Source organism: Methylobacter tundripaludum, from assembly GCF_002934365.1.
Lineage (GTDB): Bacteria > Pseudomonadota > Gammaproteobacteria > Methylococcales > Methylomonadaceae > Methylobacter_A > Methylobacter_A tundripaludum_A.
Genome location: NZ_PTIY01000007.1, coordinates 57672 through 115342, shown reverse-complemented (window position 1 = coordinate 115342; position 57671 = coordinate 57672). Strand labels below are relative to the sequence as shown.

At 48.2% G+C, this 57671-nt stretch carries 52 protein-coding genes (2 of these 52 cut by a window edge); 13 read left to right on the top strand and 39 right to left on the bottom strand.

What is annotated here, in order from left to right; genetic code table 11:
* The 28 genes from B0F88_RS10245 to rfbB form a co-directional block, all read right to left on the bottom strand.
* Positions 1–188: the start of a TVP38/TMEM64 family protein gene (locus B0F88_RS10245; protein ID WP_104423842.1), read on the bottom strand. 532 nt of this gene lie to the left of the window's left edge; 188 of the gene's 720 nt are visible here — the first part of the coding sequence; its start codon is at positions 186–188; the stop codon falls past the left edge of the window.
* A 559-nt stretch (positions 189–747) separates the two neighbouring features.
* The gene (locus B0F88_RS10240; RefSeq protein WP_104423841.1) at positions 748–1254 is read right to left on the bottom strand and encodes a discoidin domain-containing protein; all 507 of its coding nucleotides are present in this window, start codon (positions 1252–1254) and stop codon (positions 748–750) included.
* Positions 1255–1278: 24 nt separating this feature from the next.
* Positions 1279–2256: a hypothetical protein gene (locus tag B0F88_RS10235; protein WP_104423840.1), complete on the bottom strand. Its 978-nt coding sequence runs from the start codon at positions 2254–2256 to the stop codon at positions 1279–1281.
* A complete protein-coding gene (locus B0F88_RS10230) occupies positions 2253–4427 on the bottom strand; it encodes a hypothetical protein (RefSeq protein WP_104423839.1) in 2175 nt (724 codons plus the stop codon). The genes B0F88_RS10235 and B0F88_RS10230 overlap by 4 nt, the downstream gene beginning before the upstream one ends.
* Before the next feature lies 1 nt (position 4428).
* Entirely contained in the window at positions 4429–8148 is a 3720-nt protein-coding gene (locus B0F88_RS10225; RefSeq protein WP_104423838.1) for a hypothetical protein, read from the bottom strand.
* On the bottom strand, positions 8148–9743 hold the full coding sequence (locus tag B0F88_RS10220) for a hypothetical protein (RefSeq protein ID WP_104423837.1): 1596 nt from the start codon (positions 9741–9743) through the stop codon (positions 8148–8150). Before B0F88_RS10220 ends, B0F88_RS10225 begins: the two co-directional genes overlap by 1 nt.
* On the bottom strand, positions 9740–11083 hold the full coding sequence (locus tag B0F88_RS10215; RefSeq protein ID WP_181049877.1) for an ABC transporter ATP-binding protein: 1344 nt from the start codon (positions 11081–11083) through the stop codon (positions 9740–9742). The genes B0F88_RS10220 and B0F88_RS10215 overlap by 4 nt, the downstream gene beginning before the upstream one ends.
* A 10-nt stretch (positions 11084–11093) precedes the next feature.
* Positions 11094–11915 carry an ABC transporter permease gene (locus B0F88_RS10210; protein ID WP_104423835.1) on the bottom strand — a complete coding sequence of 274 codons (822 nt, stop codon included), beginning with the start codon at positions 11913–11915 and terminating at the stop codon, positions 11094–11096.
* Between the two features lie 845 nt (positions 11916–12760).
* The gene (locus tag B0F88_RS10205; protein WP_104423834.1) at positions 12761–13699 is read right to left on the bottom strand and encodes an NAD-dependent epimerase/dehydratase family protein; all 939 of its coding nucleotides are present in this window, start codon (positions 13697–13699) and stop codon (positions 12761–12763) included.
* A 28-nt stretch (positions 13700–13727) separates the two neighbouring features.
* A complete protein-coding gene (locus B0F88_RS10200) occupies positions 13728–14312 on the bottom strand; it encodes a D-sedoheptulose-7-phosphate isomerase (protein WP_219820825.1) in 585 nt (194 codons plus the stop codon).
* Positions 14313–14324: 12 nt separating this feature from the next.
* Positions 14325–15029: a sugar phosphate nucleotidyltransferase gene (locus tag B0F88_RS10195; protein WP_104423832.1), complete on the bottom strand. Its 705-nt coding sequence runs from the start codon at positions 15027–15029 to the stop codon at positions 14325–14327.
* An 11-nt stretch (positions 15030–15040) separates the two neighbouring features.
* Positions 15041–16210 (bottom strand): DegT/DnrJ/EryC1/StrS family aminotransferase, encoded by a 1170-nt coding sequence (locus B0F88_RS10190; protein ID WP_219820823.1) that lies wholly within the window; start codon positions 16208–16210, stop codon positions 15041–15043.
* Between the two features lie 15 nt (positions 16211–16225).
* A complete protein-coding gene (locus tag B0F88_RS10185; RefSeq protein ID WP_104423831.1) occupies positions 16226–17191 on the bottom strand; it encodes a transketolase family protein in 966 nt (321 codons plus the stop codon).
* Positions 17188–18000 carry a transketolase gene (locus B0F88_RS10180; protein WP_104423830.1) on the bottom strand — a complete coding sequence of 271 codons (813 nt, stop codon included), beginning with the start codon at positions 17998–18000 and terminating at the stop codon, positions 17188–17190. Before B0F88_RS10180 ends, B0F88_RS10185 begins: the two co-directional genes overlap by 4 nt.
* Before the next feature lie 2 nt (positions 18001–18002).
* Complete coding sequence (locus B0F88_RS10175) at positions 18003–18959, bottom strand: GDP-L-fucose synthase family protein (protein ID WP_104423829.1); 957 nt, start codon at positions 18957–18959, stop codon at positions 18003–18005.
* Positions 18960–18962: 3 nt separating this feature from the next.
* Positions 18963–19958: a GHMP family kinase ATP-binding protein gene (locus B0F88_RS10170; protein WP_104423828.1), complete on the bottom strand. Its 996-nt coding sequence runs from the start codon at positions 19956–19958 to the stop codon at positions 18963–18965.
* Between the two features lie 6 nt (positions 19959–19964).
* On the bottom strand, positions 19965–21491 hold the full coding sequence (locus tag B0F88_RS10165) for a B12-binding domain-containing radical SAM protein (protein ID WP_104423827.1): 1527 nt from the start codon (positions 21489–21491) through the stop codon (positions 19965–19967).
* A 271-nt stretch (positions 21492–21762) separates the two neighbouring features.
* Complete coding sequence (locus B0F88_RS10160; protein ID WP_104423826.1) at positions 21763–22743, bottom strand: glycosyltransferase family 2 protein; 981 nt, start codon at positions 22741–22743, stop codon at positions 21763–21765.
* A complete protein-coding gene (locus tag B0F88_RS10155) occupies positions 22733–23431 on the bottom strand; it encodes a TVP38/TMEM64 family protein (protein ID WP_146083342.1) in 699 nt (232 codons plus the stop codon). The genes B0F88_RS10160 and B0F88_RS10155 overlap by 11 nt, the downstream gene beginning before the upstream one ends.
* On the bottom strand, positions 23428–24294 hold the full coding sequence (locus B0F88_RS10150; protein ID WP_104423824.1) for a glycosyltransferase family 2 protein: 867 nt from the start codon (positions 24292–24294) through the stop codon (positions 23428–23430). Before B0F88_RS10150 ends, B0F88_RS10155 begins: the two co-directional genes overlap by 4 nt.
* Positions 24291–25937, bottom strand: coding sequence for a glycosyltransferase family 4 protein (locus B0F88_RS10145; RefSeq protein ID WP_181049876.1), 1647 nt, complete (start codon positions 25935–25937; stop codon positions 24291–24293). Before B0F88_RS10145 ends, B0F88_RS10150 begins: the two co-directional genes overlap by 4 nt.
* 112 nt (positions 25938–26049) lie before the next feature.
* Positions 26050–27240, bottom strand: coding sequence for an FkbM family methyltransferase (locus B0F88_RS10140; RefSeq protein ID WP_181049875.1), 1191 nt, complete (start codon positions 27238–27240; stop codon positions 26050–26052).
* 2 nt (positions 27241–27242) lie between these two features.
* Positions 27243–27932: a class I SAM-dependent methyltransferase gene (locus tag B0F88_RS10135; RefSeq protein WP_104423822.1), complete on the bottom strand. Its 690-nt coding sequence runs from the start codon at positions 27930–27932 to the stop codon at positions 27243–27245.
* 71 nt (positions 27933–28003) lie between these two features.
* Positions 28004–29338 carry an ABC transporter ATP-binding protein gene (locus B0F88_RS19845; RefSeq protein WP_104423821.1) on the bottom strand — a complete coding sequence of 445 codons (1335 nt, stop codon included), beginning with the start codon at positions 29336–29338 and terminating at the stop codon, positions 28004–28006.
* On the bottom strand, positions 29338–30135 hold the full coding sequence (locus B0F88_RS10125) for an ABC transporter permease (protein ID WP_104423820.1): 798 nt from the start codon (positions 30133–30135) through the stop codon (positions 29338–29340). The genes B0F88_RS19845 and B0F88_RS10125 overlap by 1 nt, the downstream gene beginning before the upstream one ends.
* Before the next feature lie 19 nt (positions 30136–30154).
* Positions 30155–31570 carry a mannose-1-phosphate guanylyltransferase/mannose-6-phosphate isomerase gene (locus B0F88_RS10120; RefSeq protein ID WP_104423819.1) on the bottom strand — a complete coding sequence of 472 codons (1416 nt, stop codon included), beginning with the start codon at positions 31568–31570 and terminating at the stop codon, positions 30155–30157.
* A 381-nt stretch (positions 31571–31951) separates the two neighbouring features.
* Entirely contained in the window at positions 31952–32848 is an 897-nt protein-coding gene (gene rfbA / locus B0F88_RS10115; protein ID WP_104423818.1) for a glucose-1-phosphate thymidylyltransferase RfbA, read from the bottom strand.
* 248 nt (positions 32849–33096) lie between these two features.
* Positions 33097–34164 (bottom strand): dTDP-glucose 4,6-dehydratase, encoded by a 1068-nt coding sequence (rfbB, locus tag B0F88_RS10105; protein ID WP_104423817.1) that lies wholly within the window; start codon positions 34162–34164, stop codon positions 33097–33099.
* A 423-nt stretch (positions 34165–34587) separates the two neighbouring features.
* On the opposite strand from rfbB, the gene B0F88_RS10100 reads away from it, so the two are divergent.
* Positions 34588–36219 carry a DUF342 domain-containing protein gene (locus B0F88_RS10100; protein WP_104423816.1) on the top strand — a complete coding sequence of 544 codons (1632 nt, stop codon included), beginning with the start codon at positions 34588–34590 and terminating at the stop codon, positions 36217–36219.
* Positions 36220–36303: 84 nt separating this feature from the next.
* Here the strand turns inward: B0F88_RS10100 and B0F88_RS10095 are convergent, their stop codons facing one another.
* Positions 36304–36588 carry a hypothetical protein gene (locus B0F88_RS10095; protein ID WP_104423815.1) on the bottom strand — a complete coding sequence of 95 codons (285 nt, stop codon included), beginning with the start codon at positions 36586–36588 and terminating at the stop codon, positions 36304–36306.
* 145 nt (positions 36589–36733) lie between these two features.
* Between B0F88_RS10095 and B0F88_RS10090 the strand changes: the two genes are divergently transcribed.
* Genes B0F88_RS10090 through B0F88_RS10080 form a run of 3 tightly spaced genes read left to right on the top strand, consistent with a single transcriptional unit; the run spans position 36734 to position 40168 of the window.
* Positions 36734–38839 carry an AsmA family protein gene (locus tag B0F88_RS10090; protein ID WP_104423814.1) on the top strand — a complete coding sequence of 702 codons (2106 nt, stop codon included), beginning with the start codon at positions 36734–36736 and terminating at the stop codon, positions 38837–38839.
* Between the two features lie 10 nt (positions 38840–38849).
* Positions 38850–39899 carry an A/G-specific adenine glycosylase gene (gene mutY / locus B0F88_RS10085; RefSeq protein ID WP_104423813.1) on the top strand — a complete coding sequence of 350 codons (1050 nt, stop codon included), beginning with the start codon at positions 38850–38852 and terminating at the stop codon, positions 39897–39899.
* Positions 39896–40168: an oxidative damage protection protein gene (locus B0F88_RS10080; protein ID WP_104423812.1), complete on the top strand. Its 273-nt coding sequence runs from the start codon at positions 39896–39898 to the stop codon at positions 40166–40168. Before mutY ends, B0F88_RS10080 begins: the two co-directional genes overlap by 4 nt.
* A gap of 140 nt (positions 40169–40308) precedes the next feature.
* Here B0F88_RS10080 and rho read toward each other — a convergent pair whose 3' ends face one another.
* Together rho and trxA are read right to left on the bottom strand one after the other, a co-directional pair.
* Positions 40309–41565, bottom strand: a complete 1257-nt coding sequence (gene rho, locus B0F88_RS10075) for a transcription termination factor Rho (RefSeq protein WP_104423811.1) — start codon at positions 41563–41565, stop codon at positions 40309–40311.
* 238 nt (positions 41566–41803) lie between these two features.
* On the bottom strand, positions 41804–42130 hold the full coding sequence (trxA, locus tag B0F88_RS10070; RefSeq protein WP_104423810.1) for a thioredoxin TrxA: 327 nt from the start codon (positions 42128–42130) through the stop codon (positions 41804–41806).
* A 97-nt stretch (positions 42131–42227) separates the two neighbouring features.
* On the opposite strand from trxA, the gene B0F88_RS10065 reads away from it, so the two are divergent.
* On the top strand, positions 42228–43547 hold the full coding sequence (locus B0F88_RS10065; RefSeq protein WP_104423809.1) for a DEAD/DEAH box helicase: 1320 nt from the start codon (positions 42228–42230) through the stop codon (positions 43545–43547).
* Between the two features lie 7 nt (positions 43548–43554).
* On the opposite strand, the gene yrfG is transcribed toward B0F88_RS10065, so the two are convergent.
* Entirely contained in the window at positions 43555–44211 is a 657-nt protein-coding gene (gene yrfG / locus B0F88_RS10060; protein ID WP_104423919.1) for a GMP/IMP nucleotidase, read from the bottom strand.
* A 45-nt stretch (positions 44212–44256) separates the two neighbouring features.
* On the opposite strand from yrfG, the gene nudE reads away from it, so the two are divergent.
* The 3 genes from nudE to B0F88_RS10045 all read left to right on the top strand — a co-directional run bounded on the left by nudE (position 44257) and on the right by B0F88_RS10045 (position 46579).
* Positions 44257–44805 (top strand): ADP compounds hydrolase NudE, encoded by a 549-nt coding sequence (nudE, locus tag B0F88_RS10055; protein ID WP_104423808.1) that lies wholly within the window; start codon positions 44257–44259, stop codon positions 44803–44805.
* Between the two features lie 80 nt (positions 44806–44885).
* Positions 44886–46028 (top strand): XRE family transcriptional regulator, encoded by a 1143-nt coding sequence (locus tag B0F88_RS10050; RefSeq protein ID WP_104423807.1) that lies wholly within the window; start codon positions 44886–44888, stop codon positions 46026–46028.
* Positions 46028–46579 (top strand): DNA-binding protein, encoded by a 552-nt coding sequence (locus B0F88_RS10045; RefSeq protein ID WP_104423806.1) that lies wholly within the window; start codon positions 46028–46030, stop codon positions 46577–46579. The genes B0F88_RS10050 and B0F88_RS10045 overlap by 1 nt, the downstream gene beginning before the upstream one ends.
* Before the next feature lie 313 nt (positions 46580–46892).
* On the opposite strand, the gene B0F88_RS10040 is transcribed toward B0F88_RS10045, so the two are convergent.
* From B0F88_RS10040 to B0F88_RS10015, 6 genes are all read right to left on the bottom strand, one after another.
* Positions 46893–48575 carry a BatD family protein gene (locus B0F88_RS10040; RefSeq protein ID WP_104423918.1) on the bottom strand — a complete coding sequence of 561 codons (1683 nt, stop codon included), beginning with the start codon at positions 48573–48575 and terminating at the stop codon, positions 46893–46895.
* A gap of 98 nt (positions 48576–48673) precedes the next feature.
* On the bottom strand, positions 48674–50458 hold the full coding sequence (locus tag B0F88_RS10035; protein ID WP_104423805.1) for a vWA domain-containing protein: 1785 nt from the start codon (positions 50456–50458) through the stop codon (positions 48674–48676).
* Positions 50455–51435, bottom strand: a complete 981-nt coding sequence (locus tag B0F88_RS10030) for a vWA domain-containing protein (protein ID WP_104423804.1) — start codon at positions 51433–51435, stop codon at positions 50455–50457. Before B0F88_RS10030 ends, B0F88_RS10035 begins: the two co-directional genes overlap by 4 nt.
* Positions 51432–51908 carry a DUF4381 domain-containing protein gene (locus B0F88_RS10025; protein WP_104423803.1) on the bottom strand — a complete coding sequence of 159 codons (477 nt, stop codon included), beginning with the start codon at positions 51906–51908 and terminating at the stop codon, positions 51432–51434. Before B0F88_RS10025 ends, B0F88_RS10030 begins: the two co-directional genes overlap by 4 nt.
* Positions 51909–52880, bottom strand: a complete 972-nt coding sequence (locus B0F88_RS10020; RefSeq protein ID WP_104423802.1) for a DUF58 domain-containing protein — start codon at positions 52878–52880, stop codon at positions 51909–51911. It lies immediately after the preceding gene.
* Complete coding sequence (locus tag B0F88_RS10015; RefSeq protein WP_104423801.1) at positions 52880–53872, bottom strand: AAA family ATPase; 993 nt, start codon at positions 53870–53872, stop codon at positions 52880–52882. The genes B0F88_RS10020 and B0F88_RS10015 overlap by 1 nt, the downstream gene beginning before the upstream one ends.
* 444 nt (positions 53873–54316) lie before the next feature.
* Here B0F88_RS10015 and B0F88_RS10010 point away from each other — a divergent pair, with 444 nt between their 5' ends.
* The 5 genes from B0F88_RS10010 to B0F88_RS09990 all read left to right on the top strand — a co-directional run bounded on the left by B0F88_RS10010 (position 54317) and on the right by B0F88_RS09990 (position 57161).
* Entirely contained in the window at positions 54317–54904 is a 588-nt protein-coding gene (locus B0F88_RS10010) for a DUF4124 domain-containing protein (protein WP_104423800.1), read from the top strand.
* A complete protein-coding gene (locus B0F88_RS10005) occupies positions 54901–55731 on the top strand; it encodes an SDR family oxidoreductase (protein ID WP_104423799.1) in 831 nt (276 codons plus the stop codon). The genes B0F88_RS10010 and B0F88_RS10005 overlap by 4 nt, the downstream gene beginning before the upstream one ends.
* A gap of 2 nt (positions 55732–55733) precedes the next feature.
* The gene (locus B0F88_RS10000; protein WP_104423798.1) at positions 55734–55925 is read left to right on the top strand and encodes a CPXCG motif-containing cysteine-rich protein; all 192 of its coding nucleotides are present in this window, start codon (positions 55734–55736) and stop codon (positions 55923–55925) included.
* Between the two features lie 230 nt (positions 55926–56155).
* On the top strand, positions 56156–56551 hold the full coding sequence (locus B0F88_RS09995) for a hypothetical protein (RefSeq protein ID WP_104423797.1): 396 nt from the start codon (positions 56156–56158) through the stop codon (positions 56549–56551).
* 223 nt (positions 56552–56774) lie between these two features.
* The gene (locus tag B0F88_RS09990; protein ID WP_104423796.1) at positions 56775–57161 is read left to right on the top strand and encodes a hypothetical protein; all 387 of its coding nucleotides are present in this window, start codon (positions 56775–56777) and stop codon (positions 57159–57161) included.
* Between the two features lie 149 nt (positions 57162–57310).
* On the opposite strand, the gene B0F88_RS09985 is transcribed toward B0F88_RS09990, so the two are convergent.
* Positions 57311–57671, bottom strand: the 3' portion of a protein-coding gene (locus B0F88_RS09985) for a bacteriohemerythrin (RefSeq protein WP_104423795.1). 89 nt of this gene lie beyond the right edge of the window; the window shows 361 of its 450 coding nt (coding positions 90–450); the start codon falls outside the window, past its right edge; the stop codon is at positions 57311–57313.

The following is a 57671-nucleotide window of genomic DNA, read 5'->3' as shown; positions in this document are numbered from 1 at the left end:
ATGATTGCGCGTACAGGGTGGTAATTACCGTATTGCTCAATTATAGCCGGGCTGAGGGAACCGGCGTGGTAATGGTCCCAAGCCCAAAATACAAAAGCAATAAACCCCAAAAGCAGGATGATTCGTTTGGGGCCAATATAGCGGCGAATCCCGCGTTTTTTCTGTATAGATTTTAGTATTAAAGACATGCAATCAAGCCTAATTCATTGAATGCCGAAAAAGTTCGGCAATAGATATGCAATATTCGGTCGCCGCTAAAATCCAGCTTGATTAACATCAGTGAAATAATCTCATTAAAAATATGTTCCTGCGATCCTCGGTCCTCGGTCCTCGGTCCTCGAGTCAGGTGACCGGCTAACGACCAATAAAGAAGAGATCACCGAAGTGCTAAAAGGTATAAATCTCACGCCTCCCAGACACCTTAGCCGCACAAGCCCCAAAAATACAAGTGCATTTTATCACGGGAGCATCCCGCTGTCTTATCAGGCTTAGCATGTCAGGGCAAACGCTTAAATGAACTCAGTTTTTACAATAGCATTAAAAACCAATTGCTTACAAACATTATCATCTCAGGGTAATCATAGCCCCACAAAAGCCCATTTGTATCGTATTGGTTTTAAATAGTTAAAACTTCAGCTTGATTGCCCTGTACCGTATGATCTACTGTAACGTGTCGGTTCCGAATTAGAGGTAAAAAGTGATTCATGGTCTTTCATACGCTCGATCTTCACCAACACCGTTCTATTTTTAGCCAACGCGTAGCCCTCTCAAGGTCAAAAGCGGCGTATCGCCACAGCTCGAAAAAATCACGATTTTCATGTATTGAGTTGTAATCGGTTTTGCAAGATCAATCTTGACCCATCCGTCAGGTTTATTAGGCACACACGCATCATCGGAGCCTCCGACCTCTGTCCATGTTTTCCCATCACTGCTGGCTTCGATCCGCAACGACTTCGGAGCACGGGCAGGGAGGCCATCCTGTTGCAGCAAGCCTATAAATTTGACTTTTTGTGGCGTCATAAAATCGACCATCAGGGACTCAGGATATGTTGGAGGCGTAGCCGAATGCCATCCAGGTTGCACCGCTTCAAAGAGTCCTTGTGGACCATAATCTTGTAATTGGGAGCTGGCAGTGACTATAAAAGCTTTGGTTGCTTCTATGTTATTAACAGATTGTTCTGAACTGTCACAACCTGCAAAAATCGCTGCAGCCGTAGAAATCAAGGCAATAGTACAAAATTTAGTTGTTTGCATAAAACTGTCCTTTTCTTAGTTGATTTATTTAAAGTGAAATTGCTCAATCACAGCCCAATATTCAAAAATATCACTTGGGAAGGGTTTTTCTTGCTCGAAAGCTATCGCCATCGCCTCATAATTTTCAAACGCATGCTGATAAGTTGTATCCCAGTGACTAACGTATTCTCTTAAGCTATCTAGCCAATCAGCCTGCGTTATATCAAGCTGTGTGCAGCAGGCTGATATTTTTGAATTATCCGAGGTGCCAAGAGAAACTGTTGCTCTGCCGCAGCGAAGCGCGGCCATAACTCGCATCAAGGATAGCCATTTCCAATCTTTACGTTGAGGGATGTTGAGGACAATCTTCGCTGACCGACTAAGATTATCTCTTACTCGTCGAGACACGAAGGTTCCAGGGCAAGTTACCGACATTTGCCCCTCCAGTTGTCCCAGCAAATCGGCCCGATAGCTGGTAACAACACCAGCAAAAACCATATCTGCAGTTAAATTATTGTCTTGAATAAGAGCATTTGTGGACAATGGCTGAAATTTTGGAAACGGTAACGTCCGCACAGCTACTCCTGGGAGCATCTCATTGATATTCAGGAGTTCAGGCAGATCACCAAGGACAAAAAAACATTGAATGAACTGTACGCAATCCATGAGGTTCTTTATTCGAGCCACTTGAGTAGCTGGGTGCATGTAATCATTGTCGTTCCATAAAGGGTCGCCATGAATATAAATCTGTTCCCCTATGAAGTCAAGGTGTTCTGTCATGATGACTCCCACTCGTTTTCCCGAAGTGCGGCAAAAATTTATGAGTATTTCGCTCGTGGACTCCGAAAAATTCTCGATGACGACATTTAATGCATCAATGCGTGGTTGATTACCCACTGAAACCTGATAGCCGTTTTGCCGCATAATCATTAGAAAATATTCAATCTGATCGGTAACGCCATGAAAAGGATGATTGTAAATCCAGAGGTGAACAGTAGAATTTGCCTGTAAGTTGGAGGTCATGCGTTGTGTCTCGTAATTGCAGCTTTAATATCCGCAACGGATTGCTGAGTATAAATTCGACTATACCCTCCGGCGAGAAATCGGTCATATTCAAAGGCTCCTTCGCTTTGTGGTATCGCATAAAAGCAATCTAAGAAACGGATAATATTGAATCCGTGAATCCCTTCCTCTATTAGTTCGGCAGATGCGTTATTTTGATTTTGTTTTCTGCCTTCCTCTTGAGTCTGAACATCATGCTCGGCAATTTGGCGCAGCACCTCTTTAACCGAGTTTCCAACAAAACAGATACTGTAGTCACCGTTATCAGCCTTTTCTTTCAAAAATTCACCTTGGTGCTGCGGAATTGCGTAGTACTTGTCAAAATAACGAATCACGTTAAACCCGGAGGCATCCTGTTTGACCAGCTGGACATCAAGCTGTAGTTCTGATCTAACCCATTTGTCTAATGGCTTGCCTCGCTTTCTAGTCACTTTTAAAATTCTGGCCGCAACCCGATGAAGCCTGGGGAATGGACTTAATAACCTTGAAGTCCAATCTATGACCATGCGAAACCGACTTTCAATACATGCGTCTCCTGAGCGGGACATATAGCGCCCCTCCAACTCCTTGATACTTTTTGCATAGGTAAGTCTCGGACCATTCTTATAGTATTCCGCCAAAGCCGACCAATTATGACGTCTCACCACAGAACTGCCGATGGTGTGTATGAAAGCGCCTCCTAACTCTGTAACCCGGCCATTGCCAGAAAAAATCCTTGTGACAGGCTGCTGAACACTTTCAAAGATTCTTGCCCAATCATTCTGATCGACAGTGCAGTGCTCAAGCCCCGCGATTGCTGCGGATGACTTCGGCTTTGAGCGTGACTCTCTGCCGGCATGTTCCGTAAACAGTGTCTGGACTGTCGCCCAGAATTCATTGCTGAAAGAACTGCCGGAAAATTGGCTGCGCGCATCAGCCAAAGCATTTTGCCGCAACTCATCAAAAACATCTGGCTCTACTAATAGCTCAGTGATACGTTGTGTAAGCTGACGCACCAGAGAGTCATCAAGCGCCCGATTACGATGATAATTGTCAATCAAGACACCTGTTGCCGGATTTTTCATACAATTTGTTGAAAACACGCCTTCAAGAACAATACCGTTATGATCGTTCTTCACATAAAGCGATGTTCCGACCGTGTCGAAAATAACCGGCACCGTCCCTAAAGCCATTGCTTGCATGGTCGATACTGAATGTAATGAAGCGCTTGGAAGAAGGAAAAAATGCGCATCCGTCATCAAAGCATTCAATTCCTGATTGGTCAGATAATCTTGAATCCAGATAACACTATTACATTCTTCCCTATGAAGAAAAGCAACATCCACTCCGTGCTTACTTAGCAATTCATCGCTGGGGCGGGCGCAACGCAAATAAAGTTTACCCTGGCGACCTGATGCCATCAATTTCTGCCAGAATCGCAACACTACATGTCCGCCGCAATGAAAAAAGTTCACAGGATTCTGGTTGGCCGAATTTACAAACAAAAAGCGGGGGGTAGATACCAGCCCTCTTTTTTCTGGTATCTCTTTTGGTAGCGATTGACCGCCCAGCCCGATTCTTGATGGGTGTAGTTTTGCATCGATGGCGGGGGAATTAAAAAAATGACTTATATCCTGAAGCGTTTCTGGAACGTGCGAAAATATTCCCAGGCAAAGTGGATCACCCAAGATGCGTCGGTAATGGCTGCGAAGCTTTTCATGCGACAGCATCTTCCCTTTACCTTGGTGGGAAAAAGGAAAAAAAATGGGGGCAAAGGACTCACAATGAAACACAAATGGCCGTGTCAGGCTCGGGAAGGGGGCAGTATGATGGAATTCGATATCTCCCGGCAACAAGCTAGTTAGCGCTATATTGGGAGGGAAATATCCTTCTATGTATTTCGCAGCAAGACTAGAGCTGATCTTACTTCTGAGCATTTTATGTTGCACTGAAACGGCCTTGAGCAATTTTACTCTTAGCTCATTGTCGCCATGCAGTACCTGCGACAACTCGATATTATCCCAGGCATTAATTGTTATATTTTCCGGGCGGTGATCAAATAGAGCCCGATATAACGGATGAAAACCATTTAGGGGAATGTAGTGGCTCAAACTCCATGGAACTGCAACAGATAAATTTTTGTATTTAGTCATTTTAAACTTTCCCGTTATTTTTCTTGCGTCCTAACCACTGCCGCCATCTGGGGCGCTCCAATACAACAAAACGCTCGTCACTGCGACGCGCGGCTTCTTCCAAGCTACTCTCAAGACGAGACGCCAACGATGTCAGTTTCTCATCAATCGCTGTTCCCAGTTTCGACAAGCCAGCTTCAAAAGCTCGACGACCCAGCAGTCTATCCACCGCTACGCATGCGCCATCAACGGTGGCTGCTTGCAGCAGACTTCCGTTTGCCAGCCAGTCTTCCACAACGTCAGCGTTGGCGAAGTCAAGCGATCCGACAGTCATTTCTACTGCCCATACCCGACCGGCGTAGGCGATCAGATTGTAGCCATGATAGTCTTCCTGTAGTAGCCGAGTCCCGCCGTCGGATTCAGGTGCGATCAAGGATAGCCGCTGCGCTATTGTTGACAAGCCAGCTTCAAAAGCTCGACGATCCAGCAGTCTATCCACCGCTGCGCATGCGCCATCAACGGTGGCTGCTTGCAGCAGACTTCCGTTTGCCAGCCAGTCTTCCACAACATCAGCGTTGGCGAAGTCAAGCGACCCGGCAGTCATTTCTACTGCCCATACCCGACCGGCGTAGGCGATCAGATTGTAGCCATGATAGTCTTCCTGTAGTAGCCGAGTCCCGCCGTCAAATTCAGGTGCGATCAAGGATAGCCGCTGCGCTATAGACTCTTGTCTTTGTTCCAGACGGGTTTCCATTGTTGACAAGCCAGCTTCAAAAGCTCGACGATCCAGCAGTCTATCCACCGCTACGCATGCGCCATCAACGGTGGCTGCTTGTAGCAGACTTCCGTTTGCCAGCCAGTCTTCCACAACGTCAGCGTTGGCGAAGTCAAGCGACCCGGCAGTCATTTCTACTGCCCATACCCGACCGGCGTAGGCGATCAGATTGTAGCCATGATAGTCTTCCTGTAGTAGCCGAGTCCCGCCGTCAGATTCAGGTGCGATCAAGGATAGCCGCTGCGCTATTGTTGACAAGCCAGCTTCAAAAGCTCGACGATCCAGCTGTCTATCCACCGCTGCGCATGCGCCATCAACGGTGGCCGCTTGCAGCAGATTTCCGTTTGCCAGCCAGTCTTCCACAACGTCAGCGTTGGCGAAGTCAAGCGACCCGGCAGTCATTTCTACTGCCCATACCCGACCGGCGTAGGCGATCAGATTGTAGCCATGATAGTCTTCCTGTAGTAGCCGAGTCCCGCCGTCGGATTCAGGTGCGATCAAGGATAGCCGCTGCGCTATAGACTCTTGTCTTTGCTCCAGACGGGTTTCCATTGTTGACAAGCCAGCTTCAAAAGCTCGACGATCCAGCAGTCTATCCACCGCTGCGCATGCGCCATCAACGGTGGCCGCTTGCAGCAGACTTCCGTTTGTCAGCCAGTCTTCAGCGTTGGCGAAGTCAAGCGATCCGGCAGTCATTTCTACTGCCCATACCCGACCGGCGTAGGCGATCAGATTGTAGCCATAATAGTCTTCCTGTAATAGCCGAGTCCCGCCGTCAGATTCAGGTGCGATCAAGGATAGCCGCTGCGCTATAGACTCTTGTCTTTGTTCCAGGCGGGTTTCCATTGTGTTCAAGCGCTCGTCATTGCGATACGCCGCTTCTTCCAAGCCGTTCTCAAGACGAGAAGTCAAAGAGATCAATCTTCCATCAAACGTTGTTCCCAATTTAGATAGGCCAGCTTCAAAAGCTCGACGATCCAGCAGTCTATCCACCGCTGCGCATGCGCCATCAACGGTGACGGCTTGCAGCAGGCTTCCGTTTGCCAGCCAGTCTTCCACAACGTCAGCGTTGGCGAAGTCAAGCGACCCGGCAGTCATTTCTACTGCCCATACCCGACCGGCGTAGGCGATCAGATTGTAGCCATGATAGTCTTCCTGTAGTAGCCGAGTCCCGCCGTCAGATTCAGGTGCGATCAAGGATAGCCGCTGCGCTATAGACTCTTGTCTTTGTTCCAGGCGGGCTTCCATTGTGTTCAAGCGCTCGTCATTGCGGTACGCCGCTTCTTCCAAGCCGTTCTCAAGACGAGAAGTCAAAGAGATCAATCTTTCATCAAACGTTGTTCCCAATTTAGATAGGCCAGCTTCAAAAGCTCGACGATCCAGCAGTCTATCCACCGCTGCGCATGCGCCATCAACGGTAGCCGCTCGCAGCAAACTTCCGTTTGCCAGCCAGTCTTGCACAACGTCAGCGTTGGCGAAGTCGAGTGGTCCTGCGGTCACTTCTATTGCCCATACCCGGCCGGCGTAAGCGATCAGATTGTAGCCAAAATAACCCTCCTGCAGTAAGTGAGGAGTGTTAACGCCTATCCAATATTGATCAACAGCTTGGATTGGCACCAATCCTTTTATGCTCTGAGCCAGTTTGTCGAGTGCGTGTCGACGAACAGAAAGATCAATGTTGCCTATCAGAAGGGTGGCTTTGATTTCACTCAAAGAGGGAGCTGATGGAATTATTGCCAACACATCAGCAGGTAATGCTTCAAGCGCAACATGGCCGGCAGAAATGGGAATAGCAAAGAAGCGTTTTAAATAGCGAACTAAATTACACCCTAGAAAATCGCTTTCAATGGTGATGGGCATATTTTCATAATCAGCTTTAGAAAACCGAATATTCCGTTTTCGGCGAGCCATCCTGTCCATGGGCAAACCGACAGATCCATCCGATGGATAACCCAACTTTGTCAGTATATCCTCATTCTTATTGAGAAAGTCACTAACAATATGATCTGGAAGATGCTTTTTATAGCCCCCAAGTTGGCCCGACCTGAACGTAGCAGAATCAGGGTTAAATAAGTGAGAAGCAATGTTACTCGAATCGCCGGGCGCCTGCAATTTTAGCTGAATGGACCAAATAAGCCGCAATTGATCTATATCATTGCCGCCGCCTGCAGCGCCGATCAATTCTTCAAATGAAAGTGAAATAACGTTAGGGAAATCCAGCCACGGTAGGAAGCCACCAATCCGTTCACGTAGCGAACCGACAAGCCAGTTATCATCGAGCAGTCGGGCAATACGCTCATCAAAACCAATCCCATCAAGCCAGCCTGCAAATGCTGTTTTGCCATCTTTATGATAGTAATGCGCTTCGGACACAAGAATATCAAGAGGATGCCGGTAGATAAATAAGGCTGGCGAATACATAAAACTGTGGTGGCGGTTTCCGAAAGGTGATCGCCTTACTGTGTCGACAAAAAAATCGCGGGCCACTGTATGCGAGTTAGTGTATTCAACACAGTACCAAGTCTGCCCCTCAGGAAACTCAGGAACCTCGATACCTTCGTAATAGCCCAGCGCCTTGGCCAATTCGTAAATCAGATGTGTCCCCGCTTTTGGGATTGATACCAGGAACAGTGGTTTTTGACTGAAATGCCAATCAGTTATCGGAGCGACGACAATTACATTATCCAGATCGACACAAGACAACAATTGCTTGCTGAGTTCTTCGCCTTTTTGTTCCGTAATAATGAATAATCTCGTCTTTTTCAGTTGCGTTTTTTTAGAACTAACTGTAGGCATAACGTCGCTGCGCCGGATAGTAATTCCTTGCTGGGAAGCAGCGGCAGCAAGTTCATTTGCCAACTCATTATCACCGATTAGGCTGACGCTAAAGGCTTCGTCACCCCAAAGAGGCTGGAGAACTTTTAAGAAGGCTTCCGAGGTTGGGGCCTCAAAATAAAGTTTTTGCATCAAATCGAATTCTTTTTCAAAGTGAATAAAATGTCTTCCATATTTTTAGCCACAAGCACGCCCGACATAGCTTCAACATTCTGTTTATGAAAGTCTATAGGCCCTAAACACTGTGGTACGGCATAGTACTTGCCAGAGTAATTGATGATGTTCATAGCATCAATGCTCTCTAATAGCACGGGCTCAATGGCCTTATGCGAAAGCAAATCGGGGGCAGGAGATACTCCCTCGTCTCGTTGCTCCATGTCATCATAGCTGATCGCCTGAAACATAGTATTCTTCCATGCAGATAACGCCGAAGAATCGCAAAAAAGCGGAGCAAGATCAATAGCCATCATCTCGATTCGCTGCGGGTTGTCCGGGATGTTCGTTGCTTCAGCAATGTCGAACCAGTGACCCAAAGACCGGTTGATTGCATCGCAAGCAGATTCAGCGGCATCCCATACCTCCATCACCAGATCATCCTCTGTACAAGATGAGCGTTCGATCTGAGTATGGGTTCGCCAATCGTATCGTTTGAATGCAAACCGACTCAAATCAAGATTTGATTTGTTGAACGCGAACCCGAATAAATCTTCATCATCGTATTCACGAATGATCTCGTGATTACTGATAGCGCTTGCAAGCTGCTTCTGGAAAGGCGTGTAGGCGGCTTCATCCAAGGTGCCGATTGATCCATATCCCCATTCTTGCGAAAAAACATCCAGCCCGTAATCTCGCATCATATCGAGATGGGTGTTGGTAAGCCAAAGCTTCCACCCGTTTACAACCCCATGTCCATAACGAAGATTATGCTTATGCGCACCGGTAAGGTTGACATGATCGAGTTTGTGCCAAATTTCAACAGCCTGCTGCCGATCAATACTGACACCCATTGCATCAGCAACCTTGAGAACCGTGTCTACAGGATTTTGAATCAAATCCTCCCAGCGCATCGTTACATATTGATCCGAGCAACGAGAAAACTCTTCCAGATAGGCCTTAAACGGACTTAGCAAGGCTTCAAAAAAATTCAGGTCGGAAAGCTTGTAGAGCGCAAATTTCTGCCGAAGAAGATCGTTATCTTGTTCCGGCGGAACAAACTTTTGTATATATTCGCTCGCCAGCGCATTAAGTGAAAAACAGGCCGAAGCTAGCGTACCCGCAGGATGCCGTATAGATGCAAATCGCTGATGTTCCGCATAGCCAGGATGTGCCGCCCACCGGCTTGGAGCAACGTGAGAATGTGTGATTTCGTAATAATCCAGAACCTGTCGCGGGTGCGAAGTAAGCAGGGTAAAGTCCCCCTTTCCTTTGACCCCAATGTATTTACGAAAACAGGCGGTATCACTGCGGCCCTCTTTCAACCACTTCGGCCCTCCAACCATTTGCCTGAAGTTATAGTTGTAAAGGAGTTCATTTGAAATGCCTCGACGCAGGAACACCTGCTCGATATGCTCCGATATCTGCATTCCTGCTGTATCACAGAATACCTTCAGCGCATGGCGATTAGGCCGTACAATATTAGCGCAGTTTGAAATCTCAGCAATTACGCTGATCAGCAGGGTGAAGCCGGTACGTGGATAACCGACAACAAGTGCGGCGCCTGAGTTCATATCGAACAGCTCCGAGTGATATTTAGGTCGATTACCTCATGCACAACACCAAGGTCGACAAAGCCGACAACGCTAGGCGTGTCGGAAAATTTGATGCGAGCGACTGAACGCCGAACATCAAGAAACATGTCGGTTCCATCGACAAGCTGGTTGCAGCCGATATTCAGAAAATACTCGCCCCCCACTAGCCGGGATGTAAACATGAATTTGACCGCATAACAACGCCCTGCTTCAGCATTGATTAGCGGTGCCTGCATCATGATCATGTTCGTCCCAAAAACATAGGTTCCATCAATCGTGACAAGCGCAAAGCCAACCGATGTGTTTGTAAGGTCGTCATTGTACCTGAGCTTGATGATGAGCTCCGTTTCTGCGTGAGCCGAAATTTCGTGGGGATTAATTATCCCAGCAGAAATCAAGTCGAAGTCAATTATCGTAGCCGCCCCACTGCCTAAACGCACCTCATGTGAATTGTAATTCGGCTTCTCCGACACCTTGTCACGGGTATCATTGGATAGTGCACCGATTAACGAGGTAGAAATTTCGGCTTTATTTTTCTTGTCCTCAAATACAAGTTCAGAAGATTTTTCAACAGCATCCGGCGACCCGAATAATAGATTCTGATAATGATTGACCGCACTAGCGATGGGACCTATATGGCTTAACTTTCCTGAATCGAAAACAATGCCTCGGTGACATATTCGCAACAAGGTATCCGTGCTATGTGAAACGACTATAATGGTTTTACCCTGCTCCATAAATTCCCGGATACGCTGAAAACAGCGATGTTGGAACTTTGAATCGCCAACACTGAGCGCCTCGTCAACAACCAGTATTTCCGGGTCGACATGAATAGCCGCGGCAAATGCCACACGCACAAACATGCCGGAAGAATAGGTCTTTACAGGCTGATCAAAAAAATCACCAATATCGGCAAATGCTTCAATAGCAGGAAGTCTGCGCAACATCTCCTGTCGCGAGATTCCCATGATGGAGCCGTTCAGGATAACGTTTTCCCTTCCGGTAAACTCAGGGTTAAAACCGGCGCCTAATTCCAGCAATGCAGAGATGCGTCCACTGACTTCAACCACTCCTTCGGTGGGCTGCATAACAGAGCAGATAATCTGTAGAAGAGTCGATTTACCAGACCCATTCTTGCCAAGAATTCCAATAATCTCGCCTCGGTAAACGTCGAAAGAAACGTCTTGCAGCGCCCAGAATTCACGATGGTATTTCTTTCGGAATGGATGCAAAGCTTCGGCAAGACGCTCTTTAGCCGAGTTGAAAAGCCTGAATTTCTTTGAGACTCGGCGAACAGAAATGGCAATCTCTTTATTCATAGTTTCTTGGCTATATAACATCGGCGAACTCAGGCTTTAATCGGCGAAACACATAGATACCCACAAAAAGAACAATCAGGGTAATGCTCCAAAAACAAGCCGTTTCTTGTAAACTTGGCCATACAGCTGTTTTATAAATCATCAAGCCACGATAGCCTTCAACAATATAGAAGATAGGATTGAAAGACAACAGGCTGCGATACTCTGGCGGGACAATCTCCTGCGACCATACAATAGGCGTTACCCAGAACCATAAGTTGAGCATTATAGTGAGCGCTTGGGCTATATCTCGGTAGAAAACCTGTAGTGCTGATAGTAACCAGCCCAAACCAAGTACCAGCGTAATCGTGCATAGCAAATAATAGACAACGAATAGACGCTCGACTAAAAAAGGAACGTTGAAGAAAACCAACATCCCAACCAAAGTCAGCATGAAAATCAAATGCGGAAAGAGACTGGAGATAACGTGTACCAACGGCAGGACTTCGGTTGGAAAAATAGTTTTCTTAACCAGATGCGCATTGCCGGTAATAGCGTTTGTAATCGCTAACAGTGTGTCATTGAAGAGGAACCAAGGGATCAAACCACACACGAACCAGAGAATAAATGGGGTGCTACCTGGCCCTTGCGCTCGAAAGCCAACTGCAAAAACAAAATAGAAAACAGAAACTATCGCAAGAGGATGAACAAATGCCCAAATAAGCCCGCCTAACGTACCTACATATCTGCTTTGTAAATCTCTAACAGCTAACGCAAGAATCATGTCACGATGATGAAGCACTTGGCGAAAAAACTGAACAAAAGTCAGCGTTGTTTGCGTTGAAGTAATCATGGTATTACCGGCATTGCTTGTTTCATGCGTTTCTTTAATAAAATGGCCAGAGTACTGGGATTCTCAATCTGATTATTTTTTATGAGGTTATCAATTTCAGCAGGACAGAAAAAACATTTTCATCATGTCCTTTAATAGCATCCCCGCCCCCTCGGATCAAGAGTATGTCTGAATATTCGGATTAATACGACATTGTTTTCGTCGACAGGAGGTACTACACCCCCCGATAGAGCTCCCCACAAAGCAGAAATCACTATTTTCGGTCGTCAATCCGTTCGTGCTGAGCCTGTCGAAGCATGATCGGCTTGACGCGGTAGGTCGAAATTTTTCCGCCCACCCTTCGACAAGCTCAGGGCGAACGGAAAAATTTCATCCGATCCATGTCGGGAAGTTATTACTAACCATATCCTTAGATACCGCTCTCAAATACTGCTCTACTTGATGTCCATTTTTGTTAATAATGTGGTCTGCGAATACGAAGAAAACTGTGTTCTCAAAAACAACACTTCGTGGAGGGTGGCGATTTCCGGGTCGGTACTGATTTCATGTTGAACCAGTTAGGCGCTGAGTCTGTCGATTGATTGACAAGTTCGGGTTAAATTGTCGAAGATGGTGCATAGGTTGCTATCTATTTCAATAGATAGTATCAAAACGCGCCACTTTCATCAACGACCAAGAACCCAAATGTAAATGAACGGGTGGACGCCGGAGCGATTAAATCAATGACATACAGGTTTTTGATGTTTTCTCTAAGGTATGGCTTATGAGCCACGTTGAGACCGCTAGTGCCAGCCTCAACATGGACGAACTCAAAAACGTAGTCCGTGTCATTAACTTCCGTGCAATCAAACGTTGCCGTATTGAGTGTTCTTGATCATAGTGTAGCCTTTGATCAACTCTGCTATACCCGCATCCAGCGACATTGAGGTCTTGTAGCCTGTTGCTTCAATTTTTGCGTTCGACACAATGTAGTTACGTTGATCGGGGTCTTTACCTACGGGTGCATCAAGGAAGACAAAGTCAGGAATTTGTTTCTGGATGGTTTCGCACAGTTCTTTCTTCGATACGTTGGCTTCGGAAAGACCGACGTTGTATATCTCGCCTTTCATTTTGTCAAAGTTGACGATTGCGTGTTGGAAAGCGCGTGAGACGTCACGGACATGCACGTAATTGCGCTTGAAGTAGCCTTCAAACAGGACGACGAATCGATCGTTAACGGCGCGGTAGGTGAAGTCATTTACGAGTAGATCAATCCGCATCCGTGGCGACATGCCAAACACGGTGGCAAGGCGGAAGCTGATTGCGTTTTCGCGTTGCATCAGTTCTTTTTCGATGCCTACTTTTTCTATCGCGTATTGGGAGATAGGACGTAGCGGGGATTCTTCTGTGCAGAAGTTGTTTTCGTCGCCGGTGCCGTAAGCACTGTTGGTGGTCGGCATCAGCACGATTTGCTCTTTGGACAGCAGCTTAATCATCAGCGTGATTGCGTCGTGGTTAATCGTTGTTGCGCCAACGGGATCGAGGTTACACAATGGAGCACCAACTAATGCCGCCAGTGGAATAACGATGTCGGCTTTTTTGAGTAACGGCGCCATAACCTTCTCAAGACGAATGTCGCCCTTGACGACAGAAAAGTTTGGGTTGTTGCAAACGTGATTAAGGCTGGTCTGCTTGAACATGAAGTTGTCCAACACTGTCACTTTGTGGCCGGCGTTAAGCAGATCCGGAACCATGGTAGAACCGAGGTAGCCGGCGCCGCCGGTGACGAGAATATTGTAGCTCATTGTGTTCCTTTCTAAATTGTCAAAAAAATTATTCGCCAAACATCGCCACTTCGACGCATTCACAGAGCGTGTGCGCCAATACGATATGCAGTTCTTGAATGGTGCTTGTTGCTTTGCCTGGAGCAATGATCGCGTGGTCGGCCATCGCTTTTGCTTGACCGCCATCGCCGCCGCAAAACACAATACTCGGTATACCCATGGTACGGCATTGTTCCAGTGCTTTGAGAATATTCTGGGACCGCCCGGAAGTGGTTATGCCAAGGAAGACGTCCTTGGTTGTTGCCTTGCCGGCCAGTTGCCTGGAAAAAACCTGCTCATAGCCGTAGTCGTTGCCGATGGCGGAGAGAATGGAGCTATCTACTGTGAGGGCTTCGGCTGGTAATGGAGCCCTGTCGCGCGCCAATTTACTGACAAACTCGGCCGCCAAGTGCTGCGCATCAGCTGCCGAGCCCCCGTTGCCTGCGATATAGATACGCCCGCCTTGTTTGTAGCGGTCGACGACGGTTTCTACAGCCTTGGAAAACAGCTCAAGGCATTCCGCATCGGCAAGCATTTGATGCTTGGCCTGTATGGAAGCTTCCAGGTTTTTCTTGAGTCGTTCAATTGTATTCAACAGATGTCCTTCTTATGACGAAAGTAGCTCTGGTGCACGATGATAGTCATCAGGCACGCCAATGTCAATGAACGCGCCCGAGAACTCAACGCCCAATAGGCGCTGGCCTGAAACCATGGCAGTCATGAAAATGTCGTCTTCCAGAGAACACTTGTCGCCTGGTGAAAATCGTTCATTGAGTAAGGCGCGCGGGTTAACCCAATACACGCCTCCGTTTGCCAGCTGGCCTGGTCGGCCAGTACCTGACTTGAGTGAGACAATTTGCCCTTGCGGCGAAACATCCATCCCCATGTATCGCCCTTCCTCATGAGTGCGAAACAAAGAGAAGCACCAATCCGCGTCGTTTGCCAAGGAAAATTCGATCAATGTCTTCAAGTCCACAGCAAAATAGGTGTCGCCGTTCAGCAGCAAAAACGATTCGTCCTTGCTGACCTTTTCTGCGGCCAACAAGAGTCCACCGCCCGTACCAAGCGGGGTTTCCTCAATCACGTAATCAAGCTCGGCATCCTTATACCGATTGCCAAAGTGATCAACAATCACCTCATATCGATAGCCAACGGATAGTACAAATCGATTGATCCCTTGTTTAATCCAGTAGTCGAGCTGGTGCTCAAGAAACGGCCTCCCGCTGATCGGCGCCATTGGTTTGGGTAAGTCCGGTACGGCGCTACGAAGACGTGTGCCCAAACCACCTGCAAGAATTACGGCTGAGGTCACTGCGCGCTACCTCAGACCGAATTTATAATTGCGCAGAGTTCGTCTACTTCCTCATTTTTCAAGTCGGGGAAGTTGCCGATGTAAAAACCATAGAAATGGACGTGTTCCGTTTCAGGGAACTCAAGATGATGCCCGGTAGGCACAATACCTTTCAGATAAGGTTGACGAATCTGGTTGCCGCCGCCAGCACTACCTCTTCTGAACTCGACGCCAGACTCGCGCATTTTTTGCATGAGGCGTTCGACTAGAGCATCATCCGGCTCTTTCAGAATAAGGTTGAAGGCGTAGTTACTGGATCCTTCCAACTTGAAGTCGGTACGATATTTTGATGAATCGATTTGATCCAAAAACCGGATCAGGTTTTCAGTCCGCCGTTTGACGATTTGATCCAGACGTTTAAGCTGACTGCGTCCCATAATGCCGCCAATCTCGGTATTGCGTGTATTATAGGCTGGGTACGCGAAGATGAAGTCCGGGTTCAGCTCGGGATATTCAGCTATATAGGCTGCGCGTACATTTTCGTCGTTAGACTCCCTAACCATACCATGAGAACGTAACATGCGGACTTGCTGATAGACATCAGGGTCATTGGTACAGACCATGCCGCCTTCGATGGTACTCATATGATGGGCGTAGTAATACGAAAAGTTCGATATCCAGCCAATGCTGCCCACGCGTTTGCCGTTGTGGGTAGCGCCGTGGGACTCACAGACATCTTCGATCAGCGGAATATTACGACGTTGCAGTTCATCGATCAGTTCGTCAGTCAGCCCGTCGAAACCTTGTACATGAGTCAAGAACACCGCCCGCGTTTTATCGGTGATTTTGCTCAAAATCTGAGCTGGGTCCATCGCCAGGGTGGTTGGATCAATATCCGCAAACACTGGCGTGAATCCGTTTTGCAGCACAGATGCGACATCCGAAACCCATGCTAAAGGCGGAGTAATGACTTCTCCTCCTTCCGGGTAACGAATCTTCAGTATCGCCATAGTCAACAGGTTTGCAGATGCGCCTGAGTTAACGAACACGCTGTATTTTACACCTAGCCATTCAGACCATTCAGCTTCGAATGCTCTTACGTTGGCGCCGTGAGTCAGGATCGGATCGTCCTGCTTCAAATGTTCGATTACTGCGTCAAGATCTTCGCGCAGGATGTTGTTACGCATCAAAGGAAATTTCATCTTATTTTCACCAAATTAATCAGAAAGTGATTGTACAAACGTTGTTACACTGCTCAGCACGGATTGAGGGCCGATTCCTACCTGCTCGTGCAGTTCCTCACGTGAGCCGAGTTCAAAGCGGTAGCCTCCCTCGACGCCAATATTGAGCATACGGGTAGACAGGCCGCGCCGGGCAATGAATTCAAAGAACATGGAATCGACACCGCCCCGTCCACGGAAACCTTCTTCGAGAGTGACGATGCCCGCGTAAGACGAGAGCACGGCCTGGAGCTGGTCTGCGGCAAAATTGGAAATATCGAAAAGGTCTATGATTCCGACCGAATGGCCGGCAGCGGTGAGGTTCGCGGCCACGTTGAGAGCGGTATGCAGCATGTAGCCCGTCGCTATCAGGCAAACGTCCTTACCGGTGCTGTGAATATGAAAACCGACATCCAAGTCTGGAGCGCCGTTCTCATAGATTACGGGCAACACTTGGGCATCAAACCGCAGGTATTTTGGACCTTTAGTGCTCGCGCAACGGTCAAACAGGGCTCCGGCACTGATATGGTCAGATGGTGAAAGCACTCTGAAATTGGGCAGGGCGCGCATCAGGGTAAGGTCTTCGTAGCACTGGTGGGTCGGCCCGGACACGACATAACTATAACCAGCACCCACGCCGATCAAATTGACGTTCATCGGCCGCACTTCAGAAAGCAGTGCCAAACTGACCCGAATTTGCTCGTAGCAACGCATGGTAATGAAGGGGGCAATGGCGTAAGCGAAGACGGTATAACCTTCCAGCGCCAAGCCCGCAGAAATGTTGATCAGATTTTGTTCGGCGATCCCGACATTGACGAAACGGTCAGGAAAATCGGCGCGAATTTTGTCGAGAACCGGGGAGCCGAAATCGGCGCTAACGAAGTAAATCTTCGCGTCTTCCGCCATTGCTCTCCAGATACGGTCGAGCAATACGTCGCGCATCGCAAGAGGTTTAATGCTCATGGGTTTTGCTCCAGCAAGCTGTCAATCAGCTCCGGTTTAGGGTTCATGATGTGCGAAAGCGGGGCGTTTTCCAGGCCGGGCACACCGTGTCCTTTCAAGGTCCTGGCTATCAGTGCTTTAGGTTTTCCTGCGCGGTTTTTTTTCATTTTCAGCAGGGCTGCCTGCACGGCTGCGACATCGTGTCCGTCGACTTCAAGGCAATCCCAGCCGAAAGCTGATAAACGAGCGGAGAGCGAGCCGTGGCTAACAATGTCGTCTGTGTAGCCGAGCATACTGATCCGGTTGTCATCAATGATGAGGTGCAGATTATCGAGCTTATGTTGCGAAGCGAACATGATCGCTTCCCAGTTTGCGCCCTCGTGTAATTCGCCGTCGCCTGACACGACAAACACGCTGCGATCGCTGCCTTTGCATTTCAAGCCTAAAGCCATACCGGTCGCAACACCCACGCCGTGGCCCAGCGAGCCGTTGACGGTTTCGTAACCTGGAATCACCGGGTCCGGTATTCCGCCCAGAAAGCTGCCGGTTTGGCAGACTCGTTTCAATTCGTCAAGCGGGAAATAGCCCAAGTCAGCCAGAATCGGGTACATGCAGATTGAACCATGCCCTTTGCTGATAACGCAACGATCCCGATGTTCGGCAAGCGGCTGTGTGGGATCGAAACGCAGCACGCCGCCATAGTAAAGCGCTACGAAAATTTCGATGGACGAGAGCGATGAAGCCAAACGGGTTTCCGGAGCCCGGCGATGTACCGCCAATGTTTCTCTCCAGACCCAATGCGCTTTCTCGCGTAGATCGATAGGACTCATATTCACGAGCGGGTCTCCGTACTCAATGCATTGTCGAGATACCACTGATAGGTGTCTTTAACGCCTTCTTCAAAATTTACAGCCGGTTGCCAACCAAAGGCGCGAAGCCGACTGCTGTCGAGTAATTTTCTTGGGGCGCCGTCGGGTTTGCTTGTATCCCATTCGATGGTCCCGGAATAACCGATTACGCCGGCAATGGTTTCAGCCAACTCACGAATGGAAAAATCTCTGCCGGTTCCCAAATTTAGGGGCAGTTCAAGCGCGGTTGTGTCCCCGGTGAGCAGCGCGATGCAGGCGTCGGCAATATCGTTGGTATGGATAAATTCACGACGCGGTGTGCCGCTACCCCAAAGAGTCAGACTTTCTACGCCAGTTTGCTGCGCCTCATGGAAGCGACGGATCAATGACGAGAGGACGTGTCCTGATTTTGGGTCAAAATTATCGTTGGGGCCGAAAGCACTATTAGGGATCACTGGAATAAATCGTTGCTCACCATATTGCTTGTTATAGGCGAGACACATTTGCATACCGGCCAGTTTCGAAATTGCGTAGGCAAGGCTGGTCGGCTCGGGATGTCCTGATAGCAGCGCTGTCTCCGCCATCGGTTGCGGGCATTCGCGCGGATACATGCAGGAGGATGCAAACAGGATCAGTTTTTGCACACCCGAGCGGTGCGCCGCCTTCAGTACATTTAATTGAATCGCCAAGTTGGCGTTCATAAAATCAGCCGGGTAGGTCTGGTTCTCGATAATGCCGCCGACTCTGCCAGCAGCCAGTACCACATAATCAGGCGAGTGCTCGTCAAAAAAACGATCCACTGCTACGGCATCGGTCAGTTCCAGCTCAGCATGACCGGCCAACAGCAAATTGTCATATCCTTGGTTTTGCAAGCGCCGGGCAACGGCCGAGCCGATTAAGCCGGTGTGTCCGGCAACAAAGATTTTATCTGTTTTATTCATCAATCACAGGCCGTTGGGTTGATAAAGTACGACACGACTGCCGGAATCATCAAAATTGAAAGATACATGCACCAAGTCTTTAAGGGCTTCGCGAATTGCGGCATGTTTATCGGGTTTTGCGAAAAGCAGCATAAATCCACCGCCGCCGGCGCCAAGAATCTTGCCGCCGATTGCACCGGCGCGCATAGCTTGATCGTAAATCTGGTCGATTTCCCGGGTTGAAACCCGGTCTGATAGGCTGCGTTTGTATTTCCAGCTTAGGTCGAGCAGTTTGCCAAACTCGTCAATACTGACGTCAATGTTCGTAAGAATGGCAATAGCCTCGTCAACCATTTCCCTCATGCACTTGAGTTCCGTTTCGCGATTTTTGAGGTTGTCGATCTTGGATTTCGCAATTTCGTCGGCGATGCGGGAGAAGCCGGTAAAGCAAAGCATAAGGTGGTCACGAAGCTCTTCGCGTCTGTGTTCGGGAAGAATGATCGGGGCCACATCAAAGGAGTCGTCTCGGTGAAAATCAATGCGGTTGAGTCCGCCGTATGCTGCCGAAACCTGATCTTGCGAGCCGACATTCTCGCCGATGATGTTTTGTTCAATATGAATAGCATCTTTCGCCAACGTGTCTTGGCTAACCATTTTACCGTTAAGGCCATACAATGCATGCGCCAAGCCTACGGTAAAAGCGGAGCTGGAACCTAAGCCTGAACGCGCAGGCAAATCGCCATCATGGTGAACCTCCAGCCCCTCGACAACATTAGCCCAATTAAACGCTGCCCGCACTGCGGGATGCTGGATTTCATCGTTATGGCAAACGTTTTCGATGTGAGAGTAAACAATGCGATGCTTGTGCTCGAAAAACGGCGGCAAACGACGGCATGTAATATAACAATATTTGTCGATAGTAGTTGCTAATACCGCGCCGCCGTGTTCCCGATACCAACCTGGATAGTCGGTGCCGCCACCAAAAAAAGAAATTCTGAACGGGGTTCGTGTGATAATCATCGTTTATTAATCACCCAGGATTTTACGATTAAGGTGGATGCTGGCCATATCTTCGATATTTTTTCTTTCGACTGCGCCAAATTTTTGCTCAACAAGCGTTAGGTAAGCGGGATTGGTAAAGTATTTTTGCCATGCTTCGTCACGGAACCTCAAGACATCCGCTGAGCTGACATATTTGGTCGGTAGGGGTTGGCTTTCATATGACAAGAAAGCATAACCTTCATAGGAGTCAGGTAAAGCCCAGCCGTTTTTCTTGGCGATGTTGTACATCGGGCTGCCGGGCAATGCTTGGCAAGGGTACATATTTGCCATTTCGGTATTGAGTTCCAGTGCAAGATCCAATGTTTCTTGCATGGTCTCCATAGTGTCTTCAGGGAATCCAAAAATGTAATTGCTGATTATTTTGATATCGGAATCATTAATCGTTTTGCAGACGTCGCGAATATTGACTTCCTGGAAGGAGCCTTTCGATACTTCTTGGCGAACTAATTGGTTGCCTGCTTCAACGCCAAGCGCGAGCCAGTTAACCCCTGCACGCTTGAACAGGTCGAGCGCGTCTTTACGAACCGTATCGACGCGGGAATAGGTCCACATGTTGAAACCAAAATCCTGATCAATGGCCTCTTGAAGTATCGGGGCATAGTATCTGCGATTTAAAAAGAACATCTCGTCGCTGATTCGCAGGGTGCGCACACCCATATCTGCGAGTTTTCGCATCTCACGGCTTACCCATTCAGGGCTCCAGAAGCGCATCCCACGAGAATCTGCTGCATTAACATCATCGCCGTTGTCGGCGCGATTAACGATATTGATCATGCAAAAATTACAGCCGAAATTACAACCCAACGAGGTATATATCGCTGCGAAAGGGGTTCGCTTATCATGGTCAAATTCTGCATGCCAAAAATGCGCGCGATAGAGATCTAACGGCTTTTCCCGGTAAGGCAGGAGATCCCAAGCATAGCCCGGCAAGTCGTGATCCATCCGATCCTGCGGCACTATCGCCTGTGGCGGGTTGAGCGTAGGAATTCTGGCGTTTGAGGCGTCTCGCCTTTTGTATCCAATCCCCTTGATATGTTGCAAATCTTCGCCCAGATTGCTCTTAAGAAGATTGTGCAAGGCGTATACGCCTTCATTGAGCAACACAATATCGACACAGTCGTAAGAGAGCACTTCCATTGGGAGCGCACTGGTATGAGACCCAACAAAACAAATCGGAAGTTCAGGGTGGTGATCTTTGAGCGCATTTGCCATTGCTAATGCACCAATCATGCTTGTAGTTCCGGAATTTGGATTTTGTCCGTAAACCACGAAGACAACAAGACGAGGTTTTAAGTCCTGGACTCTTTGTATCGATTGCTCAAGAGACAACCTTTCCGCATCACAGTCAAGAATACCAACCCCAAACCCCTTCGAACGACAGGACTCTGCTAATAACAGAGACCATGTTGGCGGCTCTATTGCCGAATAAACTTTTGCCAGCCCTTGATAAGCCTTAGCTGAAGAGTCGGGATTGACGAACAAAACATCCATTATTACCATCCGGTTATAAAACATAACAACACTACCATGGCAGACATCTAACCCCTGACATGGCTGTAATGAAAAAAGTGACTTGAAACAGGTGAACTAAACTGCAATGAGACCGAAATCCCTCACCATGAACATATACGCATGTAGCGATAATAAGAATAACGCCTATTCATAGCTACTTATACCTTACTTACTTTGTTAATTTTAACCTACCGAGGGAGGTGGGGCAAATTTTGACGACAAATGGCGCGTAATAGTTCCGAAAGTAGCACTAACCTGCATCAGCCGGCCGGAGTACTTCTTTGATAATGTACCGCGGACGTCGCTTTGATTCCTTGAATATCGCACTTATGTATAGCCCGATAAAACCAAGCATCATTATCTGTATGCTACCTAAGAAGAGTATGGCGGACATAATTGCCGCCCAACCGGGTACCGAGACCCCTAATATCTTTTGTAAAAACACAACAAATATGTAGCAAAATGAAATTATGGACAAGCCAAAACCCGAAAAAAGCATCAACTTGAGTGGCGCATCCGAGAAAGAGATCAATGCCCGGTCAAGCCAATAATAGATTACTTTCCTGCTCAAAACATTCATCTTGGTATTTTCGCGACCATCGAATCGCTCTAACCGCTCATAAAACACCGGGACCTGCTTAAAACCAATCCAGCTGACAAGCCCACGCATGTATGGCTTATCTTCTTTCAACTGAAGAAGATTATCGACCGCGCGTCGAGACAGGAGCTTAAAGTCCCCTGAATCAACTTGCAATTCAATTTCCGAAATGGCGTTAATGAACCGATATCCAATCTTTGTTACGAGCATTTTCAACCAATGCTCGCCTTCACGACGGGTTCGCGTGGTGTAGACGACTTCCGCCTCATCATCCGCCTGCCAAGCATTGATAAGCTGAAAAATTACCTCGGGTGGATCTTGCAAATCGGCATCCATATAAATCACTGCATCACCGGTAGCATGAGTCATTCCCGCCATAACACATTCCGAAACACCAAAATTACGAGACATATTAATAAGCACTATGTCGCCATTCTTCAATTCGGATCGCAGGTATTTCTCGGACTCGTCGGTTGAGTTGTCATTAACAAAAATAAATTCATACGACCCTACGTCTTTGTTTGCTATCAGCGTGGAAAAAACCGCCCTTAACCGCTGCAGCAATTCAGGAAGTACCGATCGCTCGTTGTAAAATGACAAAATCACAGAAACCTTGGCTAACTCACGCCCCATTTTTAACTCCAAATAATTGACAAAGTTTTCTATAAATACGTTTGGTTACCAATGGCACGGTGAGAACAAGGAGAATCAACGCTAAAGCTATTTCCCAATGCCCGTCAGCTGTAAATATGCTCGTTACCGAATGCCCAGTCATCACAAACAGAGCCTGAAGAGGCAGCATGAATATTCCGGAAAACATAAGATACCGTGTAAAAGTAATCCGACTTAGGCCGAAAACGTAACCCATTGTAGATGCAGGTATCAATGGGTTCAGCTGCGAAACGGCGATAAGTTTCCAGTCATGGACGACCGCTTGCACCAACATTCCTGCTACTTTCGGATAGCGCTGCACAAGTACTTTTTCAATCTTGCCGTGCAAGAAGCTGCGAGACAAAAAAAACGTTGTTGCTGAAGACGCCATCGCCGCGCATATGGACACGACCAACCCATATCCGCCGCCCCATAACACTCCGGCCATCAGCGTCATTGGAGAGCAAGGCAAGAAGAAAACAGCCATAAGAGTATGCACCCCAATAAACACTAATGGAGCCGCCAGAGGATAATTAACAAGAATCGGCTGAATCCATACCAAAAAATGTTCCACCAACTGTTTTAGACTTTCACCAGAACAAAAGGTACAAAGTAAATCAAAAGTCACGACAGCGCCGCCGATACGATAACGAGAAAGTAAAAAACTCACTCATGATTAAAAATCCATCGCTTAATTTCTTTACGCATCGACGGAGAAATACTGCGATTCCAATACAGGGCGGAGAATAATGCTCTTAATCCGAGTTCTAAGACAAAACGCTTTGGTGCCGCATTACGATTTAATTTAGCTTCCACCACGGCATGCGCGTAATTAAACAACCACCGATCCGGCACCTTGCCGAGTAGCTTTTTGAACATATCGTTGATTTCCTTATGCACTTTTACCCTCGCCCCTAGTGTTTTGTTATCTGCGTACAATCTAGAGCCGGCGAGCTTCTCTTCAAGATAGCCAAATCGCACTCCGGCTTTACCAAACCGGAGCCATAATTCGTAGTCCATACAGTAATTCAGCGAATCATCGAGCAGACCATATTGCTCAACTACTCCCCGCCGGAAGAACAAGGCCGGTTGACAAATAAAGCAAGTTTCTTGAAGGCGCCCGAAATCCCAGGGTTCCGATGGATAACTTTCAAAGGCTTGGTCGTCAAGGTCGATGTGGTCGGCCATGCCATAGACCACGTCAACTTCCGGGTTAACTTTAAAATAGGCTGCTACACGGGCAATGGCATCGGGATAGTAAATGTCATCAGAGTTCAGCCAGCCGATGATATCGCCATCAGTGGCACGGATGCCTTGATTGACGGCATCGGTTTGCCCGTTATCTTTTTTTGATTCCCATCGCACCGCCGGGCTGAAATGTTTAAGTATTTCAACTGTATTGTCGGTACTACCACCATCAAAAACCACATGCTCGACTTCCACGCCTGGTGCTGTCTGGCTGGCAACACTTTGCAGCGTACGCTCAATAAATTGTCCTTGCTGATAGGAGGGAGTGACAATACTGAATTTCATGCGTTAACCTTCTCGGGGAATAATGCGTCATATTTGCCATCGGCATGGACGATACCGCATTTCTGCAATATCGCCGAAAGCTCACGATGATCATTACCATGGCCTGTGTAGGCCGGCACAAAAGTCGGAGTAATCGTGACTTCGTACCCCCCCCCGGCAGGCTCTATGGGCAGAGACAGAGCGGCGTTAGTCGTATGGTCGAATACAAACGAATCACCTAGGCGATTTCCATGAAGACTCACTTGCATTGTGAGACGCCGCTCCGGCAGCCATTCCGGAACTGAGAATTCAATCGCCAACGTTTGTTTGTTCGCTGCGGGGGCCACTTGTATGTGTAAACAGTGTCCGACCCAGCCATCAGCATAGGCGCCGGTCAGCAAATTTTCATGCTTTACGTTGGCCAAAGCATGCTGGAACAGCTCCCAATATTCCCGTGCCATACACTCTGAGTCTGAAAATTCAGCTGCGCGACGTTGCCCTGCCTGAATTAACCGTGCACGCAATGCTTCATTCTCCACCAGAGCAATCATGGCTTGCGCAACCTGGGTTGGAACGCGTGGATCGAATAGAATAGCCGCATCGGCTGCCACTTCGGGGAGTGAAGTCGTGTTGCTGCACGCCACTGGAACACCCGCAGCCATAGCCTCAATGACCGGCAAACCAAAACCTTCATAAAGTGAAGGAAACACCACACCTTTGCAATTGGCTATCAAGGTTGCCAAATCTGCATCGGACAAATACCCCGGAAAAAGAACATGATCACCCAGATTCATGGTGTGTGCCGCACTTATCAACCAGTCTTGCCGCGCCCCCGGAGCACCGGTGCAAACCAGCTTAATATCCACCGACAGTCCCTGATGCCTAACCATACCAAAGGCGGTAAGGAGCATTTCGTGGTTCTTGTGCCTCCAAAAGTTGGCGGGATAAATTAGATATCCTTGCGGGGTGAGATTATGACGCCTCAATATGGCTTTATCGTTTTCAACTCCCGGCGCAATGCGTTGAGCCATGCGCAGGTAAATGGTGTGTATTCGAGACGAGGCAAGGTTGCCATGCGCTATAGCGGAATCCCGCGAATAGTCGGATATTGCGGCGAGGACCGTTGCCCGACGACAAGCTTCTATAAAGGTGCGCTCGCGGTTAGCAACATCCTCTGCCGCAAAGAATTCGGGATAGGTATTGTATTGCAGATCATAAATTGTGCAGACCGTCGGAACCCCCGGCTCGAAATATGTAGGTGCGGTAAATGGACAGAAAAGCAGATCGGCTGCCATGTCGCGCAACAACGCACTGGAACTGCCGCGCTTCAACATCGCATTCACTTTGTAACCTAGTCGGCTAACAACCCTACGCAGCCTGCCAGGTAAATGAGGCAAAACACGGGAAGCCAGGCCTAGTAGACGTGGACGTAGGGAATTCGCCAGCACTTGCCCGACGACCATCTGACGACGCATATTGGGTCGATCCAATGTCGCAAGCTCTTCGTGCGATGCCACTTGCGTGAGTAATACAAATTGCGTCTGGGGCGACATTTCCGCCAAGCGGCGCAGCAATTCGAGCACGAATATCTTCGCGCCCCCGTTCTCTCCACCGGGCAGAACGGGGGTTAAATCTACCGCGATAGTTCTAAGTTGATTATTCATTGGGTGTTCTGATCCATTCTGCTAATTTCTTTACTTCTGTCCAGCTTAATAATCTAGTCCGCCAGCAACCCATGCGAGCAAACAAAACCTGCAAATCAGTCAAGAGCGACGCTCACTCAGCCTCCTTCTCTTTCAGCATTCTCGTAAGCGTTTCAATCTGCGTCCATCGCGCTTGACGATCAGCCTCTGATTCCTCCAACATCCTCGTAAGCGTTTCGATCTGCGTCCCTCGCGCTTGACGGTCAGTCTCTGATTCCTTCAGCATCCTCGTAAGCGTTTCAATCTGCGTCCATCGCGCTTGACGATCAGCCTCTGATTCCTCCAACATCCTCGTAAGCGTTTCGACCTGCGTCCCTCGCGCTTCACGGTCAGCCTCTGATTCCTCCAGCATCCTCGTAAGCGTTTCGACCTGCGTCCCTCGCGCTTGACGATCAGCCTCTGATTCCTCCAACATCCTCGTAAGCGTTTCGACCTGCGTCCCTCGCGCTTCACGGTCAGTCTCTGATTCCTTCAGCATCCCAGTCAGCATCTCGACCTGCTTCATTCTCTCCGCACAATTCCATTCAAGATCTGCAATACGCTTAACTTGCGAATGGATGAAAAAATTATCCCAAAGACATAAACCTACTTGAAAACAGCTCAACATTTCTTTGTTTTCTTCGCTTATGTAAAATCTATTTAACCCATCAAAATAAGCCAAAATATATCCACTATTCAGCAATATCGGCTCCCATTCCCCGAAGTTAAAAATGGATTCAAAATTATCCCATCCAGGAAAAATAGAGTTAGGAATTGTAGCCTCTATCACTAAGACTTTAGGTCTGTATCGGTGAAAATCAATTGAGCGGATTACGTCGCGCTCTCTTCCCTCAACATCTATCTTTAAGAAATCAACGGGGCTCTCTACATATTTTTCAAATAATTCATTTCCCGTTATTCTCTCAACTGGATAACAAATCACCTTGTGACCAGCCTCTAATAAAGACGCTGCGGCTTCCGCAGAGAATGTTGACAATTCAGGGTAATCAGTAATCTCATAAAAATCGAGGAATCCTTTTTCTATATCAATTGCGACATTTAAATTTAGCTCGTCAGGCCTACTTTGCGAAAAAAGCTCCATACTATTTTTTAAAGGGTCTACATTAATTCCTCGCCACCCCATATCATAAAAATATTTGGTAACAGACAAATTTTCCGGATGAGAAGCACCAATATCAATATAGCAACCTGTTTTCTTGTCGCCGAAAACTCTTTTTAAAATAACGTCTTCACCGTTCTGGGCATAGGAAATCATGGGATCCATTATCATCGCCCTTGGTAATTAAGCAATTCAGTAGACAGATTAGGATTACAAAGCTGTGTTCTAGAGGCAACAAAAACTGAACGGCTTAAACCCGCCTCATTCTTTTCGGCAGGATTAGTCCAGTCGACTGGAAACTCCTCGTGCCAAGGTTGTGTTCTAGTTAAATACACAAAGGGAAAAAGATTTTTAAGCGATTTAAAAATCCACGGTCTTGTTGGACGGCAACCAGTTCCCTGCAGGGCCTGCGTTGGATCACCAATCGTTTCACTGGTTAAATTGACAAGTTCTTCATCACCAAAAGAAACACATGTTTCAAGCAATAACATTTCAGTACAAAGAGAGGCCAAGTTCTCTAGCACAGACTGGGGGTTTCTTGTGTGGTAAAGAATGCCATATGCGTAAACGATCTGACTTTTTGGAATAAATTCAGAAGGGGGTAACTCAACGTTCCATAAAATTGTCGCTGCCTGAGGGTGTCTTTCCTGCAAGATACCTAGTAATTCTTGCCTCCCGTCTGTACTTGTAACCTTGCACTTTCTGTCTATAAAGAAGGATGTGTGATCTCCAATTCCCGACCCAACTTCAAGCACAGTTTTACCCGCAATAGGCAATCCTAAACTAGCCAAGTGCTCTTGGCGCCGTTGGTTGTGCCGTTGATAGTAAGGCGTGAGAAAATTTTGACTTGAATCCATTTTATATTTACCTCATTTTGTTGGATTAGGAACTAACCGACTTATCTCACGAAACTTAGCGGTGAGTCACGCTATATGAATTCACCAATCTCAATAGCATGCATAGGTATTCCAACCAGCCCGCTTACCGCAAATCCGTTATGCGACTCAATAAAAATGGCCTCATTGATCCACTCATGAGCAACATGATCTTGTTGGGTACCAACCGCTATAGCAGCCGTAATTGCATAAGTACCCTGAGGTAATATAGGCATCAAGAAACGAAATGTTGTTTTAAATCGGTGATTCGCTCTTATGGTCACCGGTGAATCAATTGTCGTAAGGTAAGTGTTGTCGCCAAAAAGAGTTTGCCCCAACTTATCCCTGACCATAAACCCCACAAATACGCCACATAGCTCTTGCAAAGCTAACGCCTCGATCGTAAGCACCACTTCTTCCCCTCCGATTATCCAACTCACCGGGGTTCCATTAGCATCCTGCAGGTAGGTATGCGTAATCTTTGCTAGGCCATCTCCCCAGCGGGCCGCATCCTTATTAAATTCAAAAACTTTGATATCGTTTCTCAGATTTGAATTATTTATGAAATCAAGTCTGCAATCGCGTTTTTGTTTGGAAACTTCCTTTATTACACTGTCTTTCACTGCGGATTGCTTTGCAGCATTATCAACATCCTGTTCCTTGGCATATAGCGCCGTTGCGTAAGCATCAAGAACGTCTTTTGTTTCACCAATCTCACGAACAGCGCCACTATCGAGCCAGATGGCTCTAGCACAAAGGGCTCGAACAGCAGCAAGGTCGTGGGAAACAAACAGGAGCGTGGTGCCTTGGTCCTGAAACCGTCGGATTCTTAAAAAACACTTGTGCTGGAAGTATGCGTCGCCGACTGAAAGTGCTTCATCCACAATCAGAATATCAGGCCGCACAGCCGTAGCCACTGCGAACGCAAGGCGCACCTGCATGCCGCTAGAATACACGCGCACAGCCTGGTCAATGTAATCGCCAATTTCTGCAAAAGCTTCAATTTCCGGCATGAGGAGATCGATTTCATGTGCCTGCAAGCCGAGCAACTGCCCTGCCATCAGGGCGTTCTGCCGACCGGTAAAATCGGGATGAAAACCCATACCCAATTCCAACAGTGCGGCGACGCGCCCCTCCATCTCCACCGAACCGATTGTTGGCTGGGTAGTGCCGGTGATTAATTTAAGCAAGGTGCTCTTGCCTGCGCCATTAACTCCGATAACGCCAACGGCTTCACCGGGGGAGACACTGAAATTAATATCTTGCAGTATCCACTTGAGACTGTGCCGAGGTTTATGTCCCGGTATAATCCATTCTATGAGACGAGACCAACGGGTAGGGTATTGGCGATAAGCCTTACCTAATTGTGTAACAGTGATAGTACCCATCAGAGTTCGTCTACCATTTCACCTGCGTGCTTTTGAAAAAGACGCATGCCGAGAAAACAAAGCATGCAGGCCAATAGTGCAGTTGGCCATAGACTAGCCCACAATGGCATCGTACCCTGAACGAGAATGCCCTGATAGGCCACCACCAGTGGAGTCATGGGATTTAGCATCACGATACGCTGCGCCCAGTCCGGCAATGTGGCAAGCGGATAGATGATCGGTGTGAGCCAAAACCAGAATTGCAACACAATGCCGAAAAGTTGCCCGACGTCACGGAAAAAAACGTTGAGCACCCCAATAACCATGCCCATTCCAATAGCAAGAAGAATTTGCAACAGCAGAACCGGTGCAATAGCGAAGAACGCCCAACCAGGAAAACTGCCAGTGAACAACAAAAATCCGACAAAAAGGCTAAAAATGATGGCGAACCCTATACAAGCGTTAAGGCTAACGATAATAGGCAGGCAGATACGAGGAAAGCTCAATTTCTTGAGCAAATTAGCATTGTCCAGAAACATGTTTTGGCTACGATTCAAAATATCGGCAAAAAGCCCCCAAGTTAGTAGGCCGGCGCATAGGAAAATGCTATAGCCGAAAGAGCTGTCAACCCCGGGCAGACGCGTTCGCATCACATGTGAAAAAACAAGCGTAAACACCAAAATTTGCGCCAAAGGCTGCAACACCAGCCAAGCAGCGCCCAACATGGAGTTTCGATAGCGCGAGGCAAACTCGCGCCGAACGCTTTCATAAATAAAACCGCGAAAACGATAAATGCCGGATAGCCGAAGCAAGATCATTAGAGCTGCTACTTAATACTTACACACGGCCATAGACATCTTCAAAGCGCACAATGTCATCTTCACCAACATAGTCGCCGCTTTGCACTTCGATCATCACGCAAGGCACAGTCCCGGGATTTTGCAGGCGGTGTTTATGGCCAGCAGGAATAAATGTGGATTCGTTGGTGTTGATAACGATTTCTCGTTCACCATTAATGACCTTTGCAATGCCGCTAACGACAACCCAATGCTCACTCCGATGACTGTGCATTTGCAGACTCAAGCTCGCCCCTGGATTGACTTCGATACGCTTGATCTTGAAACCATTTCCTTCTTCCAGTACCGTATATACACCCCATGGCCGGTGGACGGTGCGATGGAATTTATGTGCATCGTGACCCTTGATCTTTAATTCTGAGTAAATGTGCTTTACATCCTGTGCGCTGCATTTGTCGACCACCAGAACGGCATCCGGCGTATCAATGATAATGAGGTTTTCCACTCCAACCGCGCCAACCAAGCGGTCGCTACTTTGGATGGTGCAGTTCCGTGTATCGTACAACAGAGCATCGCCCTGGATTCGGTTGCCATCGGCGTCAGGCTCGGCAAGATCACCCAACGCCGTCCAGGTGCCTATGTCGCTCCAACCGATATTGCACGGGACAACGGCAACCTGATTCGATTTTTCCATTACCGCGTAATCAATGGAGTCATCAGCAACATTAGCGAAGGTATCGGGATCGAGCTCAAGTAGCGCATAGCCCTTGCCTTCGGCGAATCGTGACTGCTCGATACAAGCCTTTGTAGCGATAAGAATCTGCGGACAGTACTGCTCCATCTGTTGCAACATAGCGCCAACGGAAAAACAGAACATCCCGGAATTCCAAAGAAACCGGCCAGAAGCAAGATATTCCTGTGCTTTTTCAAGTGACGGTTTTTCAACGAAGCGCAGCACCGTGTTGCCATCGGCCTCAATGTAGCCGTAGCCGGTTTCGGGCGAGTCGGGCTGGATACCAAAAGTAACCAATTTGCCCGATGTTGCCAGCTCGACGGCTTTAAGCACAGCTTCCTGGAAGGCTTGCTGGTTAATAATCAAATGGTCGGCGGCAAGCACCAACGCGATTGCATCATTACCATATTTTTGGGCGATTTGGTAAGCGGCAGCAGCAATTGCTGGAGCGGTATTACGTCCGAAGGGTTCCAGGATGAAGGATGTTACTACCTCGCCAGTATTTACCTCACGAAACTCATCTTCTGTTTTGAAGAATAGCTCCCGATTAGTGACGGTTAAAACTTCTTCCACATCCGGCAATAATGCGCCTCGCAAAAACGCCTTTTGCAAGAGACTTTGCCCATCATCCAAACGTATAAACGGCTTGGGGTGCAGCTCACGAGAAACTGGCCACAGCCGGGATCCGGCACCACCACAAAGAATTATTGGAATCAACCGCACAAACGTCCCTTGGATATTATTGTGTCGTCCACGATAGTACACACAATGAATTATAAGACCCGGAATTATACTTCATAAATGAGCGAAAAGGAAAATACTAATTAGATAATACTAACCGATTATCAATACTTTACCGGATTAAGTATTGGGCTTATTTTAATCGATAATAATATCCCATACAGGGAGATTTATCGATGCTTCCTTTGGGATTAATGCGACACTGCGGAACCCAGACGCTTGTGTTTTTACTCTGGTAGCGTGCCTAGTCGTGGCTATTCCGTGTAATACTCGTCCCATTGCTTTTCATCTTTAAGTTGACAGCAAAATATACCACTTAATTGCGAAACTAAACAGGTAATCAATCGGAGATAACTGTTTGAATCACTTTCGTTGCGAGAAACCCTTTTCTTTAAGCACCTGCACCAGATAATCGCCATAACCGCTTTTCAACAAAGGGGCGGCAAGCCTCTCCAGTTGTGTAGCATCGATGAATCCCTGGCGATAGGCAATCTCTTCAGGACAGGCGATCTTTAATCCTTGCCGATGCTCGATCATTTGAACAAATTGACTGGCGTCCAACATAGATTCATGCGTGCCGGTATCCAGCCATGCATAGCCTCGCCCCATGATTTCAACCGATAATTTGCCGCGCTCAAGATAGAGACGGTTCACATCGGTGATCTCAAGCTCGCCACGCGACGAAGGCCTGAGATTCGCGGCAATATCCACCACCACATTATCGTAAAAATACAGGCCGGTGACGGCATAGTTGGACTTGGGTTGGTCCGGTTTTTCTTCCAGCGAAATAGCGTGCCCGTTTACGTTGAATTCCACCACCCCATAACGTTTCGGATCGCGAACATGATAGGCGAACACCGTCGCTCCCTCACTTTGCCGAGAGGCTTTTTTCAATTGGCTCTGGAACGAGTGCCCGTAGAAAATATTGTCTCCTAGCACCAAAGCTGAAGGATGGTTACCGATAAACTCCCGACCGATGATGAACGCTTGCGCTAACCCATCTGGCGAAGATTGCACGGCATACCGCAGATTCAGTCCCCACGAATTGCCGTCGCCCAGCAGTTGCTCGAAACGCGGCGTATCTTGCGGTGTGGAGATAATCAGAATATCGCGTATTCCTGCCAACATCAGCGTGGATAGAGGGTAGTAGATCATCGGTTTATCGTAAATCGGCAGGAGTTGCTTGGATACCGCCAATGTGCTCGGGTGCAACCGCGTACCGGAGCCGCCTGCCAAAATGATGCCTTTGCGTTGGGTCATGATTGCTTCTCAAAAGTTTCAGTAAACATGGAGATGATAGCGCCCACGATTTGGGCGATGCCTTCCAGATTAATGAAGTCGCCACACAGGAATATCCAGTGCCAACAGCTCACCCGCAGGCGCAGAGCTGCGTTGCCACTCCCAACATACGTGACCGACTTTTCCAAACAGACGGGCTTTCATGTTGAGCCGCCCTGCCCATCGCCTTTCGTGCAGCCACAACGTGCAACGTTCTTCCAACAGATTTGTCATACGACACGCCCAGTATAGTTCCGTTTAAGCCATTCCCGGTAAGCGCCGGATTGGACGTTGGCAACCCAGCCCTGATTTCCCAAATACCACTGAATCGTTTTTCGAATGCCAGTATCGAAAGTTTCCGCAGGCTTCCAACCGAGTTCACGTTCTATCTTGCTCGCGTCAACAGCATAGCGACGATCATGGCCGGGGCGATCCGTAACATAAGTAATTTGTTCTCGATAGCTCTTGCTATCTACTCGGGCACGGAGTTCATCAAGCAGTTCGCAAACAGTGTGGACGATGTCGATATTGGTTTTTTCGTTCCAGCCTCCGATATTGTAAACTTCGCCGACTTTGCCTGCTTCGAGTACCCGACGAATAGCACTGCAATGGTCTTTAACGTAAAGCCAGTCCCGGATTTGCTGTCCATCGCCATACACAGGCAAATGCTTACCTGCGAGGGCATTAACGATCATCAACGGAATGAGCTTTTCCGGGAAATGATACGGACCGTAGTTGTTGGAGCAGTTGGTGGTGAGCACAGGCAATCCATAAGTATGATGATAAGCGCGAACCAGATGGTCGCTTGCTGCTTTGCTCGCCGAGTAAGGACTATTGGGTTCGTAGCGATGGGTTTCTGAAAATGCCGGATCATCCTTGGCAAGTGAACCGTAAACTTCATCGGTAGAGACATGCAGAAAGCGAAAATTTTGCCGGACTTCGCCTTGCAGGCTGCTCCAATAGGCACGCACTGCTTCCAGCAGCCGGAAAGTACCGACGACGTTGGTCTGGATGAAGTCTTCCGGACTATGAATGGATCGATCCACATGGCTTTCCGCAGCAAAATTAATGATGGCGCGGGGTTGGTACTGGATGAGTAGACTAGTCACCAGGGCGGAATCACCGATGTCGCCTTGTACAAAAAGATGCCGTTCATCTCCTGCCAATGAAGCGAGATTCTCACGGTTGCCTGCGTAGCTAAGTATGTCGAGATTGATGACTGTTTCATCGGATTGCGCCAGCCAGTCCAACACAAAATTCGCACCGATGAATCCGGCGCCGCCCGTTACTAAAATCATTCAATATGCCTGTTTGCGCTTTTTATAAAAATCCGGGAAATCTTTATCTATCAATGTTGTCCAGCCGCCTTATCGTATAATAATCGTTGTAACCTACAACAATGAGAAAGAAACAAATTTTTTTATTGTTAAGACTTACAACTGCGGAATTTAATACCTGTTACTTTTAGTGTACTAAACATGGGATATATACTGTTTGTTTTTTCTGAAACCAGAATATTGAGAAACAGCAGCCTTTATCGAATAGTTTTTGTGACCAATTGAATTAACCGGACAAATGGTCAGAACAACCTTTAGTTAACTGAAGCCGTCTTAACACCCTGCTTTCATTAAAAACGCGATATACTTCACATAATTGTAGTTAAATAATGCAGACTCTTTTCATATCTAGTAGCGTTACAAGCTTTTCCTGAGGAGCGAACAGTGGATGAGACGACACATAAAGATGCTCTGACATTCAGACTGAACGAAAACAACAAATTACTTGCTGTATTCGAACCGGAAGTATATAAAGTTGCGCTGGATGCAGCTGCAATCAAAGAAATGCTAGTCCAGCAAAACCTGTCCGACCTGTTCCTTGATGAAAAAGCGCTCTCCCGCTTAGTACAGATGTACAACAATACCAATGCCGGTTTTGTGCTGGAAATTGGTGAGCGGCGAGATGGGGAGTTTACCATCACTGTCGCCAAAGACAAGATGAGCGCTTGGCTAACTCTGACTCCCGCATACGGAGGCGCCCCTGTCACCTTTGAACAAATCCGGCAATCCTTGAAAGAAAAAGGCATCGTCAGCGGCCTCATCACATCCGCTGAAATCGAAGCCGTACTGAAAGAAGGTCATGCCACGGATTATCTGATTGCTCAAGGCATGCCGCCCGTGCCGGGCCTGGATGCGCAGTTCCATAGCCTGGTGCCGGAAATGCAAGAGCGCCGTCCCCAGATAAATGAACACGGCATCGCTGATTATCGTAATCTTGGCAATCTGATTCTGGTGAAGCAAGGCGATCCACTCATGCGCCGCACCCTTCCCACCGAAGGAAAAAAAGGGAAAAATATCCTGGGCCAGATACTTACGCCAAAGCCTAGCCAGAACACACCTTTCGCCTCAGATTTAAAAGGCGCCACGTTCGACCCGGACGATTGCGATCTGCTGGTATCCTCAATCATCGGCCAACCACTGCTGATCCCCAATGGCGTTATGGTGTCGCCCACCATCACCGTACCGAAAGTGGACATCTCGACCGGCAACCTAAGTTTCGACGGCACGATTAATATCTTGGGTGATGTGATGGAAGGAATGAAGGTTTACGCATTAAATGATATTTTCATAGGCGGAACCGTTGAAGCCGCAGAACTTGAAGCAGGCGGAAATATCAGCATCAAAGGCGGCGTGATCGGCAACAGTGATACCAACAGCAGCTTGGCGGCTTCGGCTGGAGGAAAAATTTCCTGTAAAGGTTCGGTTAGCGTGCGTTTTGCCAAATATTTCAATATTGTAGCCGGCACCAACATCGTCATTGAGGAATATTCCATGAATAATCAATTGACCGCGATGAATCAGATCCTGGTTGGCAAACCCGGCGGCAAAAAAGGACTGATCATAGGCGGTACTGCCCGCGCCATGATGCTGGTACAAGCCGCCTCAGTCGGCTCTGATGTCGGCATTAAAACTTACATTCAAGCCGGCTTAAATCCGCATACCCAAGAGCAGCTGAATGCTATTGACCGTGAGATCGAAACCAATGGAAAAAATCAGGACGATATAAAAAAGATTATCACCTTCATTGAAAACAACCCTGAAAAAGACAAAAACGGCCTCCTAAACAAAGCGCGCCGCACCCTGGATAAACTGACGACTGAAATCGCCCAGCATCAAGCTATCCGAGAAAGCTTGCTCGCCGAAATATCGTTTGCCGAGTACGCCAAAGTTGTTGTGGATCATACCCTCTGTACCGGTGTCGAAGTCAGGATTGGCGATCAGATATGGAAAGCCAAAGAGGAACGGGGGAAAACAGTTTTTCGGCTCATTGATAAAAAAATCAGTTATGGGAGCTAACCCCCTTATCAATCGATCCGGCCAAGACAGGTGGCGCTAAAAAAGGCAACGCCGCACCGCTTCGCCCGAAACTTTACATCCAACCTAATCTTTTTCAGCGGCATCCGCCAACAGTTTTTTTCTGATTAAAAAAGCCGCGCCGATTGCACATAAAGCGGGTATCTGATACAACAAAAAAGTTCCCATAGGATTTTTAGCAACCATACCGGACAAAGCGGAAACCACCGTCAGCTTGATCACCCACCAAGTAATCCAATAGCCGATTAATCCAATGATAGCCCAATTAAGAGGCGACTCACCCTTTTCCTTTGCGCTCAAATAAAACCATACCAGAACCGCAATTCCGGCAAATCTAGCCAAATGCAACATTTTTACACCTCATTTTTTTAATTATAATAAATATACAGTGTTTACACTCTACCCAACTGGCGCTTAACCGGCAACAGCTGTTATAAGTAGATAATCATATTCCATAATTGATTGTCATTACATTTTTTTACGCAAGGAGAGTAGTGTGGGAAAACCGCTTAAAATCATTTTGTCGACTGTTGCTGCAATGGCTTTTCTGCTGATTGCCGCTGTCTGCATCCTGCCATTCGTTTTCGATCCCAATGACTTCAAGCCTGAAATTGTCGCCGCCGTTAAGGACAAGACCGGCCGGGAACTGGTGCTGGACGGCGAATTAAAACTCTCGCTATTTCCCTGGGCCAGCATTTCAACAGGGAAAATTGAACTCAGTAACGCGCCCGGGTTTCAAGATCGCCCCTTTGCAACAATTGAAGAGGGCAGTGTAAAAGTGCGGCTACTGCCGCTGTTGTCGAAAAAAATAGAAATCAGCCGCATCGCCTTAAAAGGCCTAGTCTTAAACCTTGCCAGAAACAAACAGGGTATCGCCAACTGGAGCGATCTAACCGCTTCTGACGACACCAAAACCGTAGCGCCGGCTGCCGCCGCCGGCAAACAGGAAGAACAGCCCATAGCCACCGCTGCACCGGCGGATTTTGAGATCGGGGGCATTGCTATTGAAAATGCCCGGATTAACTGGGACGACCTGCAAGCCGAAAAGCACATCGAAATAAAAGACTTTAACCTGAATACCGATGAATTCGCCTTTGATGAACCGATTGGCATTGCCGCTACCCTGACCGCTACGGATACCGAATCCAAAACAGCTCACACTATCAAACTAAGTACCGAATTAAGCGTTAATGAGCAACTCGATAGTATTGCGCTAGTCCATAGCGATTTGCAGGTAACGACATCCGGCGAAACTGTTCCCGGCAAATCGTTAACGACGGCACTGGCCGTCGCCGATACAGCGCTGAATATGAGCCGACAAACAGCCAAGATTTCAGGATTGCAGCTCAAATCCGGCGATGCGGCACTCTCTGCCGAATTGACCGGCGCCAATATCAAGGACAAGCCGTCTTTTCAGGGGCCGGTTAGCATTGCGTCGTTCAGTCCCGCCAAGTTTATGCAGCAACTGGGCATCGTCTTGCCGGTCATGCAGGATGCCAACGCGCTGGGCAAGTTGGCCGTTAATTTTGACCTCGCAGCTACGGCCGATTCGGCTGACTTTAAAAATCTGGTAATGACGCTGGACGATAGCCAAATCAAAGGCTCTGTCGGCATAAAAAACTTTGCCCAACCTGCTATCGGCTTTTTGCTGGACATTGATACGATTGATGTCGATCGTTATCTACCGCCTGCCGATAAATCATCCAAGCCGATAGCCACCCCTGCCGTTTTACTGGCTGTCGGCGCTTCCGCTTTACCCGTTGAGACCTTGAGAAATCTCAATGCCGAAGGCTCTGTGGCGGTGGGCAAGCTCAAGGCCAACGGTTTGACGATGCAGGACATCCAGTTAAATTTGAACGCTAAAAACGGCGCAGTGACCACGCAACAGTCGGTTCAGCAGTTTTATCAGGGTGCTTATTCCGGCAATCTGAGCGTGGATGCGCACGGAGACAAATCGACGTTGGCCGTAAACGAAAAAATAGACCATGTGCAAATTGAACCGTTACTAAAAGATTATCACGGTGAAGCCCGAATCAGCGGCATCGTCGATGCGACAACTCAGCTGCAAGGGCAGGGCAACAAAACCAGTGAACTAAAATCATCGCTTAATGGCCAGTTCAGTTTCCTGGTTAAAAATTCGGTTATTAAGGGTTTTAACCTGCAAAAAATAATCGATAGCGGCAAAGCGCTGATTAAGGGGTCCGCTTTGCCTGCGGATGCTAAAACCGACCAGACGCTGTTTACAGAAATGAGCGGTACCGCGACGATCAACAACGGCGTCATTCAAAACAACGACCTTGTTGCCAAATCCTCCAAACTCCGTGTCGATGGCAAGGGCAACATAAACCTGAACTCTGAAGCCGTGGACTATAAAATCGACGCCAAGCTGCTTAATGATGAGGTAGCCGCCACTGAACCTGAACAAGTTAAAGCCGCCATAGCCATTGATATTGCAGGAACGCTGGACAAGCCGTCTTATACAATTGATATAGCCTCACTATTAACCGATCAAAACAAAGCCAAGATTGAAAAACTGATCAACAAAATCGACAAAAAATTAGGCCCTGGTGTCGGCGACCTGTTAAAGAACTTCCTAAAGTAGGCCGCTTGCTATGACCCCTTCAGCTTTTCAACAAAACATCCTCGCCTGGTTCGATCAATACGGGCGTAAAGATCTGCCTTGGCAAAAAGACCTTACACCTTACCGCGTATGGCTTTCCGAAACCATGTTACAGCAAACCCAGGTCGCTACCGTTATCCCTTACTTCAATGTTTTTATAGAAAAATTCCCCGATGTGGCGAGTTTGGCGAATGCGCCTATAGATGAGGTTCTGCATCTTTGGTCGGGCTTGGGCTATTACGCCCGCGCCCGCAACCTGCACAAAACGGCGCAGCTCGTTGACGAACGTGGCAACTTCCCTGATACATTAGATGATCTGATCGATCTACCCGGCATAGGTCTGTCAACGGCGGGAGCCATATTGAGCATCGCCTTTGATAAAAGCCACCCGATTCTCGACGGCAATGTCAAACGAGTGCTGACCCGTTTTAAAGCCGTTTCCGGCTGGCCGGGCAACAGCGCGGTCAATAAAAAACTGTGGGCGATCAGCGCTGAGCTGACTCCCGTAGCGCGCGTTGCGGATTACACCCAGGCCATGATGGACTTGGGCGCAACCGTCTGCACCCGCAGCAAGCCGACTTGCGAGGCTTGCCCGCTTAATACCGGTTGTTTGGCTAGGCGTACAGACAATGTATCGGCATTCCCGACGCCGAAACCTGCCAAGACCTTGCCGGTCAAACAACTGACCCTGTTATTGCTGAGCAATGCCGACAACCGGATATTGCTGGAAAAAAGACCGCCAACCGGTATCTGGGGCGGCTTATGGAGTCTGCCGGAATTTGACAGCGTTGAGGCGGCGCACGACTGGTGCCTAACCCGGAGCATTCATATTGCCGACCAGCAGGCGCTGACAACCCGGCGCCATACTTTTTCCCACTACCATTTGGATTACACGCCGCTGCTGATTCAATCCGATAACCTTATAAATTTTGTGATGGAAGCCGGCCAAACTGTCTGGTATAAAGCTGAACACGCTAATCAGCTTGGCTTAGCCGCACCGATTAAGCTGTTGCTCCAACAATCACAAACGAGAATAAAATGACTAGACTGGTTAAATGCGTAAAATTGGGAATAGAAGCCGAAGGCCTGGATGCGCCGCCGTTTCCAGGCCCCAAGGGTCAGGAGATATTTGAGAAAGTATCCAAGCAAGCCTGGAAGGAATGGTTAGCCAAGCAAACCATGCTGATTAACGAAGGAAGATTAGCCAGCTTCGACCCTAAGACCAGGACATTTTTAGCCGAAGAAAGAACCAAGTTTCTGTTTGAAGGCAACAACGACATGCCGGAAGGCTATGTGCCGCCAAAAGGCTGATCAAAAGCATTTTTCTCACCACGAACGACTGCATGAATGCAGGAGCAATTGCCGAGGCACGAAGAAAAAACTAAACTTCGTGTCCTTCGTGCCTTCGTGGTGAATAAAAGAGAGTATATGCGCCGGCTCCCAAGTTGATGCTACCGCTTCATCGAATCAAAAAATTCCGCATTCGTTTTAAAATCTTTAAGCTTACCGATCAGAAATTCTGACGCCGCGGTTTCATCCATCGGCTGAAGGATCTTGCGCAAGATCCAGGTTTTTTGCAGGGTATCGGGATCAACCAGATATTCTTCCCGCCGGGTGCCGGAACGGTTGATGTTGATCGCCGGGTAAATTCTTTTCTCGGCAATTTTGCGATCCAGGTGCAGCTCCATGTTGCCGGTACCTTTGAATTCCTCGTAGATAACCTCGTCCATTCTTGAACCGGTATCAACCAGAGCTGTGGCGATAATGGTCAAGCTGCCGCCTTCTTCTATGTTCCGCGCCGCACCAAAGAAACGTTTGGGTTTTTCCAATGCATTGGCATCGACACCACCGGTTAATATCTTGCCTGAAGAAGGAACGACGGTGTTATAAGCTCTGGCCAGACGGGTAATCGAGTCTAACAAGATGACCACATCGTGTTTATGCTCGACCAATCGACGGGCTTTTTCGATAACCATTTCCGCAACTTGTACGTGACGGGTTGCCGGTTCGTCAAAGGTACTGGAAATAACTTCGCCGCGCACGCAACGCTCCATTTCCGTGACTTCCTCGGGACGTTCATCGATCAGCAATACAATCAGATAACACTCGGGATTTTGTTCCGCTATCGCTTGAGCCAGACTTTGCAGAATCATGGTTTTACCGGCTTTAGGCGGCGACACGATCAAGCCGCGTTGGCCTTTTCCGATCGGGGCGATTAAATCTATGATGCGTCCGGTTAAGTCTTCGCTGGTGCCGTTGCCCTGTTCAAGAACAAATCTTTGTTTGGCAAATAGGGGGGTCAGGTTTGAGAAGGTGATTTTGTTTTTGGTGTTTTCCGGTGGTTCAAAATTGATCTGGTCAACCTTGAGCATCGCGAAATAACGTTCGTTGTCTTTCGGCGGCCTGATCTTTCCGCTAATCGTATCGCCGGTCTTTAAAGAAAATCGTCTGATCTGACTGGGTGAAACATAAATATCGTCAGGACCTGCTAAATAGGAGCAACCCGGCGTCCGTAAAAAACCAAATCCATCCTGTAAAATTTCCAAAACGCCGTCGCCTGATATATCGTCGCCGGCTTTTGCCTGTTTTTTCAGGATGGCAAAAATCAAATCCTGCTTGCGGGATCTGGCGACATTTTCAAGTCCGAGGGACTCGGCGATTTCAATAACTTCACTTATTTGTTTTAGTTTTAACTCAGTTAGATTCATAAAAGGACGACTCAAGAAAAAGTACAAACGGTGTTAAACCGCAACTACGAGGACAGGATTATAATTCAGGGATGTGGTTTATCGGACGGTATGCTGGGGTGCGCTTAGATTTCGCACCGCATAAGTGTAACCCAAGTACTCAGCCCCGTCCAACCTTTTATGACAGGCCTGAGTAGGGGAGCAGCGATTGCTCGGGGCAATCATCTGCATCATTCGCTCCTTCCATGGAGGTCATATATTAAATATTGCTATCAAGAAAGGCGGCAAGTTGCGATTTTGACAATGCGCCTACTTTGGTTGCTTCCACTTCGCCGTCCTTAAACAGCATCAATGTTGGAATGCCGCGTACACCGTAACGTTGCGGAGTGTCCTGATTTTCGTCTATGTTTAATTTTACAACGGTCAGTTTGCCTGCATATTCTTTGGCAATTTCATCCAGGACCGGCGCAATCATTTTGCAAGGTCCGCACCATTCAGCCCAATAGTCAACCAGCACTGGACCAGCAGCTTTAAGAACAGTTTCGTTAAACTCACTATCGCTTACATGAAGGACTGAATCGCTCACTTTATTTCTCCAATTATCAAAAGCAAAACTATAGGAGGGATGAAGAGAGTAGTCAATCAATTTCAGCTGATTTGATTTTTACGTTATCCTATAGCCTATGAACAATACACATTTAACTCAAACCCGCTTCAGCAATCTCGAATTGTCTGATTCTATCTTACGCAGCTTAAAAGACGCCGGCTTTGATCACTGCACCCCGATCCAAAAAAGAGCTTTACCTTTGTCGTTGCGAGGCATGGATGTTGCGGGGCAAGCCCAAACCGGAACCGGCAAGACCGCCGCTTTTTTGCTGTCCACTTTTCAGTATTTAATCAATGATGCCGAGGACGATGCAGAAATAGAAGCCGACGATGACATCGATGCGGAAAAACCGACGCCAAAAGTCGCCGCCAAAAGCAAACAAATCAAATATCCCAGAGCGATTATTCTCGCGCCAACCCGCGAGTTAGCCATTCAGATCCACAAGGATGCATTGCAACTGGGCAAGCATCTCACGCTTAAATTTGCCCTGATATACGGCGGCACCGACTATCAAAAACAACTGGACAGCCTGAAAGCCAATGTCGATATCATCATCGGTACGCCGGGCCGTATCATCGACTTTTACCGGCAAAACGCGTTCACGCTGGATAACGTCAAAGTCACGGTGATGGATGAAGCCGACCGGATGTTCGATTTGGGCTTTATCAAGGACATCCGCTATTTATTGCGGCGCATGCCGCCGCCGGACCAGCGTTTGAACATGCTGTTCTCGGCGACGTTATCCTACAAAGTCACCGAGCTGGCTTACGAACACATGAACAATCCGGTTTTGATTCGCGTCGAAACCGAAGAAGTCACCTCTAAAGCGATCCAGCAAAGCGCATTTTGTCCGTCGAATGAACAAAAAATCCCTTTGCTGGTCGGCATATTGAATCAGCATCAGCCCCAACGCAGCATTATATTTGTCAACACCAAGCGCTGCGCCGAACGGCTCGATGACGTCCTGAACGCTAACGGTTACAAGACCGCCGCGCTCAGCGGCGATGTGCCGCAGGACAAACGCCAGCGCCTGCTTGCCGATTTTCAGGAAAACAAAATCGCCTTGCTGATTGCAACCGATGTTGCGGCCCGCGGCCTGCATATTGCCGACGTGTCCCATGTGTTTAATTACGACCTGCCGCAGGACGTCGAAGATTATGTGCACAGGATAGGCCGTACTGCGCGCTTTGGCGCCAGCGGCGTCGCGATCAGTTTTATCTGCGAAGAATATGCCTATTCAATGCCGGATATCGAAGAATACATTGAACAGAAAATTCCGGTTCTGCCCATTACCGCCGATCTTTTGGCCGACATTGTAATCCCTGAAAAAAGGCCCGACAGACCCAGAAGCGAGTATCAGGGAAAACGTCCAAATCAAGCGCGCAGGCCGGGTTAGTATAACCCTACAGCCCGGCCATCAATTCCCGAAAGTCCTCAATAGCAGGATAATCGGTTATTTCTTTTTTAGGCTGTTTGGTATCGGGCCTGCTCACCGAAATTAAATGGGCGATACCGAACTGCCTGGCGGAATTGAGCACCGCCAGGCTGTCATCGATCAGCAATGCGCTTTGTTTTTCAAACGGTACCCGCTGTTGCAGCAAGCGCCAAAACTCGGCTTGTTCCTTCGGATAGCCCAAATCATGGGAACTGATGATGCCGTCGAAAAATGCCTGCAAACAGGTTTTTTCCATCTTAAGGCCCAAGCTGCCGCGATGCGCATTGGTCACCAAATACACTTTTTTGGGCGACTGATGGGCTTTTTCTAAAAACTCCGTGACATGCGGCAATACCGCAATCAACCCGGAAATTTCCGCTTTCAGTCCGGCAATGTCCAGCTCTAGAACATCGCTCCAGTAATCCAGACAATACCATTCCAATTTGCCCTCCATGCTTTTAAAGCGCGGCTGCAACTGCTGCTTTGCGGCTTCTATCGACAAGCCCTGTTTTTCGGCAAATTTAAGCGGCACAAACTCCTTCCAGAAATGGTTATCGAAATTCAAATCCAGCAGCGTGCCATCCATATCCAGCAAAACAGTGTCAACTTTCTTCCAATCAATCATCATAGTGCGTTATATTTGCAAAAAAATACTTAATAAAATAACACAATGGCTGAAAAACCGACCATCCTTAACAAAACCACCATCGCCACCAGCCGGTTATTCCGTATCGAGTCGCTGGATATTGAATTTACCAATGGCGAACTGCGCAACTACGAACGGCTGGCCCGCGGCAATCCCGGCAGCGCCGTACTGATTGTGCCGATGCTGGACGCCGAGACGGTGTTGTTGATCAGGGAATATTCCGCCGGTGTGCATCGCTATGAGCTGGGCCTGCCCAAAGGCAAGACCGATGCCGGGGAATCCTTTATGGATGCCGCAAACCGCGAACTTAAAGAAGAAGTCGGCTTTGGCGCCAGAAACCTGCATCATTTAAGCTCTTTCTCGATCGCGCCGTCCTATCTGGAACACATGACCGAAATTGTCCTCGCCCAGGATTTATATGCCGAAAAACTGGACGGCGACGAACCGGAAGAATTGGAAGTTGTTCCGTGGAAATTACGCAATATCAATGAATTATTAGCGACCGGGGAATGTACCGAGGCCCGTTCGATTGCGGCGCTGTTTATGGCGCTGGAATATTTCAAGGCGACGTAGCAAAAAACCACCCACAGACTTATTTAATATTAGAAGAGACCAAAACTTGACATAACTTGACTTGCACATATACTTAGCACATGCAAAAGAGACTAAATACAACAAATACTCGACAGGCCATTGAAGCGGCAGGGCTTACTCAAACCTCAATTGCAGAGAAGCTTGACGTATCTAAAGAGGCGGTTTCTCAGTGGCTAAATGATAAGTCTTTTCCACGTCCAAATAAATTGCTTCAGCTAGGTAAGCTGCTAAACCTAGGCCTCCACGAGCTGGTAATCAAAGAAGAGCCTAACGCCCCCAAAATTGCCTTTCGCAAAATGAAAGGCACTAAAACCAAAGATCATCATATCGAGAAAGCTCAGGAAATAGGGCGGTTCTTGCGGGAATTGGTTCCTTTTTTACCGTTCGATACACTGGAAATGCCACCTGTGTTCAAGTCACCCAATTGCGACTATGACTTTCTGCGTAAGGCTGCTACGAAAGTGCGGGAAGACATTAACTTGGGCGCAACCGATACCATTGATTTTAATCATCTGATTCGTCGCTTTAGCGAACTCCAAGCGGTCGTTATCCCTGTGTTGTGGGGCAGTAAGAAGCGCCATGAGAACGCAGTCCATATTTTCCTGCCGGATTCTCAAAGCACTTGGGTGTATCTCAATCTTGATACCAATATTCACGATTTCAAGTTTTGGATGGCGCATGAGTTGGGGCATTGCTTGTCGCCTAACTTAGACGGTGATGAAGCCGAAGATTTTGCCGATGCGTTTTCGGGTAGCTTATTATATCCTCACGAACTAGCAGAAAAAGCCTATATCAGCATTAATCAACAGCCTACCAATGCAGCAAAAATTGCTCATGTAGTCACCCTAGCCGATGCGCAAACAATCTCGCCGTATACAGTTATCAGGCAGGTTAATAAGTATGCTTTGCATGTAAACAAATCTGAAATCCATTTAGGTAAGGCGTTCGATGGTGCCGTAACCAACTTCAACAAGAAATACCTTAACCTCAGCGACACGCTATTTGTCGATATAGCGCGGGACAATAACGGCAAACCCAGCGCACGGGATTATATTGCCAAAGTCGAGCATGTGTTCGAGACACCATTTTTTGACTTGTTGCGCCACTATTTAAAACAAAACAACAAAGGCCCTGGCTTCGTTCAGACTGTGTTGGATATGCCACTCCTAGATGCCCGGAGTATCCACACAGAGTTAACCTGATGCCCCAGTCAAAAATACTTGTTGATACCAATGCCTATCTTAGGTTGGCCCAAACCATCCGCCCCTTGTTATCCATGCCATTTGGCGATAACGAATACTGCTTGTATATCCTCCCCGAACTCAACAAAGAGCTAGAAGTCTACAAGCTACAAAACACCTTCTATTGGGTGACCGAAGACGAATATGTCCTGAATCGCCAGCACTTCCCAAACATTAGTCGAAAGCAGAAAAACGCCATCGACCAAACCTTCGAGTACCTGTGGGATCATGTGCAAACCGACCTGCCGGGTCCCTCGCGTGTGGATGTCCTACACATCGCTTATGCAATTGAACTGAACATCCCGGTAGTCACTGACGATCAGGATATGACTGCTCTGGCCGATGCGTTTGATGCCAAGGTTATACCCACCTTAGAGCTGCTGAAAATCATGCTGGACTGCGGTCACACGGATATGAAGACCATTAAAGGGCTGTGCGATTATTGGCGGAACTTCGGAGATCGCCCTGCCAACTTGGAGGCGGACTTTAGGCGCTTATTCCCTGTCCAGTAATCGACCAACAAAAGCCGTTAACTGGGCAGAGCGCCTCAAAGCCCAACTCGTCAACCATTGGCTTTGATCGTTGAGTTTCATTACATCAGTAACGTAGGCCAGAATAAGCCGATTCGAGCGGCAGCGAGAACTGGCGTTTCCGGCAAACACTACTGAACTCGCCGGAAACGCCACCTCGCGCTACGCGCCCTTTCGACAAGCTCAGGACAGACTTGGATGACCTTATTCCGGTCTACATCTAAACCACTCCCGAAGAACACGAAGCTTTATCTTTGTTTTTTGCTGTTCTTCGTGTATTCCTGCCGCCATGCTTTTATAAACGATAAAGCGGCTCCAGTTTGTCATCTTTCGTAGCCGCTATTTTTTCCCTGGCTTTGTTTTCGACAAACGCCTGGAACAATTTTTTGCCCTGCCACGGCTCCGCCGTCTTGCCATATAAAACCTGGTTCAAAAGCAAAATTTCATCCCTCAACCTTGCATCGCTCAGCTCGGCGATAGCGCTCAGGCTTGCGGCGCCGGACTTTTGCCGCCCCCATGCCAGCAAAGCGTCCTTGGCGGCTGCGGCATTATTATCCATGCAGGCTTTTTTGAGTTTTTTTACGCTATCGGCCAAACGTATTTCCGGCTCGGTTTTTTCCACAACCGGCTTTTTAGCCGGGCGCTTGGCCAAAAAGTAAACCAATGTCGCCAACCAGCCTATCGCCAGAAACACCGAAACCCATAACCAGACATTTTGCTGTTGCGGCGGGTTCGTAACCGGCGCGGCCTCTTCGGCTTGTTGCGGTTGTTGCACCGCCGGAGCTGCCGGCACAAACGGAGCCGGCTGGGTTCCTGCCGCTTCCATCACCGTGATGGAGGCTTCGGGAATTTTGGCGACTTCCATTTTTTGGCTTTGGCTGTTAAACCAAGGGATTTCTATCGCCGGTAATTTATAGAAGCCTGCTTTTGACGGAATGATGGCTATTTTTTCTTCCCTGAACGCGATCAGGCCTTCCGGTTTTTTCTGTTCCTGCAATACCGGCTGGTCGGGATAGGTTTTCAGCCGGTCGTCAATTTTGACGGCATTGATCTCCGGCAGCTGGCCGACCGTTGCACCTTTTGCCAGTAATGTCAGGGTTCTGGTCAACGGTTCGCCGACTCTCATTTGCTGGTTGTCGCCCGACCACTCTTCCTTTAAAACCAGTTGTTCGGCCGAAAGCCAATGCCGCCCGGTAAACGCGGCGGGAGCGGGCTTCACGTCCAGCGTCACCGCTTTGGATAATATCTTTTTGGTCCTGGTCGTCTGGGAATTAAAAAAACCGTTAAAATTCGGGCGGCTATGCGCCACAACCTCCGCAGTCAATACCAGAGGCTTGATGGTCACAGAACCGCTTTTTTGCGGAAAAATCGCATATTTCCGCTCGGTAACCAGGTAGTTCACCCCATCGATCTGGGTGTTGTAGTTGGTGTCATCGCCGAGTTTTTCAATCACCGCATCGCCCAGTTCCGGTTCATTCAGGCCGGCTTGGGCGATTTCGACTCTTCTGTACAGCCGCACGGTATACAGAACTTGGGATTGCACATAAGGACTTTGGGGGCTTGCCTCGACATCCAGAAACAAATCATCGCCGGTATCGACGGCTTTATTGGCTATCACCTGAGTAACCAAGATACTTGCCGGCAGGCTGACGTCATCGCCAAACTTCACCGGCGGAACAACCAGACTGCCAGGATGTTTGGCCATCACGTTAAGCGTCCACTGTATAGTCTTGCTGGACTGCCCGTTAATCCAGGACGAATTGCTGCTCTGGCTTTGTCCGAGTATCTCGAAATCCTGTTCCAGCGGGCTAAAATCCGGGTCGTTATCCGGCGTGCCGTTGGCGGTAAAAATGATCTGGAAAGCTTCATTCAGGCTGACCGAACTGCGGTCAAACGACACATCAATTTGTGCGGCAACAGCGTCAGGCACAAAATTCAGCAGTAACAAAAGAAGGAATAATTTTTTTATAGCGTTCATGTTCGTCATTTGGATTAATCAACGGGTATTACGCGAATCTCATAAAAATACGAAGCGGTCTGAAATTAAGCGTTTTAAAAAACCAGTAAAAACCGGGCCTACCAGCCGCCTGCATCGCCGCTCGATTGGCGGCCGCGCTGCCCGTATTGATATTTGAATTTACGTTTTAACAAACCGGCCGGATCGTCGGGGATCCTTTTCAGCCATTGCTCATTAGCCTGCTGTTGTTCTTTCGAGGACTGGGCCTCGACACGCTCTTGCTGTTTGGCCTGCTCCTCGGCTTCGTCTTTGCGCTGCTCGGCTTGCTGGGGTTTTTCGTCTTCCGGTTTTTTCTGCTCGGCTTTATCTTGCTGCTGATTTTCTTCCGATTGTTGCTTGTCCGATTGCTTCTGTTCCGGTTTTTGCTCGGGCTTCTGGTCATCGGATTTTTCCGATTGTTCGCCATCCTTGTTTTGCTCGGAATCGCCTTTGGACTGTTGCTTGTCGTCTTTTGGCTGATCCTGCTGTTTTTGCTCCTGCTTTTGTTTTTCCAGTGCCTTTTCTACGACCTCTTTGTTGTGTTTGGCGTCGGCGTCGGCAGGATTAACAGCCAAGGCTTTGTCGTAGGCTTTTATCGCCTGTTCCAACTGACCGGCTTTCGCCAGCGCATTGCCCTGGTTATAGGCGCTGCTTTCGGACTTGCTGCTTTTCAGGTTCTCCAACGCCTTGTCATACTGACCCGCCTTGTAATGCGCCGCCGCTTTCCAATCCGGGTTTTCAAACTGTTCCGCCGCCTTGGCATAATCCTGATTTTTATAAGCCTGTTGCGCCTGTTGATCTTTGGTCCGCCATAAATCCTTCCAGTCAACGGCGTAACTGTTTTTGGGCAGCGGCAGGATCAGCAATAAAGCGAAACACAGCAATCCCTTCCTGAACGTCAAAGCGGCCAACGGCAAAACCGGCAATAACAGCCAGGGGCCTTTGTCCGCCCATTGATCCAATAACAAGTTTTCGTTTGCCTTGTCCTGCTGCTTTACCGGTTTATCCAGGGTTGCCAACAGGGTTTTAATATCCGCGTCATTTGTCGTTATGGTTTGATAAACGCCATTGCCCGCCTGCGCCAGTTTTTTAAGCTCGCCGGAGTTTAATTTCGGCACCACAATATCGCCCCGCCCGTCTTTCAGAAACCCGCCCTCCGGCAGCGCTATCGGTGCGCCGTCATCCGTTCCTACGCCCAGTATCGATAGCGAATACTTGTCCAGTGATTTTACTGCGGTCAGGGTTTTGTCGGCCTCGACGCCGTCGGTGATCAACAGGATTTGGCCTTTTTGCAGGCCTGCCTGCCTGAACAGTTCGGCGGCTTTTTCCAACGCCAAGACCGTATTGCTGCCCTGGCTGGGCATAATATCGGTGTTTAATGCCGACAACTGGCTGTCTATGGTCTCGGTATCGTCGGTCAACGGCGTTACGGTGAACGCGTCGCCGGCATAAACCAGCAATGCGGTCTGGCCGTCTTTGCGCTGCTTTAGAATATCGGCGATTTTGTAACGGGCCATAACCAAGCGGCTGGGTTTAATATCGCCGGCGTCCATCGACCGGGACAAATCCAGCGCAATCACCAGGGCCGAATCGTTCCTGAACACCGGCGAAGGCAGCCGTTCCCAGGTTGGCCCGGCCAGCGCGATAATCATCAGCAGGGCGGCAACGGCTCCGGCCGTTAGCGGCCAACGGCTCCGGTTGACCGCTTTTTCCTGCAACAGGTACGGCAACAGCGCTTCATCGCATACCGTCGACCAGTTGCCTTGACTCAGCTTGTTCCTGAGCATTAAAGCCAGTATCAGAAGCTGCGGTATCAACGCCAGCAACCAGTACGGCCTGATAAAATGAAAGTCGGCTATGTTCATGACAAGCGCACCTTGGACAAAGCGATAACTGCGGCCAGAGCCAATGCCAGCGACAACGGCCAGTAATACAGTTCGCTGCGCGGCCTGAAATATTGTTTGTCTTTTTCAACCGGTTCCAGTTCGTCCAGCCGCATGTAGATATTATTCAACTCATCGGTATTTCTGGCCCGGTAATATTGACCGCCGGTGCTCTCGGCGATTTTGATCAGGGTTTTTTCATCCAAATCGACGGACGGGTTTATTTTGCGGCTGCCGAAAAAACTGCGCACGATCATTTCATCCGCGCCGATGCCGATCGTGTAAATTTTTAAATGGCCGGCAGCAGCCAATTCCGCGGCCTTTAACGGCGAAACTTCACCGGCGGTATTGGCGCCGTCGGTCATCAACACCAACACCCGGCTGTTGGCTTGCTCATTTTTAAGCCGCTTGACCGCCAGGCCGATGGCGTCGCCTATCGCGGTATTTTCACCGGCAAGGCCGAGAACCGCCTCATTCAATAAGGTCATCACCGTTTTCCGGTCGAAGGTTAACGGGGTTTGCAAATAGGCCTGGGTGCCGAACAGGATCAAACCCACCCTGTCTCCGACGCGCCGGTTGATAAAATCGCCGGCAACCATTTTAGCCGCCGCCAGCCGGTCTACAGACCGTTTGTTGATAACAAAATCCTGTTCTTCCATGCTGCCGGACAAATCCACCGCCAGCATTAAATCCCGGCCGCTGACCGCCTGCTCAATCGGCTCGCCCAGCCATTGCGGCCTGGCGCAGGCGACAACCAACAGCAACCAGGCAACAGCCGCCAGCCATAACGGCCAGCGCCGGGTTTGGGAAACCGCCATGGTTTCGACATCGGAAAAATCATCCAAAAACGGGACTTTCAACGCCGCCTGTTCCGCAGGCATATCGGCTGAAACCAGCCAGCGGATCAGCAAAGGCAAAGGTAAAGCGGCCAACAGCCAGGGCCATTCAAAGTGAATCATGATTTTAATTTAGCCTGGGATTTAAGCCAGCTTTCGCATAAGTCGGTTAATTGGGAAATTTCCAGTTCCGTGGGCGGCGTTTTTCGATAGGGCGCATCGGCCAGCAATTGGCCGATGCCTTCGCTGAACGGCGTGCCTTTGACCGAACTGTCGAGAAACGCCAGCCATTGCCGCCCGGTTAATCCGGCGGCCTTTGCCCGTGGCGACATGCTGATCGCTACCCGCCTGACCAGCACGGAAAGATCGCATAATTTCTGCAAGTTATCGCGGGCTGAATCCTGTTTGATCTCCAACAATATTTTGCCGGCGGTTTTAAGCGCGGTTTTGCGGGTAAATTTTTTATAAAGCCAGATCAGGCAGATAACCAGCAACGGAATCGACACCGCCAAGATCCACCAGCCGATAGCCGGAGGCCACCAGCCTATGGCTTCGGGTTCGTGGATGTCTTTCAAATTAAGGAGAGTTGGGTTCATTTATCTTAAACGTTGTATCGGATCGTCTGTGGTGCTGCATTGAATAAACGCCAGGCCCAATTTTTTTGCTGTCTGCTCCAGCTGATGCAGCCGCCGGGTAAAATGTTGCTGATAATTCAATAACCGCTGCCTATCGCGGGTATCGACAACCACATCCCGCTCGTCGCCGGTCGCCGCGCCTGTTCCTGACAGGCTTGCGGCATACACGCCATCCATGGCGATAAAACGATAACGGCCTTTTTCCGGCAAATGGCTCTCCAGCGGATCGTAAACAAAAATCAACACTACCTCGCAATGCCGCGACAGCTTTGCCAGATGGGTTTCGGCCTGATCGTTGATGCCGCGAAAATCGCTGATGATATAAACCAGACTGCCGGGACGCGCATGCTGGATAAGCCTTGCCAGCACCTGTTCCAAAGTAATGGCGGAAGCGGCGTTAGTCTCCGCTTGTACTTGATCCAAGCGATTGCTGCTGATTGCATTTAAAAACCGCAATACCGCATGTTTGCCGTTTTGCGGCTTTAATTCACGGCATACATTGCCGGTAAATATCTGCCCGCCAATTCTGTCGCCGTGATGCTGGGCGGCCCAGGCCAGCAAACCGGCAAGTTTGGCGGCCAGCACCGATTTAAACACGCCGCGCGTGGCAAAGTGCATCGCCGGACGGTCGTCGACGGAAATAAACACCGGCCTTTCCCGTTCTTCGCGAAACATTTTGGTATGGGGTTCGCCGGTACGCGCGGTAACCCGCCAATCAATGCTGCGTATGTCGTCGCCGGGCTGATAAACACGGGCCTCTTCAAACTCCATGCCGCGCCCCTTGAACCGGGACACATAACCGCCGCTTTGCCCGGAACGTATGGCCGAATGTTTCAGTTTTATGCCTGCCGCAGGTCTCGCCAAATCGACCAGTGTTTTTAACGACACTGAAATCAATTCGTTGGCCGGGCCAGCTTGTTTAGCAAAAATCATCAAGGTACGGCGACTCTGGCGATAAGTTCTTTAATAAAATGATCTGTAGTGATGCCCTCCGCCTCGGCTTCGTAAGACAGGATCAAGCGATGCCTCAACACGTCAAAGGCCATGTCCTGAATATCTTCCGGGGTCACGAAGTCGCGTTGCGCCAGCCAGGCTTTGGCCCTGGAACAGCGGTCCAGCGCGATGCTGGCTCTGGGGCTTGCGCCATATTGCAGCCACATTGCCAAATCCTGCCCGTAAGCTTCGGGATTGCGGGTCGCCAGAATAATTTGCAGCAAATAGTTTTCAAGGCTTTCCGCCATGTGCAGATCCAGCACTTCATTGCGTGCGTCAAACAAGGTCTGTTGCCCGATCGGCTCGAACTGGCCGCTGTTTTTTACCGAGCCCGAACGCGCTTCCGTTCTGGCCAAATGCAAAATATTTTTTTCGTGTTCCGCTTTCGGATAATCGATTTTTATATGCAGCAAAAAACGATCCAGCTGCGCTTCCGGCAACGGATAAGTGCCTTCCTGCTCGATAGGATTTTGCGTCGCCATCACCATAAACAATTTCGGCAGGGGATAAGTCGCCTGGCCTACGGTTATTTGGCGCTCGGCCATCGCTTCCAGCAGCGCCGCCTGCACTTTCGCCGGCGACCGGTTGATTTCATCGGCCAGGATCAGGTTATGAAACAAAGGCCCTTTCTGGAATTCAAAAGTGCCTTGCTGCGGGCGGTAAATTTCAGTGCCGGTTAAATCGGCCGGCAATAAATCGGGGGTGAACTGCACCCGGTGAAAGTCGCCTTGTATACCTTTGCTTAACACGCTGATAGCCCTGGTCTTCGCAAGTCCCGGAGCGCCTTCAACCAGGATATGGCCGTCAGCCAACAATCCGATCAGCATCCGTTCAACCAGCACATCCTGGCCGATGATCTCCTGGTTAATATAGTTTTTCAACCGTATCAATGCCGGTTGGACGGTGTTTGTATTGCCGTTGTTTTCTAACATAGTTGTTCTGACATGATGTTGTTTATTTTTAAATCCACGGTACGAAAGCCTTACACATTAAGGACCAAGCGGGTTTGATATATTGCCTGAATATCATTTTTCAATGAAAAAGCGCTTATTTTATACAGTTCCGGCTTGGGGCAACATAGAGCAACTCTGTTAAGAAATTCTTAATAAGTTGTGGATGAACCTGTGAATAACATTAACGGCGTAGTTATCCACAATCTGCACACAGGATGCAGATAACCTTAACAGCATTTTACCGTCACTAATAACATGTTGATTTTAAATATAGAAAAAGACTTATCAACAAGATTTCACTTAGCTAATAATAATAGTTGATGTTAAATTTTTTAATTTATTGTTATTACCTTGCACAAAAAATCTACCCGATAGCCTTTATCTCTTATACTCTTTCGATCGATAGAACAACCGAGGAAAAACATGCGATTTACATTGTTTATTTTAGGAAGCCTGTTTTCCGTCTGTGCTTTTGCAGGGATTTACAAATGCACGGATGCTGCCGGCAAGACAAATTACCAAGCAAAATCCTGCGATCAGCAACATAAGACTGTAGAAATTAATGTCAAAACAGGCAGTGCTAATTCTCCCGACGAACCGGATCGGGAAAAACAGGTTTTAGAACAAAAGCAGCAGGATGAAAAACTGGAGCAAGAACAATTGCTGAAAAAACAGAACCAGCTTAAACAGGATGCGATGAGCGAAAGCGCAAAAAACCGGTTTCTCATTAAAAATAATCCCGAGAAATTCTCGGCTTTCTCTATTCCGCCTTATGATTTCGACGAATTACCCGAGCCGGTCAAAAATTACCAGGCCAGGCTTCCCGATATTGAACGCTTAAGAAGACAAGCGGCGGAAAAAGCGTTGGCTTCAGGGCTGTGCAATCGTGTTGAAGGATCCGAATTGCATGGAACAAGCAGCAAAAAGGCATTGGTTTTTTCAGTCGATTGCAGCAGCGGAAAAAACTTTCATTTTACCGAGCAGGAATTAACCCAGTCAGCGCCTAAATGAACTCATCGAAAACAATATTAATCACCGGCTGCTCTACCGGCATCGGCCACACCACTGCGGTTGAATTAAAAAAACGCGGACATAAGGTTATTGCTACGGCCAGAAAACCGGAAGATGTGACCCGGCTGCAACAGGAAGGTTTTACCGCAATACAGCTGGACTTGGCCGACAGCAACAGCATTCAACATGCGGTCGGCTTGGCGGTTGAACTAAGCGGCGGAAAAATCGACGCGTTGTTTAACAACGGCGCTTTCGGTCAACCGGGCGCCGTTGAAGACTTAAGCCGCGATGTGCTCCGATTTCAATTCGAAACCAATCTGTTCGGCACTCATGAACTGACCAACCTGGTGATACCGTTGATGCGCGAACAGGGGCATGGCCGGATTATCTACAATAGTTCTGTATTAGGCCTCGTCGCGATGACTTACCGGGGCGCTTATAACGCCAGCAAATTTGCGCTGGAAGGCTTGGCCGATACCTTGCGCCTGGAGCTTTACGGCGCCGGCATCCATATTTCGCTGATTGAACCGGGGCCGATTATGAGCGACTTCAGGAAAAACGCTTTTGCCCTGTACAAGAAAAATATAAACCCGGCGCACAGCTACCATAAAGAAACCTATAAAGCGATGGAAGCGCGTTTGCAAAAGGAAGGCCCGGCAGCTCCTTTTACCTTACCGGCTTCCGCCGTGACCGAAAAAGTTATCCATGCGCTGGAAGCCAAACGGCCAAAGATGCGTTATTACGTCACTTTTCCGACCTATTTGTTTGCTTTTCTTAAACGCATTCTGCCGATGTCCTGGTTGGACGCCTTAGTGAGAAGGGTTTAACAATGCACGATCTTGATGAAATTACGATCTCCTGCCCTTATTGCGGCGAATCCGTAGATGTGTTGGTAGATACGAGTTCCGGGCCGCAGCAATATTACGAGGACTGTTCGGTTTGCTGCGCGCCGATTTTATTTATCGTATCTGAAGATCAGGCGGGAGAAATGTTGATAGAGATCAAAAGGGATGATGAATAATTCCGCCTATTTTCACCTGAATGGCAGAACAGATGCTTTTGTAAGCCTTGATAACCCTTTATTTAAAAAGGGTTTTTATTGCTTTTAAAAAGGAACAATTAATTTTTCTATGCTAGAATGCCTTGCGGCATTAGCCTTTCATTATGTTGAATTCTTGCTTTCTTGCATAAACTCTCATTTTAATCGTTATGCTGACACAAAATATCAACAATATTCAGGTTATATAATCAATGAAAATACTTAAAAAAATCGTAATTTCACTTGCTATGGCGATGTCTGTGGCTGCAATTTCATCGACTGCTTTTGCTGCTGAAAAGAAAGATCCGAATGCGGTAGTTAGAGAAGCGGCTGAAGGCACGATCGCTAAAATCGAAGAAGCAATCAGCTTAATCGAAAAAAACGGCAGCAAAGAAGACACTCTGACCGCCATTGCCGAAGCTCGCCAGCTGCAAAAAGAATTCCGTTATGAACTGACCGAACGTCTTCGTCAAAGAGCTAACGATAAATTGAGAGTGGCTCGTGAAGCTTTTGAAGCGGGCAATACCAAAGAAGCGGAAGAAACATTAAAAGCTTCTTTAGCTCAATTCAAAGAAATGAAAGTAACTTACGACGCAGGACATAAGTAACAAACTGCCGTTAAGTCAGATTCAATCATTTTAGCGCCGCGATTGAATCTGATTTTTTAAATTCCAAAATAAAACTCGCTAAAAATCACTCTTTTCACCACTCCACAGCTGGTTGATAAGTTTCGAACTGTGTTAAAATCTTTCCCGGTGTAGGGCTATTGTCATTAATAGTTACACAGCCAATTTAATCAAAAAATAACAATGACTTGAGGTCGAGTGCAATATGAAAATTTTAAAAAAAATCTTACTGTCTTTATTAATTGCAGCTTCTATGGGCGCTGTTTCAACTTCAGTATTGGCTGAAACAGATAAAGGCAGAATCACATATGCTCCTGCTGATGCAATTGATTTGGTAACCGGAAAAATTAAGGCAGCCCTTGACGCTATAGCTAACGGCACAGAAGGCGATGCACTGGCCGATCTGATCAAAGAAGCATCCGATGCAAGTAAAGAAATCAATGCTAACGATAAAGTTGATATAGCTCGTTCAAAAGCCAATAACGTTCTGAAATCAGCCAGAAAACTTGCTCAAGAAGCCAAGGTAAAAGAAGCCGAAGAAGCATTAAAAGATGCAGCCAAAAAGTTTGAAGCTTTGAAAAGCTTAATCTAATCTTCACCTGGCCATATCAGGATGCCATCCGGTTTCCTGATATGGTGTTAAGACCCTTTCCGCTTTCCCTGTAACCCCCCGGATAGCCCAATTGTATGGCTATGCCGGAATTCAAAAAGCTATTTTAAAATCCCACGTCGATCCGGTTATTAGGTTGGGTTTTCAGAACGATATTTTTCCGATGCCAACAAAAACGCAGCCAGCTGCTTGTCGGTGTTCAGGATATGATTGATTAACCAGCTGTTGAGGAAAGCAAGTAAATCTTCGCGCGAAATCAGAATCCCGGCTTTAATATCATTATGTACGGCGACCACCTTAGCCGAAAAACTGCGGTGCTGCAGGATGTGCCTCTCAATATCCCCGGTTTTTTCCTCGCTGTAGCCGTATTTCTGCATTAATTCCTCTTCGGTTTCAAAATGATACAGGGCGTAGCTGAGCAAATCACGCGTGATTTGCTCCAAAAAATCGGCATTATTATTTGCAGTCAGCTTGGTATTGGCCTCATTAAAA

Coding starts and splice junctions, on each gene's coding strand:
- B0F88_RS09990 (WP_104423796.1), top strand. CDS start 56,775: ATGAAAATTTTAAAAAAAATCTTACTGTCTTTATTAATTGCAGCTTCT.
- B0F88_RS10230 (WP_104423839.1), bottom strand. CDS start 4,427: ATGACTAAATACAAAAATTTATCTGTTGCAGTTCCATGGAGTTTGAGC.
- B0F88_RS10170 (WP_104423828.1), bottom strand. CDS start 19,958: ATGATTATCACACGAACCCCGTTCAGAATTTCTTTTTTTGGTGGCGGC.
- B0F88_RS10005 (WP_104423799.1), top strand. CDS start 54,901: ATGAACTCATCGAAAACAATATTAATCACCGGCTGCTCTACCGGCATC.
- B0F88_RS10030 (WP_104423804.1), bottom strand. CDS start 51,435: ATGATTCACTTTGAATGGCCCTGGCTGTTGGCCGCTTTACCTTTGCCT.
- B0F88_RS10165 (WP_104423827.1), bottom strand. CDS start 21,491: ATGGATGTTTTGTTCGTCAATCCCGACTCTTCAGCTAAGGCTTATCAA.
- B0F88_RS10160 (WP_104423826.1), bottom strand. CDS start 22,743: ATGGGGCGTGAGTTAGCCAAGGTTTCTGTGATTTTGTCATTTTACAAC.
- B0F88_RS10080 (WP_104423812.1), top strand. CDS start 39,896: ATGACTAGACTGGTTAAATGCGTAAAATTGGGAATAGAAGCCGAAGGC.
- rfbA (WP_104423818.1), bottom strand. CDS start 32,848: ATGACCCAACGCAAAGGCATCATTTTGGCAGGCGGCTCCGGTACGCGG.
- B0F88_RS10185 (WP_104423831.1), bottom strand. CDS start 17,191: ATGAGCATTAAACCTCTTGCGATGCGCGACGTATTGCTCGACCGTATC.
- B0F88_RS10240 (WP_104423841.1), bottom strand. CDS start 1,254: ATGCAAACAACTAAATTTTGTACTATTGCCTTGATTTCTACGGCTGCA.
- B0F88_RS10035 (WP_104423805.1), bottom strand. CDS start 50,458: ATGAACATAGCCGACTTTCATTTTATCAGGCCGTACTGGTTGCTGGCG.
- B0F88_RS10045 (WP_104423806.1), top strand. CDS start 46,028: ATGCCCCAGTCAAAAATACTTGTTGATACCAATGCCTATCTTAGGTTG.
- B0F88_RS10125 (WP_104423820.1), bottom strand. CDS start 30,135: ATGATCTTGCTTCGGCTATCCGGCATTTATCGTTTTCGCGGTTTTATT.
- B0F88_RS10040 (WP_104423918.1), bottom strand. CDS start 48,575: ATGAACGCTATAAAAAAATTATTCCTTCTTTTGTTACTGCTGAATTTT.
- rho (WP_104423811.1), bottom strand. CDS start 41,565: ATGAATCTAACTGAGTTAAAACTAAAACAAATAAGTGAAGTTATTGAA.
- B0F88_RS10175 (WP_104423829.1), bottom strand. CDS start 18,959: ATGAATAAAACAGATAAAATCTTTGTTGCCGGACACACCGGCTTAATC.
- mutY (WP_104423813.1), top strand. CDS start 38,850: ATGACCCCTTCAGCTTTTCAACAAAACATCCTCGCCTGGTTCGATCAA.
- B0F88_RS10050 (WP_104423807.1), top strand. CDS start 44,886: ATGCAAAAGAGACTAAATACAACAAATACTCGACAGGCCATTGAAGCG.
- B0F88_RS10000 (WP_104423798.1), top strand. CDS start 55,734: ATGCACGATCTTGATGAAATTACGATCTCCTGCCCTTATTGCGGCGAA.
- B0F88_RS10010 (WP_104423800.1), top strand. CDS start 54,317: ATGCGATTTACATTGTTTATTTTAGGAAGCCTGTTTTCCGTCTGTGCT.
- B0F88_RS10220 (WP_104423837.1), bottom strand. CDS start 9,743: ATGAACTCAGGCGCCGCACTTGTTGTCGGTTATCCACGTACCGGCTTC.
- B0F88_RS10235 (WP_104423840.1), bottom strand. CDS start 2,256: ATGACCTCCAACTTACAGGCAAATTCTACTGTTCACCTCTGGATTTAC.
- yrfG (WP_104423919.1), bottom strand. CDS start 44,211: ATGATTGATTGGAAGAAAGTTGACACTGTTTTGCTGGATATGGATGGC.
- nudE (WP_104423808.1), top strand. CDS start 44,257: ATGGCTGAAAAACCGACCATCCTTAACAAAACCACCATCGCCACCAGC.
- B0F88_RS09995 (WP_104423797.1), top strand. CDS start 56,156: ATGAAAATACTTAAAAAAATCGTAATTTCACTTGCTATGGCGATGTCT.
- B0F88_RS19845 (WP_104423821.1), bottom strand. CDS start 29,338: ATGGGTACTATCACTGTTACACAATTAGGTAAGGCTTATCGCCAATAC.
- B0F88_RS10025 (WP_104423803.1), bottom strand. CDS start 51,908: ATGAACCCAACTCTCCTTAATTTGAAAGACATCCACGAACCCGAAGCC.
- B0F88_RS10020 (WP_104423802.1), bottom strand. CDS start 52,880: ATGATTTTTGCTAAACAAGCTGGCCCGGCCAACGAATTGATTTCAGTG.
- B0F88_RS10145 (WP_181049876.1), bottom strand. CDS start 25,937: ATGAATAATCAACTTAGAACTATCGCGGTAGATTTAACCCCCGTTCTG.
- B0F88_RS10205 (WP_104423834.1), bottom strand. CDS start 13,699: ATGAGCTACAATATTCTCGTCACCGGCGGCGCCGGCTACCTCGGTTCT.
- B0F88_RS10210 (WP_104423835.1), bottom strand. CDS start 11,915: ATGATTACTTCAACGCAAACAACGCTGACTTTTGTTCAGTTTTTTCGC.
- B0F88_RS10180 (WP_104423830.1), bottom strand. CDS start 18,000: ATGAGTCCTATCGATCTACGCGAGAAAGCGCATTGGGTCTGGAGAGAA.
- B0F88_RS10150 (WP_104423824.1), bottom strand. CDS start 24,294: ATGAAATTCAGTATTGTCACTCCCTCCTATCAGCAAGGACAATTTATT.
- B0F88_RS10095 (WP_104423815.1), bottom strand. CDS start 36,588: ATGTTGCATTTGGCTAGATTTGCCGGAATTGCGGTTCTGGTATGGTTT.
- B0F88_RS10190 (WP_219820823.1), bottom strand. CDS start 16,210: ATGAAATTTCCTTTGATGCGTAACAACATCCTGCGCGAAGATCTTGAC.
- B0F88_RS10225 (WP_104423838.1), bottom strand. CDS start 8,148: ATGCAAAAACTTTATTTTGAGGCCCCAACCTCGGAAGCCTTCTTAAAA.
- B0F88_RS10065 (WP_104423809.1), top strand. CDS start 42,228: ATGAACAATACACATTTAACTCAAACCCGCTTCAGCAATCTCGAATTG.
- B0F88_RS10215 (WP_181049877.1), bottom strand. CDS start 11,083: ATGAATAAAGAGATTGCCATTTCTGTTCGCCGAGTCTCAAAGAAATTC.
- rfbB (WP_104423817.1), bottom strand. CDS start 34,164: ATGATTTTAGTAACGGGCGGCGCCGGATTCATCGGTGCGAATTTTGTG.
- B0F88_RS10015 (WP_104423801.1), bottom strand. CDS start 53,872: ATGTTAGAAAACAACGGCAATACAAACACCGTCCAACCGGCATTGATA.
- B0F88_RS10140 (WP_181049875.1), bottom strand. CDS start 27,240: ATGGATCCCATGATTTCCTATGCCCAGAACGGTGAAGACGTTATTTTA.
- B0F88_RS10135 (WP_104423822.1), bottom strand. CDS start 27,932: ATGGATTCAAGTCAAAATTTTCTCACGCCTTACTATCAACGGCACAAC.